We start from the raw sequence: 55,227 nt of genomic DNA, 5'->3' as shown, positions 1-55,227 counted from the left end.
CGTCCCGCTTCCCGTTGGGTTTCCCGCTGGATTGCGTCAGGCGGCGTCAACTGCATGCGCACTTCAACAATATATGGCTGCCGCTGTGGCGCCGCCGACGCGCCGGCAGGCAGTACGCTGGCGGCGGCCAGGATGGCAAGGCTGAAACGGATTGCAGACATGCAAGCTCCCAAGGCAGGCGGCGTGGCCGCACATGCGCCGATTGTACGCCTGCCGCGGGACAGGTGGCGCGCGACTTGCGTTAGTGCAAACGCGATGGTTTCCCCTGGGATTTTGTTGTTTTCAGTACAAACAAAAGATTGTATTAACCATAAGCGGCATGGTAGCCTGCTAGGCATCAGGCAGGCGCGCGCCGCCTGTGCGCGGCCACCAGCGGTGCACATGGCGGCAATGTATTGAAGGTAGGCAATAAGGAGTTACCGGATGCATGCAGCACACAGGCAGAACCTTGCAGCAACGCGCCATGCGCGCGGCTTTACCTTGCTCGAATTGCTGGTCGTCATCGTCATCATCGGCTTGCTGGCGGCGTATGTCGGCCCCAAATATTTCGCCCAATTGGGCAAATCCGAAGTGACGGTGGCCAAGGCGCAGATCGAGGCGTTTGAAAAATCGCTCGACACCTACCGCCTCGACGTGGGGCGCTACCCGACCACGGAAGAAGGCCTGGCCGCGCTGCTGGTCGCGCCGCCCGCCGCCGGCACGCGCTGGAATGGACCCTACCTGAAAAAGGCCGTGCCGCTCGACCCGTGGGGCCATGCCTATCAATACCGCGCCCCGGGCAGCAAGGGCGAATATGACATCGTCTCGATGGGCAAGGATGGCCAGCCGGGCGGCAGCGGCGAGAACGCCGACATCAGTTCGCAATAACGCCAGCAGCATTCTTTTTCCTACGGACAAGCCATCATGCAGTTCGAAGTACGCGCGCTTTCCACGGACCAGGCCGTAGCAACCTTGCATACGTGCGTGATCGACGGCCGCGACGAAGCCGACGCGCGCCGCCAGGCCGAGGCGCGCGGCCTGTTCGTCAGCGCCATCCGCCCGTTGCGCGCCACCCCGTTCAGCGCGGCCGGCCGCCAACGCGCGCGGGCCTTGCCCCTGCTGCTGTTCAGCCAGGAGTTGCTGGCGCTGTTGAACGCGGGCCTGGGCATCGTCGAAGGATTGGAAGCCTTGCTGGAAAAGGAAGCGTCGCCGGCCACGCGCAGCGTGCTCACGCGTCTGCTGGAAGGCTTGCGCGAAGGCAAGCGCTTTTCCGCCGCTCTGGCGGAGCAGGCGGAACTGTTTCCTCCCTTGTATATCGGCATCGTCAAGGCGGCCGAAGGCACGAGCGACTTGCCGCGCGCCTTGTCGCGCTACATCGATTACCAGCAGCGCATCGATACGGTGCGCGGCAAGATCGTCAGCGCCGCCATCTATCCCGCCATTTTGCTGGCCGTGGGCGGCGGCGTCAGCGCCTTCCTGATCAGTTATGTCGTGCCCCGCTTCGCCGAGGTGTACCAGGGCGCGGGACGCAACTTGCCGTGGATGTCGCAAGTCATGCTCAGCTGGGGCCAGTTCGTCACGCAGCATGGCGTGCTGCTGTTGCTCGGGCTGCTGATCACGGGCGGCGTCGCATGGTCGGCCGTGCGGCGCGTGCTGCGCCATGGCGGCGTGGCGCGCCTGCTGGCGAAGTTGCCCGGCATCGGCGAGCGCGTGCGTATCTATGAATTGTCGCGCCTGTACCTGACGCTGGGCATGCTGGCCGAAGGCGGCATCACCATCGTGCAGGCGATCGCCACCGTGCAGGCGATGGTGTCGCCCGGCATGCAGGCGTCGTTGCAGCAGGCGCGCGGCGCCATCGAAGCGGGCCAGCCCCTGTCGTCCGCGTTTGAGCAATATCAACTGACGACGCCCATTTCCCTGCGCATGCTGCGCGTGGGCGAGCGCACGGGCGACATGGGGCCCATGCTGACGCAGTCGGCGGCCTTTTATGACGGCGAAATCAGCCGCTGGATCGACCGTTTCACGCGCACCTTCGAACCCTTGCTGATGGCCGCCATCGGCCTCGTCGTGGGCGCCATCGTGATCCTGCTGTACATGCCCATCTTTGACCTTGCCGGCGATATTTCATGATGCAGAGCGCAGCCGAATCCCCCGTGGCCAGCGTCGCCATCGATCCCGCGCTGCTGCAGCGCGCGCGCCTCCTGTGCCGCCAATCGAAGCGCAGCCTGGTCGAGGAATTGCAGCAGTTGAGCGGCATCGAGGCGCGCGCCGTGGTGCGCGCGCTGGCGCGCCCGTTCGGCCTGGACGTGCTGGAAACGGCCGACATGCTGGCGTTGTCTCCCGCCTTCGACGTGCTGCCCCTGTCGCAGGCGCTGGCGCGCCACAGCGTGCTGCTGCGCGCCGCCGACGGCCAGCTGGTGGGCGTGATCGCCGACCCGTTCGACCTGGACCTGCAAACCTGGCTCGGCGCGCGCGCGGGGCAGGGCGCCCTGAGCGTGCGTCTGGCGCTGCAGGCCGACATCGGCGCCTACCTGTCGAAGCAGGAAGAATCGGCGCGCGCCGTCGACAGCCTGCTGCCCGGCGCCGCCACCGACGCGCGGCGCGACGGCAAGACGGCCGCCGTGCTGTCGTTCGCCAGCGTGTCGGAAGCGGCCAGCCCCGCCGTCAAGCTGGTCAACTCGACCTTGTATGACGCGCTGAAGGCGGGCGCTTCCGACATCCACCTGGAAAGCACGGCCGGCGGCCTGGCCGTCAAGTACCGCGTCGACGGCGTGCTCGATCACGCCACGTCCGTCAACGGCATCGAAGTGGCGGAGCACATCATCTCGCGCCTGAAAGTGCTGGCCGAACTCGATATCGCCGAGCGCCGCGTGCCGCAGGACGGCAGCTTCCGCGTCGAATCGGGCGGGCGCGAAATCGATTTGCGCGTCTCCATCATGCCCAGCATCCATGGCGAGGACGCCGTCATCCGCATCCTCGACAAGCGCGCCATGATCGAGGCGTACGGCGCTCTGACCCTCGAAGCGCTGGGCTTTGACGCGCCGTCGCTGGAAGCCTTGCGCGCGCTGGCGCAGGAAGCCTACGGCATGCTGCTCGTCACGGGTCCCACGGGCTCGGGCAAGACGACGACCTTGTATGCGGCGCTGACGGAAATCCATAACGGGCGCGAAAAGATCATCACCATCGAAGACCCCGTCGAATACCAGCTGCCCGGCATTTTGCAAATCCCCGTCAATGAAAAGAAGGGGCTGACCTTTGCCAAGGGCTTGCGCTCGATCCTGCGCCACGACCCCGATAAAATCATGGTGGGCGAGATCCGCGACCGCGAGACGGCGGAAATCGCCGTGCAGTCGGCCCTCACGGGCCACCTGGTGCTCACCACCGTGCATGCGAATAACGTCTTCGACGTGTTCGGCCGCTTCACGCACATGGGCATCGATCCGTATGCGTTCGTCTCGGCCTTGAACGGCATCTGGGCGCAACGGCTGATCCGCACCAACTGCCCCCATTGCGCTACCGAATATACGCCGGACGATTCTGAACTGGCCAGCGTGGGCCTGGCGCGCGCCGACGTTGATGCATATCAATTCAAGCAGGGCAAGGGGTGCGGCGACTGCCGCGGCACGGGTTACAAAGGGCGCCGTTCGATCGCCGAAATCCTCGTGCTGACCGATGAAATCCGCGAACTCATCGTCGACAAGAAGCCGATCCGCCAGATCAAGGCGGCCGCGCATGCGAACGGCACGCGCAGCCTGCGCCTGGCGGCGCTGGAACTGGTCAAGCGGGGCGCCACCACCATCACGGAAATCAAGAGGGTCACCCTGCATGCGTAGAGGTTTTGCGAAGTTGAGCTTTGGACAGGCCCTGCGCCTGGGCGTGGCGGCGGGCAAGGTGAGCCTGTGGCGCAGCAGCCGCTGGCGCGCGCCCGCCTGGACACCGCTGGGCGAAGCCGCGTATGTGCCGGGCGACACGCTGCATGGCGACTTTGCCGCCCTGGGCCAGGCGTTGGAACAGATTCTGCCGGCGGGCGAGTACGCGGGCTGGCCCCTGTCCGTGGTGCTCGACGATGGCTTGGCGCGTCTGTGGCAAGTGGACATGCCGCACGGCGCCGCGCGCCTGGCCGACATCGAGGCGGCCGCCGCGTTGCGCTTCCAGTCGCTGTATGGCGATCCTCCCGGCCTGTGGCACAGCAGCAGCGCCTGGGATGCGCGCGCGCCTTTCTTTTGCGCCGTGCCCCGTGCGCTGCTGGCGCAGCTGACGCGCGTGGCGGCGGCGCGCAAGCTGGCCCTGATTTTCATCACGCCGCAATTCGCGCGCCACTGGAACCGCTGGCACGGGGCGCTGAAACCGGGCGCCTGGTTCGGCCAGCTGCAGGAGAACGCCTTGACCCTGGGCGTGCGGCACGATGGCCGCCTGCGCGCCGTGCGCGCGCTGCCCGTGCCGCCCGGCGCGGGCCAGGATTGGCTGGAACACACGCTGGCGCGCGAGGCGCTGCTGCAAGGCGTGCCCGCACCGGCGCTGCTGCAGCTGTGCGGCGCGCCGCCAGTGCTCTGGCTGGCGCCGGCGGCAGCGTTCCGCTGCCAGGTTTTTTCCGCGCCGGACGGGGACGGCGCCCTGTCGCCGGCCGCCCGGCTGGCCCGCAGCGGAGGCGTGGCATGACGCGCCTCGATATCGATTTCGCGCCGCCCGGCTGGCGCCGCAGCCTGCACCGCGTGCCGGTCTGGGCGTGGATGACGGGGGCGCTGGGCGTGGTGCTGGCCGTCACGGCGGCCTGCAGCGGCAGCGCCGCGTTGCAGCGCCAGCAGCTGCGCGAGGGGCAGTTGCATCGCGCGCAGCAGCGCATGATGGCCGCCATGCAGGGACCGGCGCCTGCGCCGCAAATCGCCATCGCGCCCGCGCAGGCGGCGGCCGTGAATGCGGCCATCCTGCAATTGAACCTGCCGTGGCGCGACTTGCAGGATGCGCTGGCCAGCGCCACGCCGCCCGCCATCGCGCTGCTGGCGCTGGAACCGGATGCGCGCAAGCGCGTGCTGAAGATCACGGCCGAGACGACCGGCAGCGACGCCATGGTGGCCTACATCGCGCAACTGAAGCAGCAGGAGCTGTTTGGCGCCAGGGTGCAGCTGCTGCGCCATGAAATCAATGCGCTCGACCCGAACAAACCCTTGCGCTTCCAGCTCGAAGCGCGCTGGGGCACGCCATGATGGCCATCGACATCAATATCCTGCGCCTGCGCGCGCAACTGCTGCTGCGCCGCCTGGGCGCGCCCGCCTGCATCGCCGTGGCCTTGCTCGCGCTGGGCGTGGCCGCCTGGGCGTGGGCCTGGCAGCAGCGGGCCGTGGCGGCGCAGCTGGAAGCACGTCCCTTGCCCGTGCCATCGCTGGCCGTCGCCATCGCGGCGCCGCCGGCGACGGCCAGCGAAAACCTGGCGCGCTTTTATGCCGCCCTGGGACAGCAGCGCCACGCGGAGCAGCAGGTCAAGCAGCTGTTCGACCTGGCCGCGAAAAATGGCTTGCTGCTGGCGCAGGGCGAATACAAGAGCGGCTACGACAAGGCCAGCCGGGTCGCCACATACCAGGTGACCTTGCCGCTGAAGGGCAGTTACGGGGCCGTGTGGCAGTTCGCGCTACAAGCGCTGCGCGCCGCGCCCTTCGCCTCGCTCGACGAACTGAGTTTCCGCCGCGAGCAGATCGCCGATACGCAACTGGAAGCGCGCTTGCGCCTGACGTTTTATCTGACCGATACGCAGGCCGATGCGCCGGGCGATGCGGGAGGCGCGCCATGACGCCGCGCCATTGGCTCATGCTGGCCGGCGTGCTGGGCGCGGGCGCCTTGCTGCTGTTCGGCGAGCGCCAGCCCGTGGCCGACGTGGCCGAAGCGGTGGAGCGGGCCGTCGCGCCCGCGCGCCATGCGGCCGTCAAGGCGCCGGCCGCGCAGCCGGCCATCCTGGCCCTGCTGCCGCGCAGCGAAGTGGCGGGCGAGGAGGGCGAGACCTTTGGCGGCGCCGACGGCGTCTTCCAGAGCCAGAACTGGAATCCGCCGCCGCCGAAAATGGCAGTGACGGCAGCGCCGCCGCCACCGCCGCCGATGGCGCCGCCGCTGCCCTACGTCTACCTGGGCAAGGCGGCCGCCGACGGCGCCTGGGAAGTGTTTTTGTCGCGCGCCGACAAGACGTATATCGTGCGCGCCAATACCGTCATCGATGGCGCCTACAAGGTCGTGACGATCGCGCCGCCCGTCATGACGCTCACTTATCTGCCGTTGAACCAGCTTCAGCAGCTCAACATTGGAGTTTCCGAGTGATGTCTCGTTCCTTTTCATCGGCGCTGCTGCTCTTGCTGCTGTCCGGCTGCGCAGGGCAGCAAGCCTACCGCGACGGGCGCGAGCTGATTGCGCAAGATCACATCCCGGCCGGCCTGCAAAAACTGCAGGAAGCGCTGCAGCAAGACCCCGGCAATGCGCAATACCGCAGCGCCTATCTGCAGGCGCGCGAGCGGGCCACCAGCAGCCGCTTGCAGCAGGCCGAGCGCCAGGCGCAGGCGGGGCAGGGCGAGCTGGCGCGCGCCTCCTTCATGAGCGTGCTGGAAATCGATGCGCAGAACGAGCGGGCCAACAGCGGCTTGCGCGCGCTCGAACGCGAGCAGCGCCAGGGGAAATTGCTGGCCGATGCGCGCACGGCGCTTGAGGCAAAACAATACGACCCCGCGCGCCAGCGCCTGAACGCCATCCTGACGGAGCAGCCGAATCACGCGGGCGCGCGCGCGCTGCTGCGCGAGGTCGATGAAAAGACGGCGCCGCCCATCGTCGAATCGGGCCTGGCCAGGTCGTACAAGCAGCCGATCACGATCGAGTTTCGCGACGCGCCGTTAAAACAGGTGTTCGAGCTGATCGCGCGCCGTTCCGGCCTCAATTTCGTCTTCGACAAGGACGTCAAGGCGGACGCGAAAACGTCGATCTTCCTGAAAAACAGCACGGTGGAATCGGCCGTCTACTTCCTGCTGGTGACGAACCAGCTGGAGCAGCAGGTGATGGATGCGAACACCATTTTGATCTATCCCAATGTGGCGGCGAAATTGAAGGAATACCAGGAAGTGCTGGTGAAAACCTTCTTCCTGGCGAACGCGGACGCCAAGCAGGTGGCCAACACGCTCAAGACCATCCTCAAGACGCGCGACGTGGTGGCCGATGAAAAACTCAACCTCGTCATCGTGCGCGACACACCCGAGGCGATCCGCCTGGCCGAGCGCCTGATCGCGCTGCAGGACGTGCCCGAGGCGGAAGTGGTGCTGGAACTGGAAATCCTCGAAGTCAAGCGCAGCCGCCTGATGGAGCTGGGCGTGGCCTGGCCATCGAGCCTGACCTTGACGCCGCTCAGTACCTCGGGCGGGATCGGGCTGACCATCAACGACTTGAATAATCTGAATCAGCGTACTCTCGGCGTGAGCAACCTGGCCGTGACAGCGAACGCCAACAAGACGGACGGCGACGCGAACATCCTGGCCAACCCGCGCATCCGCGTGCGCAACCGGGAAAAGGCGAAATTCGTCATCGGCGACCGGGTGCCCGTGGTGACCACCACGATTTCGCCGGGCACGGGCGGCTTCGCTTCCGAATCGATCAGCTACCTGGACGTGGGCCTGACGGTGAACGCCGAGCCGACCATCTATTTGAACAATGAAGTGGGCATCCGCATCTCGCTCGAGGTGAGCAACCTGGGCGCGGCCACCACCACCCGGAGCGGCTCGACCCTGTACCAGATCGGCACGCGCCAGGCGTCGACCATGCTGCAGTTGAAGGATGGCGAAAACCAGGTGCTGGCGGGCCTGATCAACAATGAAGAGCGCAGCTCGGGCAACAAGGTGCCGGGCCTGGGCGACATACCCGTGCTGGGTCGCCTGTTCGGCAGCAGCAAGGACGATAGCCAGAAGACGGAAATCGTGCTGTCGATCACGCCGCACCTGGTGCGCACGGTGCAGCGTCCGGAAGCGAAGGAGTCGGAATTTTCCGCCGGAACGGAAGGCAGCTTCCGCCGCCGGCCCGACATGGCGGCCAAGGCGCCCACGCAGATGCCGGGCACGGTGATCGTGCGTTCCGGCCCGTCGGCCGTCGGCATGCAGCCGGCGCCGGCGCAGCCGCTGATGACGCCGGGCCAGGTGCCGCCGGCCTTGCCGCAGGGCGTGCCCGCGCCGGAAGTGGCGCCGTCGCCCGAGCCGGCCGCCTCGCCCTTGCCGATCTCGGCTGGCCAGCCCGTGCCGCTGCAGGCGTCGCCCTTGCCGCTGTCATCGAGCCAGCCGGTTCCGGTGGCGCCCGCCAAATGAGACTGGCGCATGCGCAGGGCGGGCCAGGCGGCTTCACCCTGATCGAGCTGCTGGTGACCCTGGCCATCCTGGGCGTGCTGGCCACCCTGGTGATCCCCGTCACGCAGGTGACGGTGCAGCGGCGCCAGGAGCAGGAATTGCGGCGCGCGCTGCGCGAGATTCGCCAGGGGCTCGACGCCTATAAACGGGCCGGCGACGAAGGCCGCGTCATGCGCACGCCCGACGCCAGCGGCTATCCGAAAAGCCTGGACCTGCTGGTCGAGGGCGTGCCGGACCAGCGCAACCCGAAGCGCAGCAAGCTGTTTTTCCTGCGCCGCGTGCCGCGCGACCCGTTCAATGCGGATGCGGGCCTGAGCGATGCGCAAACGTGGGGCAAGCGCAGCTACGCCAGCGAAGCGGCCGAGCCGCGCGAGGGCGACGATGTGTACGATGTGTACTCGACTTCCAACAAGACCGGCCTGAACAACGTGCCTTATCGTCTATGGTGAACCATGCCTGTCCCTGACCGCGCGCGCGGCTTTACGCTGATCGAGCTGCTGGTGGTGCTCGGCATCGTGGCGCTGTTGCTGACCCTGGCCGTGCCCCGCTACTTTCCCAGCCTCGACAAGGCGAAGGAAACCGTGTTGGCGGACAACTTGCGCAACCTGCGCACGACCATCGACCAGTTCCACGGCGATACGGGCCGTTATCCCGACACTCTTGAGCAACTGGTCGAAAAGAAATACCTGCGCGCCATGCCCATCGACCCCATCACGGACAGCGACAGCAGCTGGCTGATCGTGCCGCCGCCCGACGATACGCCGGGCCAGGTGTATGACGTGAAAAGCGGCGCGCCCGGCAAGGACCGCAGCGGCACGCCGTTCGCCGACTGGTAGCGGCCATGCACCGTCCTGCGCGCCGCCAGCGCGGTGTTACGTATCTGGGCCTGATCATCCTGGTCGCCATCCTGGGCCTCGTGGGGGCGGCCGGGCTGAAGATGGGCTCCTTGCTGCAGCGCCAGGCGGCCGAGCAGGAGCTGCTCGACATCGGTGCGGAGTTTGTCGATGCGCTGCAGAGTTACACGGGCGCCACGCCCGCCGGCCAGCCGCAGCATCCGCCGACCCTGGCCGCCTTGCTGCGCGACCCCCGCTTTCCGCAGGTGCGCCGCCATTTGCGCAAGCTGTATGTGGACCCCGTCACGGGACGCGCCGAATGGGGCTTGCTGTACCAGCCCGGCGGCCAGGGCATCATCGGCGTGCATAGCCTGTCATCGTCCGCGCCCTTAAAAGTGGGCAATTTCGACGCCCGCTTCACCGGTTTCGAAGGCAAGTCGCACCTGTCCGAGTGGCAGTTCGTCGCCGGCGGGCCCGTGCCGCCGGCGGGACTGGTCCTGGCGCCGCCAGACGCCGCCGCGCCGCCCTCCGCCGCGCCGCCCGCCTTGTTCCCGCCGCCGCATCCGGCTGCGCCAGCGCCCGAACCGTCGGCGCCCGAGGCGGAGGAGCCGGAGGAAGAGACCGGCGCGCAAGCGCGCAATCTGCCGTAACCATAAGTCAACGATGAAGAATACAGGGATAACTATTTTCACCTGGAAATTCATCTTGACCTGGAACCATTTCATAGAGGAAATACTTTCAATAAATGAAATTTCAATAAAATAATTACAAGTAATTTGATGTCTTTATGCTACCATCCTTCCTGGTACTTTCAGTACTAAAGCGATGGCTGGCCCACCTGGCGGCCATAAATTACTTTTAAGGGATAATTTATGAAATTGAAATTTATCGCGGCAGGCATTCTGGCTGCAGCATCGTTCAGCGCATCGGCGGCCACCTACAATCTGGGCATCCTGGATCCAAGCGGCTTCGATACGCGGGCATCGATCACCACCAATTTCGCCGCCAATTCGGTGGTCGATGATTTGTGGACCTTCAAACTGCTGACCCCGTCGTCGACTTCGTTTGGCGCATTGCAAACGTTTTCCGTTGCCGAAGGCGCGATCAGCAACTTCGCCGCCACCCTGGTGGGCTATGGCGACCTGACCCTGACGTCGGTGGCCGGCATCCAGAGCCTGAGCTGGGCCGGTTCCCTGGCGGCAGGTACCTATGAGGTGCGTGTTTCGGGCTTGACCGGTTTGCAGAATGGCCAGTACGTGGGCACGGTCTCGGCCTTGCCTGTGCCGGAACCGGAAACCTACGGCATGCTGTTGGGTGGCCTGGCGCTGGTCGGTTTCGCCGCCCGCCGCCGCGCCCGCAAAGCTGTTTGATTTTTGCTGGCTAGAATGACAAAACCCGCCGAGGCGGGTTTTTTTGTTTCTACTGCATGATTACATGTGCGATTGCGACAACATGTGCAGGACTAGGCGCCCAGTCGAAGGCAGTACGCTAGTACGGCGAGACGCAGGCAACAACGTCTTGCCCATGCTGTCAAGCGTGGCGCTTGAAATCGCGGAAGCGGAAGCCAACCGCAAATAACGTCGCAAAATACGCCACGCCGCACAGGGCCACCACCAGGGCCAGCGCGCCGGCCCGCAACAGCGGATGGGCTTGCATAGCGATCCAGTCGATGCGCATGGCGCCAGCATACGCCACGCCGCCCATCACGACGAGTGCCGGCAGCAGGCGCAGGAAGAACTTGGCCCAGCCTGGTTTCGGCTGGTAGATGCCGCGCTTGCGCAAGCCCCAGTACAGGAAGCTGGCGTTCAGGCAGGCGCCCAGGCCGATCGACAGGGCCAGGCCGGCCACGGCGATGTAGGGCACGAACAGCAGATTCATCAGTTGCGTGGCGATCAGCACGCCGATGGCGATTTTCACGGGCGTGCGGATATCCTGGCGCGCATAGAAGGCGGGCGCCAGGGTTTTCACGAGGATGATGCCGATCAGGCCCAGGCTGTAGGCCACCAGCGGCTGCGTCGACATGGTCACGGATTCGGCCGTGAACTTGCCGTAGTGAAATAATGTCGCGATCAGCGGCGTGGCCAGGGTCGCCATGCCGACGGCGGCGGGCAGGGCCAGCAGGAAAGTCAGGCGCAAGCCCCAGTCCAGCAGGGCCGAGTATTCCGTCTTGTCGCCATCCACGTTCGCCTTCGACAGGCTGGGCAGCAAGATGGTGCCCAGGGCCACGCCCAGCATGGCGGTGGGGAACTCCATCAGGCGGTCCGCATACGACAGCCAGGAAATGCTGCCCTCGGCCAGGCGCGACGCGATGCTCGTGTTGATCATCAGGCTGATCTGCGCTGCCGACACGGCGAACACGGCCGGTCCCATCTTTTTCAGCACGCGGCGCACGCCGCCGTCGGACAGGCCGATGGCGGGATTGATCGACAGGCGCGGCAGCATGCCGATCTTGATCAGCGCGGGAATCTGGATTGCCACTTGCAGCAAGCCGCCGGCGAACACGGCAATGGCCATGGCGTAGATCGGCTGTTTCAAGTGCGGCGCGAGGAACAGCGAGGCGGCGATGAACGACAGGTTCAGCAGCACTGGCGTGAACGCGGGTATCTTGAATTCGCGCCAGGTATTCAGGATGCCGCCGGCCAGGGCCACGAAAGACATGCAAGTAATATAAGGAAACATCAGGCGCGTCATCCATACGGCCGCGTCGAAGGCGCCCGGATCCTTGGACAGGCCCGTGGCGATCGCGTACACGAACCAGGGCGCGCCGACGATGCCGATGGCGGACACGAGCAAGGTGGCCCAGACGAGGGTGGTGGCCACATGGTCGGCCAGTTGCTTGCTCGCTTCCTGGCCATGCTGGTTCTTGTATTCAGACAAGATCGGCACGAAGGCTTGCGAGAAGGCCCCCTCGGCAAACAGGCGGCGCAAGAGGTTGGGAATGCGGAAGGCAACGATGAAGGCGTCCGTGTAGGCTCCGGCGCCAAAGGCGCGCGCGAACAGGCTTTCGCGCAATAATCCGGTTACACGGGACAGCATGGTCATGCTGGAAATGGCGGCGAGGGTTTTAAGCAAGTTCATGGGGGCAGATTATAGCCGGGCGCGGTACCGGCAAACGGTTAAAATATGGTAACAATCGTCGCCGATTCGCCCTTGCCAGGCCCATTTTCAGGTGATTTTGGCATCACACACGGTTTTTTGATTTGCCCCCGCTTGAAAATATCGCTATAATCGAAGGCTGTACAGAATTCTGTTACGCAGACACTAATGTTTGACAGGCACTGGTTTGGCACACATGGTTCGGCAGACGCACAGAACGCACCGGTTGGCAAACACTAATGTTTGCAAACGCACTTTGACCCTGTTTTAGGAAATTCCATGGCAAATACCGCACAAGCGCGCAAACGCGCTCGTCAAGCAGTTAAGCAAAACGCACACAATTCGTCCCAACGTTCGACCTTGCGCACGGCTATCAAAGCTGCTCGCAAAGCGATCCAGGGCGGCGACAAGGCAGCTGCTGCTGCAATCTTCCAAGCATCCGTGTCGACCATCGACCGTATCGCTGACAAGAAGATCATCCACAAAAACAAGGCAGCTCGCCATAAGAGCCGTCTGGCAGCTGCTTTGAAAGCACTGTCCGCTTAATATTCGCCAGCAGGCAAGCCGCCACGGCGGCCTTGCCTGTGCCGGTACGCTGGCACTGGTTGAAAAGCAAAAACCCGCAGATTCATTCTGGCGGGTTTTTTCGCGTTTTTTCAGGATTTTTTGCGGCCGCACCCGCCAGCGGCAGGCTGCGGCCGCGCTGGCCTAGCGTGCCCCTGGCAAGTTGCCGATGCTCATGCCCGGCTTGATATTCTTTTGCTTGAACCAGCCCAGGTTCATTTCCAGCGCATAGCGCACGGGCACGGTCTTCGTGGAGCAATGGCTGTCGAGCGTGTGCGGCTGCATGTCTTCGATGTTGACGATCTTGCCGCCGGCATCGATAAAGGCCACCGACAGGGGCAGCGGCGTGTTTTTCATCCACATGCATTGCGTCGATGGATTGCCAAAGACGAACAGCATGCCCGCATTGGCCGGCATCTTTTCACGGTACATCAAGCCCTGTTCGCGCTGCTCTTCCGTGGCGGCCACTTCCGCCTGGATCAAATGCATGCCAGCCGACAGTTGCACGCTCTTTGTTTGAGCTTGAGCAATGTTGGCGCCGGCCAGCAGGGCGATGGACAGGCTGAGATGACGTAGGGAATTTTTCATGGGGCGGGACGGTGGCTGCGAAGCGGCGATTAAGCCATGCTGGCGGCTGCCTGGTCAAGCATGCTGCCTGTCCGCGCCGAAAGCGTGGGGTTACAGCAACATGGCTGCTGCAGTAACCCCGGGAATTACCCTTGCTTCTTCCTACTTCCTACTTCCTACTTCTTGCTGCTTACTTCACGGGCTTGCCTGCCTCGGCGGCCGGCTGCTTCGCCTTGCGGGCCTGGGGAACCAGGCGTGGGGCATCCGTTGCGGCCGAAGCCTTGGTCGATGCGCCCGAACGCGCCGCATCCGTCGCGGCCGAAGCGTTGACGGTGGCCGACGCCGGCGGCACCGGCTTGACGGCGTCAGTCGCGGCCGACGCATGGCTGGCTGCCGAAGCGGGCGGCGGCTTGACGGCATCGGTCGCGGCGGAAGCGTGCACCTTGGCGCCCGATTGCGCCAGTGCGGCGCCGGCAAGCAGGGAAGCGGCCAGGGCCAGGATTACTTTTGTCATCATCTTTCCTTTTCTATCATGTTAAGGTGGGATGATTTTAATGCATTATCTAAAAATAAATAGTGCATCTTGGCAAAATTCGGCGACGGGGGCGTTTTTTCTTGTCCGGTTCACGCTTTTCCTATGTTTTCGGCCGGCACTTCGCACCATTCGCCGGGCAGCAAGGGGTGGCTGGCCAGGGAAAACGGGCCGATGGCGCTGCGCACCAGGCGCAGCGTGGGCAGGCCGACGGCGGCCGTCATGCGCCGCACTTGCCGGTTTTTCCCTTCTTTCAGGGTGATCGCCAGCCACGAGGTGGGCTTGTCGGCGCGCGCGCGGATCGGTGGATTGCGCGGCCACAGCCAGTCCGGCTCGGCGATGCGCACGGCCTTGCACGGCTTGGTGATGAAGTCGCCCAGGTCCAGCGGCGCCTGCAGGTGCGCCAGGCTGGCCGCATCGGGCACGCCGTCGACCTGCACCAGGTAGGTTTTCGCTTCCTTGCGGTCCGGGTGGCTGATCTCGTGCTGCAGGCGGCCGTCGTCCGTCAGCAGCAGCAAGCCTTCGCTGTCGGCATCGAGCCGGCCGGCCGGGTAGATGCCGGGGATGGTGATGTGGTCGGCCAGGGTGGCGCGGCCCTCCTGCGGCGAAAACTGGCACAGGACCTGGAATGGTTTATTGAAGAGGATGAGTGGCATGCTGGTAAGGGAATTGATGTAAGCGATGGTGGCTGCTGATCGGCGCCGCAAAAGCGTGGCGCCCTGTAAGATACTGGTGCATAATGTGAAATGTTAGTCTTATGTCTTATAGAAGACTTGAGGCGGTATGGCAATGCGGTTCTTTGGCGCCGCGGGTGGCCCGGGTGTTCTTTCCCTGCTAAAGTGCGTTGTTGCCGCCCTGTTCGGACTTGTTTTTGTAAACTCTGCAACCGCAGAGCGCGTCGCCGGCCCGTGTTGCCCGCCAGCGGTGTGTCCCACTTCGGAGATCACGATGTATCAACATATCACTGTACCTGCTGACGGCCAAAAAATCACCGTCAACGCCGATTTTTCGCTGAATGTACCAGATAATCCCATCGTTCCCTTCATTGAAGGCGATGGCACGGGCATCGATATCAGCCCCGTCATGATCAAGGTGATCGACGCGGCCGTGGCCAAGGCCTACGGCGGCGCGCGCAAGATCAGCTGGATGGAAATCTATGCGGGCGAAAAAGCGACGAATGTGTACGGCCCCGATGTGTGGCTGCCGGAAGAAACCTTGGCCGTGCTGAAAGATTACGTGGTTTCCATCAAGGGTCCGCTGACCACGCCCGTCGGCGGCGGCATCCGCTCGCTGAACGTGGCCCTGCGCCAGCAGCTCGATCTGTATGTCTGCCTGCGTCCCGTGCGCTACTTCACGGGCGTGCCATCGCCCGTGAAAGAGCCGGAAAAGACGGACATGGTGATTTTCCGCGAAAACTCGGAAGATATCTACGCCGGCATCGAATACCAGCAAGGCTCGCCCGAAGCCAAGAAATTGATGGATTTCCTCGTCAATGAAATGGGCGTGACCAAGATCCGCTTCCCGGCCACGTCGGGCCTGGGCATCAAGCCCGTCTCCATCGAAGGCACGCAGCGCCTGGTGCGCAAGGCCATCCAGTATGCGATCGACAATGACAAGCCATCCGTGACGATCGTGCACAAAGGCAACATCATGAAATACACGGAAGGTGGCTTCCGCGACTGGGCATATGCGCTGGCGCAAAAGGAATTCGGCGCCGAGCTGATCGATGGCGGCCCGTGGTGCAAGTTCAAGAACCCACGGACGGGCCGCGACATCATCGTCAAGGATTCCATCGCTGACGCGTTCCTGCAACAGATTTTGCTGCGTCCGGCCGAATACAGCGTCATCGCCACCCTGAATTTGAACGGCGATTACATTTCCGACGCGCTGGCGGCGCAAGTGGGCGGCATCGGCATCGCGCCGGGCGCCAACCTGTCCGACTCCGTCGCCATGTTCGAAGCGACGCACGGCACGGCGCCTAAGTACGCGGGCAAGGATTACGTGAACCCCGGTTCGCTGATTTTGTCCGCGGAAATGATGCTGCGCCACATGGGCTGGCTGGAAGCGGCCGACCTGGTGATTTCCTCGATGCAAAAGTCGATCGCCTCGAAGCGCGTCACCTATGATTTCGCCCGCCTGATGGAAGGCGCCACGCAAGTGTCGTGTTCTGGTTTCGGCCAGGTGATGGTCGAGCACATGTAAAGGAAACGGGGCAGGGTGCTGCGCGCCCTGCGGACGAAAAAAAACCCCGCTTCAAGGAAACGGGGTTTTTCACATCTGAGGGCCGGCGATGCTTAGGCTGCTTGGATGTTGGAAGCTTGCTTGCCTTTAGGGCCTTGCGTGACTTCGAATTGAACTTTTTGACCTTCTTTGAGGGTCTTGAAACCGTTCATGTTGATTGCGGAGAAATGAGCAAACAAATCTTCGCCGCCATCATCTGGAGTGATGAAGCCAAAACCTTTGGAATCATTGAACCACTTAACTGTACCTGTTGCCATAAAAAGAACTTTCAAAATTAAAACAAATCACACGAGCCATAAAAGCAAGAAGCTTCTTGCCCCCTCCTCGACGTCTCACTTCTTATCAAGCTGTACATTACTGCAACAGTCGATACAGCATTGTTGGCGGAATAAATAATGAAGTCAAGCGCTTTTCCATCGATATTGCCAAATTCTTCACGGCAACCAAAAAAGCAACTCTTGATTTTGACGGCAAGGTCGCCATCTGCGCACTATTAAGAAAACGCGTAAGATTGAAAACAATTGGAAAGGCGTAGATATTGCGCATGACAACCACTGTGAAAGCATTAGAATAAGCGTATGGCAACCAAGCACGACACAGAAACCCTGCTGGAGCGGCAAGTGCTGAAGCCGCCACCGCTCTACCAGGTAGCCTTGCTCAATGACGACTACACCCCCATGGAATTTGTGGTGGCCATCATTCAGGAGTATTTCAACAAGGACCGTGAAACGGCGACGCAAATCATGCTCAGTGTTCATCGCTACGGCAAAGGAGTGTGCGGCGTGTTCTCTAAAGATATAGCGTGTACCAAAGTGGAGTTCGTTTTAACGCATGCGCGCAAGGCGGGGCACCCCCTGCAGTGCGTGATGGAGGAAGTATGATTGCGCAGGAATTAGAAGTAAGTTTGCACATGGCGTTTGTCGAAGCTCGGCAGGCACGGCACGAATTCATCACGGTTGAGCATTTACTGCTGGCACTGCTGGACAATCCCTCCGCTGCCGAGGTGTTGCGTGCCTGCGCGGTCAATATTGAAGACCTGCGCAAGACCCTCACCAATTTCATCGGCGATAACACGCCGACCGTGCCTGGCACGGGCGAAGTCGACACCCAGCCGACGCTTGGTTTCCAGCGCGTGATCCAGCGCGCCATCATGCACGTCCAGTCCGCCTCGAATGGCAAGAAGGAAGTCACGGGCGCCAATGTGCTGGTGGCCATCTTCGGCGAAAAGGATTCGCATGCTGTCTACTACCTGCACCAGCAGGGCGTGACGCGCCTGGACGTGGTCAATTTCATCTCGCACGGCGTGCGCAAGGACCAGTCGACGGAAAGCGCGAAAGCCTCCGAAGGCGTGGAAGAGGCGCCCGTCGATGGCCAGCCGAAGGAAAGCCCGCTCGACCAGTTCACGCAAAACCTGAACAAGGCCGCTGCCGAAGGCAAGATCGACCCGCTGATTGGCCGCGAGGAAGAAGTCGACCGCGTGATCCAGATCCTGTGCCGCCGCCGCAAGAACAATCCGCTGCTGGTCGGCGAGGCGGGCGTGGGCAAGACGGCCATCGCCGAAGGCCTCGCTTACCGCATCACGCAAAGCGACGTGCCGGAAATCCTGCAGAATGCCGTCGTGTATTCGCTGGACATGGGTGCCTTGCTGGCTGGTACCAAATACCGCGGCGACTTCGAACAGCGCCTGAAAGCCGTGCTGAAACAGCTGAAGGACAATCCGAACGGCATCCTGTTCATCGACGAGATCCACACCATCATCGGTGCGGGCTCGGCGTCGGGCGGCACGCTGGATGCGTCCAACCTGCTGAAACCGGCACTGGCCAACGGCCAATTGAAGTGCATCGGCGCGACCACGTACACGGAATTCCGAGGCGTGTTTGAGAAAGATCATGCCTTGAGCCGCCGCTTCCAGAAAGTGGACGTCAACGAGCCAACCGTCGAGCAAACCGTGCAAATCTTGCGCGGCCTCAAATCGCGCTTCGAAGAGCACCACGGCGTGAAATACTCGGCCTCGGCCCTGTCGACGGCGGCCGAACTGGCGGCGCGCTTCATCAACGACCGCCATTTGCCCGACAAGGCGATCGACGTCATCGATGAAGCGGGCGCGGCGCAGCGCATCTTGCCGAAGTCGAAGCAAAAGAAAACCATCGGCAAGGCCGAGATCGAGGACATCATCGCCAAGATCGCGCGCATTCCGCCGCAAACGGTCAACCAGGACGACCGCAGCAAGCTGCAAACGATCGACCGCGACTTGCGCAATGTTGTGTTCGGGCAAGATCCGGCCATCGACGCGCTGGCGTCGGCCATCAAGATGGCGCGTGCCGGCTTGGGCAAGACGGACAAGCCGATCGGCTCCTTCCTGTTCTCCGGTCCGACCGGCGTGGGCAAGACCGAGGTGGCGAAACAGCTGGCCTTCATCCTCGGTATCGAGCTGATCCGTTTTGACATGTCGGAATACATGGAACGCCACGCCGTCAGCCGTCTGATCGGCGCGCCACCGGGCTACGTCGGTTTCGACCAGGGCGGCTTGCTGACGGAAGCGATCACCAAGAAGCCGCATGCGGTCTTGCTGCTCGATGAAATTGAAAAAGCCCATCCGGACATTTTCAATATCCTGCTGCAAGTGATGGATCACGGCACCTTGACGGACAACAATGGCCGCAAAGCCGATTTCCGCAACGTAATCATCATCATGACGACGAATGCGGGCGCGGAAAGCTTGCAAAAGACGTCGATCGGCTTCACCAACTCGAAGCAGGCTGGCGACGAGATGGCCGATATCAAGCGCATGTTTACGCCGGAGTTCCGCAACCGCATCGACGCGACCATCAGCTTCCGTTCGCTGGACCAGGAAATCATCCTGCGCGTGGTCGACAAGTTCCTGATGCAGCTGGAAGAGCAGTTGCACGAGAAAAAGGTCGAAGCCGTGTTTACCGAGAAGCTGCGCGCTTTCCTCGGCAAGAAAGGCTTCGATCCGCTGATGGGCGCGCGGCCGATGGCGCGCCTGATCCAGGACATGATCCGCAAGGCCCTGGCCGACGAACTGCTGTTCGGCCGCCTGGTGACGGGCGGACGGGTCACGGTCGACCTCGACGACAAGGACCAGGTCTTGCTGGAATTCCCGGAACCGCCAGACGCGGCGCCGACGGCTGCGCCGGAAACGGTGGAAGTGGAATAAGCTTCCTGCCGTCAATAAAAACCCGCCCACGCAAGTGGCGCGGGTTTTTTTACGTCCATAAGTGATTCATGGAAACTATTATGCAAATTGCCTTGTTTAAAAAAAGGTATTGCTTTTGCATCAGCTATGCAAGAATCGGGATCCCGGTGTCGGCCATGCCCCGCATCGTTTCCATGACCGCTGACTGCTCGTTGAAAGACTGCCTACATGAAAATTTCCCGTACTCTCGCCTTCCTCTTTTTTTCCGCCGGCTTGCTGGGGAGCGCTGCCGCCGCTGCCGCGCCTGCCAGCAGCTACTTCCGCTTTCCCGCCGTGCGCGGCGATACCGTCGTCTTCACGGCCGAAGGCGACTTGTGGAAAAGCAATCTGCGCGGTGGCGCGGCGCAGCGTTTGACCACGCATCCGGGCTATGAAACGAATGCGGCGATTTCGCGCGACGGCCAGTGGATCGCCTTTTCCGCCGCCTATGAAGGGGCGCAGGAAGCGTATGTGATGCCGCTGGCAGGCGGCTTGCCGCGCCGTATTTCGTACGACAATGGCGGCGTGCTGGTGCTGGGCTGGACGGCGCAGGGCGAAGTGCTGGTCAGCACGCAAAATACGGACGGTCCCGCGTCGCGCCGCATCGTTGCCGCCATCGATCCCGTGAAACAGACGCGCCGCGTGTTTCCCGTGGCCGACGCCAACGATGCCGTGCTCGATGACGCCGGCAAGACGCTGTTCTTCACGCGTTTCGGCCTGGCCATGACCAACGACAATGTGCGCAACTACCGGGGCGGCGCGCATGCCGTCCTGTGGCGCTATGACCTCGATGGCAAGGGCGAGGCCGTGCGCATGCACGCGGAGCCCGCTGTGTTGGCTGGCAACAACAAGCGCCCCATGTGGTGGCAGGGCCGTGTCTACTATATCAGCGACGCGGGCGGCAGCGACAATCTGTGGAGCATGCTGCCCGACGGCTCCGACCGCCGCGCATTGACGAGCCACACGCAGTGGGACGTACGCAATGCGTCCCTGGGCGATGGCAAGATCGTCTACCAGCTGGGCGCCGATTTGCACGTGCTGGACCTGAACGTCCCGGCAACGGGCGCCTCGCAGCCGCTGGCCATCAGCCTCGTGTCCGATTTCGACCAGCAGCGCGCGCGCCAGATCCGCTCACCGCTCGATACCTTGAGCAATGTCCAGGTGTCGGGCAAGGATGAGCGCATCATCCTTACTGCAAGGGGCCGTGTCAGCATCGCCGGCACGGGCAGCCTGCGCCGCGTCGACATCGCCATTCCGGAAGGGGCGCGGGCGCGCGACGCCGTCTTTTCCAGCGACGAGAAATCCGTCTTCGCCATCGTCGACACGAGCGGCGAGAATGAAATCTGGAAGTACGCCGCCGACGGCTCGGGCAAGGGCGAGCAGCTGACGACGCAGGGCGATAATCACCGCTGGAAACTGTATCCGTCGCCGGACGGGCGCTGGCTGGCCCACACGGATAAAAAAGGCCGCTTCTGGCTGCTGGACCTGGCGACCAGGGGCAACCAGCTGATCGACGACGCGGGCAAGGCGGGCGTGGACAAGCATGACGAAGTGCAATGGTCGCCCGACAGCCGCAACCTGGCCATCGTGCGCGTGGCCAGCAACGAGCAGCGCGAGCAGATCGGCTTGTACAACCTCGCGTCGAAGCAGCTGCAATTCGTCACCAGCGACCGCTACACGTCCGCTTCGCCCGTCTTTTCGCCGGACGGCAAGTGGTTGTATTTCTTGTCGGCGCGCAATTTTCAGCTGGCCAACGGTTCGCCATGGGGCGACCGCAACATGGGGCCTGTGTTCGACAAGCGCACCGGCGTGTATGCGCTGGCGCTGCAGCCGGGCAACCGTTTCCCGTTCCAGCCCGACGATGAGCTGAGCCGTCCGGGAGTGAAACCGCCCGAGACGGACGATGAAAAGGCGGCCGAATCGGCGGCGGAAAAAGCGCTGGAAAAGGCGGGCGGCAAGGGTGCTGTGAAAAAGGCGCCGGCCGCATTGCCGGCCATCGTCAGCCAGGGCCTGGCCGAACGCCTGTATGAAGTGCCGCTGGCGGCGGGCAATTACAGCGCGCTGGCCGCCGATGACAAGCGCCTGTATTTCCTCGAGCGGGACAGCGGCGAAAACAAGTCCAGCCTGAAGACCTTGGCGATTGGCAACACCGGCTCCAAGCCGGAATTGCTGGTGGCCAATGTGCGCGAATTCGACCTGGCGCAGGACAAGAAGCATTTGTACTACCGTACGGCGGCGGCCACGGGACCGGGCGAGATGCTGGTGATCGAGGCGGGCGCCAAGCTGCCGGCCGACCTGTCGAAGGCCAAGGTCAAGGTCGACGACTGGACTTTCGTGTCGAATCCGCGCCTGGAATGGAAGCAGATGTTCAACGACGCCTGGCGTTTGCACCGCGATTTTCTCTACGACGCGAAGATGCGCGGCGTGGACTGGAAGGCGGCGCGCGACAAATATGCGCCGCTGGTCGAACGGGTCACGGACCGCGCCGAACTCAATGACTTGCTCGGCATGATGGTGGCCGAAGTGGGCGCCCTGCATTCGCAGATACGCCCCGGCGAATTGCGTCGCACGGAGCAGGAGGGCATGCCGGCGGGCTTGGGCGCCGTGCTGGCGCGCACCAGCGACGGCTACCGGGTCGAGCATGTCTACCGCAGCGAAGCGGAGCTGCCCTCGGCGCGCGCACCCCTGTCGCGGCCCGACGTGGACGTGAAGGCGGGCGACGTGATCACGGCCGTCAACGGCAAGGACGTCTTGGGCGCGCGCGACATCAGCGACCTGCTGCTGAACCAGGCTGACAAGCAGGTGTTGTTGCAGGTCAAACGGGGCAAGGGGGCGCCGCGCGCCGTCATCGTCACGCCCGTCAACATGGCGAAACAGACGGCGCTGCGCTATGGCGACTGGGAATTGAGCCGCGCCGAGCAGGTGGCGGCTGCCTCGCAGGGACGCATCGGCTACCTGCACCTGCGCGCCATGGGGCCGAACGACATCGCCTCGTTCGCGCGCGATTTTTATGCGAACGTCAACCGCGAAGGCCTGGTCATCGATGTGCGGCGCAACAACGGCGGCAATATCGACAGCTGGATCATCGAAAAACTGCTGCGCAAGGCCTGGGCCTACTGGGCGCCGCCGGGCGTGCAGCCGTCGTCGAACATGCAGAATACCTTCCGCGGCCACCTGGTCGTGCTGGTCGACGAACTCACGTATTCGGATGGCGAGACCTTCGCCGCCGGCATCAAGGCCCTGGGGCTGGCGCCGCTGGTGGGCAAGCGCACGGCGGGCGCGGGCGTCTGGCTCAGCGACAATACGCGCCTGGCCGACAATGGCATGGCGCGCGTGGCGGAAAACGGCCAGTTCGGCATCGATGGCCAGTGGCTGATCGAAGGCGTGGGCGTGGTGCCGGACGTGGAGGTGGAAAATCCGCCGCACGCCACCTTCAATGGCGCCGACCGCCAGCTGGAAGTGGCGCTCGACATGCTGGCGAAAAAGCTCAGGGAACAGCCGCGCCCCGCCTTCCAGGCGCAGCCGATCCCCGCGCTGAAGTAGTCCCGCTACAGGCCGCAGGCGGCCTTGAACTGTTGCGCGCGGCGGCGCGACACCTCGACCACGCTGCCGTCCAGCAGGTGCAGGTCGAGGCCATCGGCCGCATTCGGCGCCACTTGTGCCACCTGCGCCAGGTTGACGATCTGGCGCCGGTTGGCGCGCAGGAACAGGGCGGGATCGAGCTTTTCTTCCAGCTGGTTCAGGGTGCGCAGCATCAGCGGACGCTGCGCGCCGAAATGCACGCGTGTGTAGTTGCCTTCCGATTCCAGCAGGCGGATATCGTCAAACGCCACGAACCAGCAGCGCTCCCCATCCTTGATGAAGACTTTGCGCGGCGCGGGCGGCGGCACGGCCTGCGCCCGCGCGCCGGCGCGTGCCAGCGCCGTGGCCAGGCGTGCCGCCTGCACGGGTTTTTGCAGGTAGTCGAGGGCGCTGACCTCGAACGCCTGCAGCGCGTACTGGTCGAAGGCCGTGCAAAAGATGACGTCGGGCGCATCGTCGAGCGCGGCCAGCAGGTCGAAGCCGGAGCCGCCCGGCATCTGCACGTCGAGCAGCAGCAGGTCGGGCCGCAGCTTGCCGATCTGCGCGACGGCGTCGGCCGCGCTGGCCGCCTCGCCCGCGATTTCCACGGCACCGCGCTGCACATGCGGCGCCAGCAGCCGTCGCAGTTCGGCGCGCGCCAGGCGCTCGTCATCAACCAGCAGTACCTTGAGCGGCTGGCCGTTCATGCCCGCTCCGGCAGGTGGATGGTGGCGTGCACCCAGCCCGCCTGTTCGCGCAATTCCAGGCTGGCGCGCTCGCCGCAAGCCAGTTGCAGGCGCTGGCGCGCATTGCGCAGGCCGACGCAGGTAGAGTTGCCCGGTTCGCGCAAGGCACCCGTGTTGGCCACGTCGATCTGCAGCATGGCCGCGCCGTCGGCGGGGCTGGCGCGGCGCACCGCGATGCGGATGTCGGCGCCCTCGGCGCTCGCTTCGACGCCGTATTTGACGGCGTTTTCCACCAGCGTCTGCAGGGCCATGGGCGGCACGCGCACGTGTTCCACGTCGGGCGCGCCGATTTCGATCGCGAAGCTGACGCGCAGGCGTTCCTCGAAGCGTATCTGTTCGATGGCCAGATAGGCGCGCACGGCGTCCAGTTCGGCCGCCAGCGGCACCGTGGCGTGCTGGCCCGATTGCAGCGCGTGGCGCATCAGGCCTGCCAGCTGGTCGATCATGTGCGCGGCCGCTTCGCGGTCTTCGAAGATCAGCGCGCGCACGCTATTGAGGCTGTTGAAGAAAAAATGCGGATTGACTTGCGCCTGCAGGGCGCGCAGTTCGGCCTCCCGTCCGTGCAGCTGCAGGCGCAGGGTTTCCGCTTCCAGGCGAGCGGCGCGGCGCAGCGACAGCGCGGTGAAGTAAAACACCGTCCAGGTCAGGAAGACCCCGAACCAGAACAGCAGCGCGCCAGGCAGCCAGGCGATGCCGCGCAGGATGTCGGGCGGATACATGACGTGGAAGACGGCCGTCACACTGGCCGTCTGGATGGCGGCCAGCAGGATCAGCGACGGCACGATGCGTTTCCAGCGCAAGCCGTTTGCCGCCCAGCCGCGCCGGCGCAGCACGCCATGCCACAGGTGCGACAGCAGCAAGCCGCCCAGCGATCCCCAGCAGGCGATGGTCGCGACGATGCGCAGTTGCGAGGAGCCGCCGTACACGCTGTTGAACAAGGCCAGCGCGCCCCAGCCGGCCAGCTGGAAGGTCCAGTACCAGTCGATCCGAGCCAGCAGCGGTGGGCGGTGGGGTGGCGTCATGGCTCAACGCAGGAATTGTTCGATCTGGCCGAACATCCAGTCCGGCTGGTCGTACATGATGAAGTGGCGCGCCGTGTCGGCCAGCGCGATCTGCACGCCGGGCAGCTGGCGGTACTGCTGCTGGAACGTGGCCTCGATGGCGGCGCGCGGCGCGTAGTCCTTGTAGGCGATCCAGGTGCCCAGCACCAGGGTGGGCGACTGCACTTTCGCCACGTCCTGGCGCAGGTCGCTGGCCATCAGGGTGCCCATGGCCTTGATCACCGTTTCGCGGTCCGAGCGCTGGCCCCAGCCGATGATGCGTTCCACGTCGGCCGGCGCGCTGGCCATGGCCGCGACGGTGCGGTGCTGACTGGCGCTGGCGGCCGCCGCATCCTGGGCCCGCATGGCCGCCTGCATCTGCTGCGACATGGCTTGCAGCTGCTCCGGCGTAATGGTGGGCAGCTGCGTCGCGCCCAGCGCCGGCAGCGAATCGACGATCACCAGCTTGCCCGTTTGCGCCGGATGGTCGATGGCCATTTTCAGGGCCAGGAAGCCGCCCAGGCTATGCCCGATGATGGCCGGCTGGCCCAGTTTGCGGGTGCCGATGTAGTCGGCCAGCTGCTGTTCCGCCTGCGCCAGCAGGTCGCCTTCGATGGGTGCCACGCCGGCAAAGCCGGCCAGCGTCAGCACATGGCATTGGCGCGCGGCTTGCGGGCCGCACAGGCGCGCCACCGTGGCTTGCCACACTTCGCCCGAGGATGCGAGGCCGGGAATCAGGATCAGGGGACGGCCTTGTCCGGTGACCTCGACCGTGAAGGCCTGGGGCGTGGCGGCCTGGCTGGCGCCCGCCAGCAGCGCCGTACTGAGCAAGATCAATGTTTGCAGTGTTCGTTTCATGGGGTACTCCTCCTTGACGACCATGCTAGCGGCGCCGGGAACGCGCGGCCAGCGCCGCGGGATGAGCGGCGCCAGGACGGGATGAACGGTTCAGATCCACCCATCGTGGTCCTGGCAGTGATCCGGATGGTAGGTCAGGTATTGCACCATGCGCGGCGCCGGGCCGCGGTTGGGCGTGGCGCAATGGGGCAGGGCCTGGTGCCAGATGATGAAATCGCCGGCCATGCCTTCGACGGGCACGGGCCGCAAGTCCTCGACGGCCCATTCGCGCGGCTGGCGCCCTAGCGGCACTTGCCGCAGCCAGCCGGCCATGCGGTGCTGGAAGCCGGGCACGCAGTGGAAGGCGCCGTGTTGTGCCGGACAGTCGCTCAGGTACAGCATGCCTTGCAGCTTGAACGGAATCGGCTGCTGCAGGCTGACGTCCCAGTGCAGGGCGCTGCCGAGGAAGCGGTGCTGCGGCGTTTCCGGAGCATTGAAGCTCACCTTGTCGATGCTGGCGTAGATGCCGGCGCCAGTGCCGTACAGCTGCTGGTAGGCGTGGCGGATGTGCGCAACGTGGCGGTTTTCCTCGAGGGCCGGGTGGTCGGAAAACTGCAGCATCAGGCCCCGCTTGCCCGGGTGCGGCTGGTACCACGATGCCGCATCGTCCGGGCTGGCGCCCAGGTAGTCCCAGATGGCCGCCCGGGCGGCGGCGCACTGCGCGCGCGGCACGGCGCCGCGCAGCACCAGGTAGCCGTGCTCCTCGAAATGGCGCAGTTCGGCGGCGGACAGCACGTCCTCGTGCGGACTGCCGGCGTGGGCCGGGCGTGGGCGCGTGCGCGCGGCGATCCAGTCCGTGTAGGCTTGCAGGGTCGGCCGTTGCTGATACAGGAAGTGCAGCGCGTCTTCCATCGAAATGCCGCGTGCGTACAGCGCCTTGATGTCGCTGTGGTCGCGCGCCAGTCCCAGGTTGCCGCTCGCGGCGCCTTGTCCCGTGCAGCGCTGCCATAAATCGTGCAAGTGAGCCCAGTCATCCATGGTGTTTTTTGTCTGGTTGGAAAAATCAGCCGGCGCGCAGGCGGCGCCACAAGGTGGTACGGCTGATGCCGAGGTACTGGGCGGCGGCGTCGCGGCGCCCGCCGAAGCGCGCCAGCACGGCGCTGGCGCTTTCGTCTTCCAGGCGCGGCGCGACGGCGGTGGCCGGCGCCGGCGGCAGCGCCGCCGTGCCGGCAGCGTTGGCCAGTTCCGGCGCCACGCCCAGCACGAAGGCGGGCGTCAGCGCCTGCAGCGGTTCGGCGGCCAGGAACAGCGCCAGGCGTTCGGCCAGGTTGCGCAGTTCGCGCACGTTGCCGGGCCAGTCGTAGCGGCGCAGCAGCGGCGCGCAAGCCTGGATTTCCGCGTGCAGGTTGGGATGCGGACGGGCGCCCAGCGCAGCCAGCGCGTTTTTCAGCGACCATTCGGCCAGGCCGGGAATGTCGCTGGCGCGTTCGCGCAAGGCGGGCAAATGCAGGCGCAGCACGGCCAGGCGGTAGAACAGGTCGGCGCGGAAGCGTCCTTCGCGGATGCGCTGTTCCAGGTCGCAATGCGTGGCGCTGATGATGCGCACATTGATGGCGATGGGCCGCGTGCCGCCCACGCGCACCACTTCGCGCTCTTCCAGCACGCGCAGCAATCGCGTTTGCAGGGCCAGCGGCATTTCGCCGATTTCGTCGAGGAACAGGGTGCCGTGGTTGGCCGCTTCGAACAGGCCCGCATGGCCGCCCCGGCGCGCACCCGTGAAGGCGCCATCTTCGTGGCCGAACAGTTCCGATTCCAGCAGGGATTCGGCGATGGCGCCGCAATTGATGGCGATGAAGGGCCGGTTCGCGCCCAGGCTGCGCGGGCTTTCACGGTGGATCGCCTGCGCCACCAGTTCCTTGCCGCTGCCCGTCTCGCCCTGGATCAGCACCGTCGCCGGCGAGCGGGCATACAGCACTACCGACTGGCGCAGCGCTTCCATCGCTTCCGATTCGCCGCGCAAATCGTGCAGGCCGTGGCGCGCGCGCAGGGTGTCGGCCACCACCGCGCGCCGTCCGCGGTTCGATTCGATCTGGGTCAGGCGCGCCAGTTCCAGCGCGTCGTCGAAGGCGCGCCGGATGGCCGTGGCCGAATACACGAAGACGGCGGCCAGTCCCGCTTCCTCGGCCAGGTCGGTGACGAGCCCCGCGCCGACGACGGCCTTGACGCCGGCCGCCTTCAGTTCATTGATCTGCGCGCGCGCGTCTTCCTCTGTGGCGTAGGTGCGCTGCGCGATCTGGAAGCCGAAGGTGGCGGCAAATTCGGCCAGTTCCGGCATCGGGTCCTGGTAGGTGACGACGCCGATGTGCGGCGAGATGCGCCGCGCGCGCGCCAGCGCCTGCATCACGTCGTAGCCGCTGGCCTTGGCGATGATGACCGGTACCGACAGCCGGCCTTTCAGGTAGGCGCCGTTCGAACCGGCCGCGATGACGGCGTCGCAGCGCTCCGTGGCCATGCGCTCGCGGATGTGGCGCACGGCGTCGTCGAAACCCAGGTTGATCGGTTCGATCGTCGCCAGGTCGTCGTATTCGAGCGTGATGTCGCGGAACAGGTCGAACAGCCGCGAGACGGAGACGGTCCAGATGACGGGTTTGTCGCGGTGGTCGAGCGGAGGTTGGGGAGGGCGGCGCATGCTTTATTCTAAACGATTTGTTTCAATTTCCAGCCATGCAACGGCGTTGCAACGGGCGTGTTGCAGGTGGTCTGTGGTGTTTCAGATATTGCCAATAAGGAATATGAAAAAACCGTGGGAAACTGGTTTATGATCTAGCAGCACCATGATGCTTGTAAGAATCTTTTTCCCAGGCGCATGTTTATCTTGTCCTTAACCGTCCCATGGTGTCCATGAACCGCGTACCGACCAGTCCCGATTTCATCGCCGATGCCTTGCAACTGATCGCCTTGCCGGCCTGCGCCTGCGATGCATGCGGCATGGTGGTGGCGGCGAATGGCGCCTTGCAGGCCCTGCTGGGCCGGGATATCGCGGGGCGGCTGCTGGCCGACTGCTTTACGGACGCCTACCGCGCGTCGAGCACCAGCATGCTGCGCGGCGCGCTCGGTGCGGCCGGGCGCGAGCGGCACTGGGACAGCAGCCTGGAAGGGACGGCGGGCGCCATCGCCGTGCAGGTCTGGTCCCGGCCTCTGCTGGTGGACGATGGCTTGCCCGGCGCGACCCTCGTGTTTGCCGACATCCGCGTGCAGCAGCGCGACCAGCACGCCTTGCGCAAGACCCTGCTCGAGCAGCAGGCCATCCTGGAAAGCGCGGCCGTCGGCATCGTCTTTTCCAAGGGCGGCTTCATCGAAGAGTGCAATATCCGCGCCGCCGAGATGCTCGGCTACGCGCGCCACCAGTTGACGGGCATGCCGGGCGCGGTGCTGTACCGCTCCGCCGAGCATTGCCGCGCCCTGGGACTGGAAGCAGCGCCGCTGCTGTCGAAGGGCAAGCCGTACCGCACCGAACTGGAACTGCGGCGCCAGGATGGCAGCTTGTTCTGGAGCCGCCTGCACGGGCGCGCCGTCGACCCCCTCAATACGCATGACGGCACGGTCTGGATCATCGAGGATATCAGCGACCACCGGCGCGATGAAGACCAGTTGCGCCGCGCCATGCTGGAAATGCAGGCCGTGATGGATAACGCGCCCCTGGCCATCGGTTTTCAGCGCGACAAGGGCGTGCTGCGCTATAACCGGCGCTTCGCCGAATGCTTCGGCTTCGATGGCGACAGCGGCGTGGGCATGGCCGTCGCCGACCTGTATCCTTCGCGCGCGGCGTATGAAAATGTCGTCAGGCAGGCGTCGCCCCTGCTGCGGCGCGGCCAGCCGTTCCAGGGCGAGATGGAGATGCGCCGCCGCGACGGTTCCACTTTCTGGGCGCTGGCGTATGGCTATGTCCTGAATCCGGAGAGCCAGACGGACCGCGGCCTGCGCGACACGATCTGGCTATTCGACGACCGCAGCGCGCAGAAGGCGGCCGAGGAGGCGACGCGCCAGCTGATGCTGGAGCAGCAGGCTATCCTCGACAACGCCTCCGTCGGCATCCTGTTTTCCCGTTCGCGCCTGGTCCTGCGCTGCAATCCCCGCTTCGCCGAAATGTTCGGCTATGCGCAGGAGGAGATGACGGGCTTGCCCGCCGCCGAGCTGTTTCCCTCCCCCGCCGCCTACGAGGCGTTTGGCGTGCAAGCCACGCCGCTGCTGGGACAGGGCTTGCCGTACGAGCAGGATGAATCGCTGTTCCGCCGCCGCGACGGCAGCCTGTTCTGGTGCCGCATCCGCGCCAAGGCCGTCGATCAGGCGCACAGCGAGCAGGGCGCCATCTGGATACTGGAAGACGTCACGGCCAGCCGCCAGACGCAGATGGAAGTGGCGGCCATCATGACGAATGCCTCGGTGAGCATCCTGTATACCAAGAACCGCCAGATCACGCGCTATAACCTGGGCTTTGCCGCGATGTTCGGCTACAGCGGCGACGAGGCGCTGGGCTTGCCCGGGCGCGCGCTGTACGTGTCGCAGCAATCCTATGAATTGCTGGGCGCGGCGGCCTTTCCCTTCCTGTCCGTGGCCAAGCCCTTCCAGACGGAAGTGGAAATGATGCGCCGCGACGGCAGCACCTTGTGGGCGCAGCTGATCGCCTATGTCGTCAATCCCGACGATCCCGCCGCCGGCACCATCTGGATCATCGAGGACCGCACGGAGGCCAAGCGCGCCGAAGAATCCCTGCGCAACGCGCTGCTGGAAAACCAGGCCATCCTCGACAGCGCCGTGCTGGGCATCTCGGTGGTGGAGGGCGGCCACAATTTGCGCGCCAACAGCAAGATGGAAGAGCTGTTCGGCTATGGGCCCGGCGAGATCAACGGCCTGTCGGTGCAGGCCCTGTATCCGGACGTGGCCGCGTGGAAGGCGGCGCGCGGCGAGACGGCGCGCGATTTCGATGCGGGCAGGGTGCACATGTCCGAATACCAGCTGGTGCGCAAGGATGGCAGCCGCTTCTGGGCGCGCCTGTCCGGCCGGCCGTTCGACCTGGCGCATGCACATGGCCGTTCCGTGTGGCTGGTCGACGACGTGACGGCGCGCCGCGAGGCGGCCGAGGCGGTGCGCCGCGCACGCGACGAGCTGGAATTGCGCGTGCAGGAGCGCACGGCCGAACTGGCCGGCGCCAACCTGCTGCTGCAGGGCGAAATCGTCGAGCGGCGCCAGGCCGAGGCGCGGGTGCATCACATGGCGTACCACGACAACCTGACGGGCTTGCCGAACCGCGCGCTGCTGTCGGACCGGCTGGAGCGGGCCATGCTGGCCGCGCAGCGCTCCGGGCGCAAGCTGGCCGTGATGTTCATCGACCTGGACCGCTTCAAGACCATCAACGATTCGCTGGGCCACATGACGGGCGACCTGCTGCTCAAGGAAGTGGCCGCCCGGCTGTGCGGCGCCGTGCGCGCCAGCGACACGGTGGCGCGCCTGGGCGGCGATGAATTCGTCGTGCTGGTGCCGGGCATCCGCGGCAGCGACGAAGCGGCGCACGTGGCCGAGAAGGTCATCGAGGCGCTGACGCCCGCCTTTCCGCTCGACGGCCACGTGCTGCACGTGACGCCGTCAATCGGCATCTGCCTGTATCCGGACGATGGCGGCGATGTCGACGCGCTGATGCGCCATGCGGATGCGGCCATGTACCACGCGAAGGGCAATGGCCGCAATAATTACCAGTTCTTCACGCAGACGATGAACCAGGCGGCGGCCCTGCACTTCGACCTGGAAAGCAGCTTGCGCACGGCGCTGGCGCTGCAGCAGTTCGAGCTGTTTTACCAGCCGGTCATCGATATCGCCACGCGCCGGCTGCACGGCATGGAAGTGCTGCTGCGCTGGCGCCGTCCCGGCCACGGCCTGGTGCTGCCGGATCGCTTCATCCCCATCATGGAGGAAAACGGCTTGATCGTGCCGGTGGGCGAGTGGGTGATGCGCCAGGCGTGCGAGCAAAGCATGGCCTGGCAGCGCCAGGGCTTGCAGCCCGTGCCCTTGGCGGTGAATCTGTCGCCGCGCCAGTTCATGCACAAGGGCTTGGTGGCGGCCATCGGGACCGTGGTGCGGGAAACGGGCATCGATCCGGCGCTGCTGGAATTCGAGATCACCGAGACGGCGCTGATGCAGCACGGCGAACATACCTTGGAGATTTTGCGGCAGATCAATGGCATGGGCTTGCGCCTGTCGATCGACGATTTCGGCACCGGCTATTCCAGCCTGGCCTACCTGAAGCGCTTCCCCGTGAAGAAGGTCAAGATCGACCGCGCCTTCATCAAGGACCTCGAACACAGCGGGGAAGACCGCGCCATCGTGGCGGCCATCATCGCGCTGGCCGACAGCCTGCAATTGTCGGCCGTGGCCGAGGGCGTGGAGACGGAAGAGCAGTTCGCCCTGCTGCAGGCGAACGGCTGCCGCTATGCGCAGGGCTATCTGTTTTCCGCGCCCGTGCCTGCCGTGAACGCACAGGCCTTGCTGGAGCGGATAGCCATTAGTTAATCAATCGTCGCCACGACGGGCGCGTGGTCGGACGGCTGTTCCCACTTGCGGGGCGAGTGTTCCACTGTCGATGATGCGCGCCTTGTCTAGTCGATGGTGGCCACGACGGGTGCATGGTCGGACGGCTGTTCCCATTTGCGGGGCGAGTGCTCCACTGTCGATGATGTACGCCTTGTCTAGTCGATGGTGGCCACGACGGGCGCGTGGTCGGACGGCTGTTCCCACTTGCGGGGCACGCGGTCGATGACGCACGCCGTGCAGCGGGCGGCGAGGGCGGGCGAGAGCAGGATGTGGTCGATGCGCAGGCCCTTGTTCAGGCGGAAGCCCAGTTGGCGGTAATCCCACCAGCTGAACGATTTGTCCGCCTGCTCGAACAGGCGGAAGGCGTCCGTCAGGCCGATGTCGAACAGGCGCTGCAGGGCGGCGCGTTCCTTGTCCGACACCAGTACCTGGCCGGCCCAGGCGACTGGGTCGTGCACGTCGCGGTCGTCCGGCGCGATGTTGTAGTCGCCGACGACGGCCAGCTGCGGGTGCTGCTGTGCTTCTTCCGCCAGCCAGTCGTGCAGGGCGGCCAGCCAGCCCAGCTTGTACTCGTACTTGTCCGAATCGACGCTTTGGCCGTTCGGCACGTAGGCGCAGACGACGCGCACGCCTTTGACGGTGGCGGCCAGGATGCGCTGCTGCGCATCTTCATAGCGCGGGTTGTTCTTCACCACGTCGGTGATCGGCAGCTTCGACAGGATGGCCACGCCGTTGTAGGTTTTCTGGCCGCTGAAGACCACCTGGTAGCCGGCCGCCTCGATTTCGGCGACGGGAAACTTGTCGTCCGTGAGCTTGGTTTCTTGCAGGCAGAGTATGTCGACCGGGTTGTCCGTCAGCCATTGCAGCACTTGCGGCAGGCGCACTTTGAGCGAATTGACGTTCCAGGTGGCGAGTTTCATGGGAAAAATCCTTGCTTGAATTGGTATCGATAGGCGCGAATCTTACCGCATGCGTGTCGCCGGCGTCCTGCGCTGCCTGGCCGGTGCGGGCTTTATTTACTTGCCGGGAAAAAGAGGGCAAATAAAATATTTATACTTAACCAATCGTGGCGCATGAATATTATGTTTTTGTGTATCATTGATCAACCCCTATGTTTGATTTGGCATAAGTGGCTGGCGCGGCAGGATGCGTCTGGCCGTTTAACGCGACAAAGGTGTAAAGTTTCTCGCTAAAACGCGATAAAAACTACTAAAATGGCACCGTGTAACAACTGTGTCATACGGCTTTGTTACAGCCAAGTTAAGAACCGAACAGGAAGCAGTTGTAATTAGTTGTAATTGCTATTCCGATTACATGACCACTGTGCCGGGGACGGAGTGTCAATTCCGTCCTTGGCGCCGCCAGACTTGTTATATAAATTGCAGTACTATATCTATGAGACTGTTTTGCGACATCAATAGATGGTACTATTTTGAAATGTTGCAGTTTTAATAGTGAGACTTGCGCGTAGCATTTGCAAAGGAAGAAAATGCGAACTGCATTTGAAGCGTGGGCGCAGCGTGACGGCCACATTGTGCGGCGAAGAGAAGACAAACCGGATGAGTACCTGATTTTCGAGACCCAGCGCCGCTGGGTTATCTGGCAGGCTGCTCTGACGCATGGCAAGACGGCTGCCAAGCCGCGCGTGAGCGCGGCCGAAAAGGCGGCGAAAGCCCAGCGCGCGCTGGAAATGTCTTCCGATGAAGCGACCGTGCGCAACAAGGTGCTCAATGAGGTGCTCGACGCCTTCAGCGGCGCCGATGGCGCGGCCGGCATGGAAGGCATACTGAAAGTGATCCAGGGCCTGAAGCAGAAGCAGAAGGCACTGGCCGACGACAAGAGCGAAGATTCCACGGCTTGAGGGGACGGCGATGCGTTATCGGCACTACAAGGGCGGCATTTATGAACTGGTGTGCGAAGCCACGCTGGAAGCGGATCTGACGCCGATGATCGTGTATCGCGCCGCCGACGGTTCCATCTGGACCCGGCCGAAAGACGTGTTCTTTCAACTGATCGAAGTCGAAGGCGTCATGGTCCAGCGTTTCGCTCCCATCAACTGATGGCCGCCTGCGTGCGTGCCCGGGATACTCTTCATGCGTAAATTGCTGCCTGCCGCTCTGGTGCTGGGCCTTGCCTGCGCCGCGGCGCAGGCCGAAACCATCGGTTCGGTCGACACGGTGTTCAAACTGATCGGCCCTGACCACAAGATCGTCGTCGAAGCGTATGACGATCCGCGCGTCGCCGGCGTCAGCTGTTATCTGTCGCGCGCCAAGACGGGCGGCATCAAGGGCGCCGTCGGCCTGGCCGAAGACAAGGCCGATGCGGCCGTGGCGTGCCGCCAGGTGGGGCCGCTGCAATTCAAGGGCAAGCTGCCGCGCCAGGAAGAAGTGTTTACCGAGCGTGCCTCGATCTTCTTCAAGCACGTGCGCGTCGTGCGCATGGTCGACAGCAAGCGCAATGCGCTGGTCTACCTCGTGTATTCCGACCGCCTGATCGAGGGCAGTCCGAAAAACAGCGTCACCGCCGTCGCCGTGCCTGGCGACCAGCCGATTCCCGTCCGTTAAGCGAGCTCCCATGCGCGTGCCGCTGTCTGTTCCCTTTGCCGCCAGGACGCTGCTGCTGTTGGGCCTGGGCGGCTGCGCCACGCTGACGGGCAACACCGAGCAGATGGTGCTGGTGCAAACCATCCAGGACAACCGCGAGCTGACGGGCGCCGGCTGCATCCTCAGCAACGACGTGGGCAAGTGGTTCGTTACCACGCCCGGGCGCATCACCATCCGCAAGAGCCAGGAACCGCTGAAGGTCGATTGCCGCAAGCACGGTTCGCCCGCCATCGCGACGGACGACCACATCGATCCCAAGCTCAATGGCAGCGTCTGGGGCAATGTCATCCTGACCCTGGGCGTCGGCTATTTCGTCGACCGCAACACGGGCGCCGGCTTCGACTACCCGTCCATTTTGACCATCGTCATGCAGGACCCCGCGCGCCTGGCGCCGCCGCCCGCGCCGATTTCAGCGTCGCCGCCGGCCGCCGCCGTGCCGGAAGCGGTGGTGCAGCCGAAAGTGGCGCCGCTGCCGATTCCCGATCCCGTCGTCTACTGATTCAAACGTACATAAAAAAACCGCCATGGTCGCAAGACCTGGCGGTTTTTTGTGCCTGGCGATGCCGATAGCGCAGGGCGCTGCCGGCAAGCGTCAACTTACACGCGGTTGATCAGGAACGTCGTCAAGAGTGGCACTGGACGGCCGGTCGCGCCCTTCGAGCCGCCCGACTTCCACGCCGTGCCGGCGATGTCCAGATGCGCCCAGGTGTACTTCTTGGTGAAGTTTTCCAGGAAGGCCGCTGCCGTCACCGAACCGCCGCCTGGCGTGCCGATGTTGGCCAGGTCGGCGAAGTTCGACTTCAGCTGCTCGTTGTACGCCTCTTCGATCGGCATGCGCCATGCCGTGTCGCTCGACTGCTTGCCCGCTGCCAGCAATTCATTGGCCAGCTGGTCATGCGCCGAATCGCTGCGCGTAAACAGGCCGCTGTTGTGGTGGCCCAGGGCGACGACGCAAGCGCCCGTCAGGGTGGCGATATCGACCACGGCTGCCGGCTTGAAGCGTTCGGCGTAGGTCAGCGCGTCGCACAGTACCAGACGGCCTTCGGCGTCCGTGTTCAGCACTTCGATGGTCAGGCCGTTCATGGAGGTGACGATGTCGCCCGGCTTGGTGGCGCGGCCCGAGGGCATGTTTTCGCACGCGGCGATGACGCCGATGACGTTCAGCTTCAGGTTCATTTCGCCGATGGCGCGGAAGGTGCCCAGGACCGAGGCGGCGCCGCACATGTCGTACTTCATTTCATCCATGCCAGGACCGGCCTTGATCGAAATGCCGCCCGTGTCGAAGGTGATGCCCTTGCCGACCAGGACCACTGGCGCATCCTTGGCCTTGCCGCCCATGTGTTTCAGGACGATGAACTTCGGCGGCTGCTCGCTGCCGTTGGTGACGGACAGGAAGCTGCCCATTTTCAGCGCTTCGAGCTGTTTGCGGTCCAGCACTTCGACTTCGAACTTGTAAACCTTGGCCAGCTGCTTGGCCGTGTTGGCCAGGTAGGTCGGATTGGCGATGTTCGCCGGCAGGTCGCCCAGGTTGCGCGTCAGGTCGGAACCGTTGGCGATGGCGATGGCTTGCGCCAGCGCGCCGCGCGTGGCTGCCGTTGCAGGCGCCGCCAGGACGATCTTGCGCACGCCTGCCGGTGCCGGATCTTTTTTGCTTTTTTGCGAGTCGCAGCGGTATTCGCTGTCATGTGCGGCTTGCACCACGCAACGGATTGCCCAATTTACGTCGCGCTCTTTCACTTCAGTCAGCGGTAATGCGATAATGGCGTCCGCAGCGCCCAGCGAGCCGAAGGCCTTCAGTGCGGCTTGTACGCCGGTCGCGAAGCTTTTTTCGCTGACAGCGTCATCGCTGCCCATGCCTACCAGCAGAACACGTTCGGCGGCGACGCCATCGACTGCGCGCAGCAGCAAAGTGCTGCCAGGCTTGCCGCTGATGTCGCCGGACTTCAGCGCAGCCGAAATCGCACCCTTGCTGTCCAGCGATTTTGCCGCTGGCGACAGTTTTTTGTTTTCGAATACCGCAACCGCGATGCATCCGCTTTTGGCCGTGCCGAGGGTGCTCTTGGTATCGAATGCTTTTATGCTAAAGTCCATTTGGTTCTCCGTTTTCATTTACTAGTAACGTGTTACTCAACTAACTGACCCGAATTATAAACTCCGAATGATCTTTCAACGCGCCCTTCGACGTGAATTGGCTAGTGCCGCCGGGGCCACCTTCACAGTTTTGTTCAGCATCCTGCTCACCTGGATGCTGATCGGTATTCTCGGCAAGGCGGCGGGCGGCAAAATCGCGTCGTCCGACGTCATGTCGCTGATGGTTTTTTCCGCCCTGATGCAGCTGCCCACCATCCTCATCCTCACCGGTTTCATCTCGGTGCTGATGGTCGTCACCCGCAGCTACAAGGAGTCGGAGATGGTGGTGTGGTTCGCCTCCGGCCTGAGCCTGTCGCGCTGGATCTGGCCCGTGCTCAGCTTCGGCCTGCCGCTGGTGCTGGCAACCGGCATCCTGAGCCTGTACGCCACGCCGTGGGCGCAAAAGAAGAGCGATGAATACGTGGCGCGCTTCGAGAAGCGCGAAGACCTGCAGAAAGTCACGCCTGGCCAGTTCCGCGAATCGGCCGGCAGCAACCGCATCTTCTTCGTCGAGGGCGTCAGCGGCGAGAAGACCGTGGTGCAGAACGTCTTCGTCAATACCGTCGATGAAAAAGGCAGCGCCGTCGTCGTCGTCGCCAAGGAAGGCGTGATCAACACCGACGCCAAGGGCGAACGCTTCCTGGTGCTCAAGAGCGGCCGCCGCTACCAGGGCGTGCCGACGCAGGCGGACTTCCAGACCATGGAATTCGAGCAGTACATCATGCGCATCGAGAGCAAGCAGCAGGAACTGGGCGCGGAACTGGGCGTGCGCGCCATGAGCACCATGGCGCTCATCGCCGAGCCGAATCCCTACACCATGGCCGAATTGCTGTGGCGGGTCAGTGCGCCCCTGATCGGCCTGATGCTGATCCTGCTGGCCATTCCGCTGGGCTTTGTCAATCCGCGTGCCGGCAGTTCGACCAATTTGATCATCGCCCTGCTGATTTTCTTTACGTACAGCAACCTGATCAAGGTCATCGAAGCGAGCGTGAAGCAGGGCCGGCTGACCTTCGGCCTGGCCTGGTGGCCGCTGCACCTGCTGGCGGCGCTGGCCGTGGTGGGGCTGTTCGCGTGGCGCCTGAATGTGAACCACCGCTATCATCCGCTGGTCCTGCTGGCGGCTTTCAAGCGCGCGCGCCGCGCCGGCAACACAAGTAAAGCGGCATCGAAATGAAGATTTTACAGCGCTATTTTGCGGTCTCGATATTCCAGGCGGTGCTGTTCGTGCTGCTGGCCTTCCTGGCACTGCAAGCCTTCATCGACCTGACGGGCGAACTGCCCAAGGTGGGGCGCAACGGCTACACCATCCAGTATGCCTTCCTGTACGTGCTGGTGCTGGTGCCGGGACACGTGTACGAGGTGATGCCGATCGCGGCGCTGATCGGCACCATCTACACGATGGCGCAGTTTGCCGCCAGCTCCGAATTTACCATCATGCGCGCATCGAGCATGTCGACGGCGATGGCGGCCGGCTTCCTGTTCCGCATCGGTATCGTCTTCGTCGTCATCACCTTCATCTTCGGCGAGTTGATCACGCCGCGCACGGAACCGCTGGCCGAACGCCTCAAGCTGACTTCGCGCGGCGCGGCCGTGTCGAGCGAATTCCGCTCCGGCCTGTGGACCAAGGACATGGTCAAGAGCGAGGGCTTGACGGGCACCGTCACCGGTTCGCGCTTTTTCAATGTCGGCGAAGCGCGTCCGGACGGCCAGCTGAAAAACGTCAAGCTGTATGAATTTGACACCGATATGCGTTTGCGCACCTTGACCGTGGCCAAGGGAGCTACGTATCAGGGCAATAATATCTGGCGCCTGACCGAGGTGACGGAAACGTCGTTCTCGAACAGCGCGGCCGCCTCGCCCGGCTTCGAGCCGAAGCTGGCGAACTACTATGGGCAGGAAACGAGCCTGGTGCGCACGGTGCAAAGCGCCAGCAAGGACATGACGTCGGAAGTGACGCCGAAGATCCTGACGGTATCGGCGTCCGATCCCGAGCGCATGTCGGCCAGCGAACTGGCCGTGTACACGCGCCACCTGGCCGAGAACAAGCAGGAAACCGAGCGTTTCCGCATCGCCTTCTGGAAAAAACTGATCGATCCGCTGGCCATTTTCGTGCTGATGGCGCTGGCGCTGCCGTTCGCCTACATGCATACGCGCAGCGGCGGCATCAGCCTGAAGATCTTCATCGGCATCATGATCGGCGTTAGCTTCATGCTGGTCAACACCCTGTTCTCGCATCTTGGCCTGCTCAGCACCTGGCCGGCCTTCCTGACGGCGGTGGCGCCGAGCGCCCTGTACCTGCTGCTGGCGCTGGGCGCCCTGTGGTGGGTGGAGCGGCACTGATGGAGACGAACGTGCAGCAGGCGCTGATCCTGTTTGCCCATGGCGCGCGCGCCGCATCGTGGGCCGCGCCCTTCGAGCGCCTGCGCGACCTGACCCAGGCGCGCATGCCGGGCACCGGCGTGCACCTGGCCTTCCTGGAGCTGATGTCGCCGCGCCTGCCCGAACTGGTGGCGACCCTGCTGGCCCAGCTGCCCGCCGGCGCCATCCTGGACGCCACCGTGGTGCCCGTGTTCCTGGGGCAGGGCGGGCATGTGCTGCGCGACTTGCCGCTGTTGCTGGAAGAATTGCGCCAGCAGCATCCGGCGCTGCGCCTGAAGGTGGTCGAGGCGGTGGGCGAGAACGCCAGCGTGCTCGCCGCCATCGCCGATTACTGCGTGGCGGCGCCAGGCTCCAGCCCTCTGCCTTGAACGGCATCGACATCGTCTACCTGTGGGTGGACGGCGCCGATCCCGCCTGGCGCGCGCGCCGGCAGCAGGCATATGCCGCCTGGGCGCAGGCGCATCCCGGCCAGCTGGCCCTGCACGGCAACGTGGCGGGGCGCTACCGCGACAATGGCGAACTGCGCTACAACCTGCGCGCGCTCGAGCGCTTCTTCCCCGGCCACGGCCACGTCTACCTGCTGACGGACCGGCAAGTGCCCCGCTGGCTGCGTGCCTCGCCGCGCCTGACGGTGATCGACCATGCCAGCCTGATGCCCGATGCATCCCTGCCGGTGTTCGATTCCGGCCATATCGAATCGTATCTGCACCATATTCCGGGTTTGTCCGAGCGTTTCCTGTATCTGAACGACGACGTATTTTTCGGCGCGCCGTTCGAACCCGCATTCTGGTTTGGCGGGGAAGGGGACGGGCGGTTGAGTGTTTTCACGGAGAGCGCGCTGCAGGATGAGCTGCAGGGCTTGCGCGCCGACGTGGCGGCGCCCGTCAATTGCGCCACCTTGTCGCGGCAATGGCTGTCGGCGCAGTACGCCGATTACCGGCATGAACCGCGCCTGTATGCGCATGCGCCGCGGCCCATGCTGAAAAGCGCGCTGCAGGTACTGGAAGGGCTGGCGCCGGCCATGTTTGCCGGCGTGCGCGCGACGGTGTTCCGCTCGTGGCAGGTGCCGGCCTTGCTGCCCGACCTGGTGCCGCGCTGGATGGTGCATCAGGGGCTGGCGCGCTCGCGCATGCTCGACCCGCTGCATATCGCCAGCGGCGATGTGCAGGCGCCGCAGCAGCTCGAGGAGCTGGCGGCGCGTTTCGGCAGCTTGCCGTTTTTCTGTATCAACGATACCTGCGACGAGGCCGAGGACGACGACCCGCGCCTGCTGCGCGTGGCCGCTACCTTGCAGCGGCTGTTGCCGCTGCCATCCTCGTTTGAACTGGGCTAGGCCAGCTTTGTCTTCGGCGCCAGGCTGATGCGGGCGGCGGCCGCGCTGTCGGACAGCGAAGCGAGGAACAGCAGCAGATAGGCGCCCAGTTCGAAGACTTCCTCGCCCAGCAGCGCATAGGCGTCCGGCATGCCATGGAAGACCTTCTTGTCGAAGGGCCAGCCGGCAACCATCAGCAAGCCGCCGATGGCCGTCAGGATGGTGATGCGCATGCTGAAAATCTGCGGCGCATGGGCAAATACCTTGCGCGCGCGCGGTGCGAAAAAGATCAGCACGCGTATCAATATCAGCAATTCCACCACGCGCAGGGCTTTTTCCAGCTGCGCCCAGGCGGGCGCCGTGCCGAACTGGTCGATATCGAGTTCGCGCAGCAGGAAGCCGAACAGCAGGGCCGACAAGCCGGCATGCATGAGGAAACGCAAGGATTGGCGGTCAGTCTCTTGCCAGGCGCGCGTGCCGTGCACGCTGCAGGCCAGGGCCAGGAACAGCGCCTGCAGCCATTCCAGTAAGTGGTTTTCATCGTCGATATTCGGGAACACCGTCCACAGGGCGATGGAGGCGAGCATGCTGAGCAGCACAGCGCCGGCGACGCCGGCATTGCTGCGGCTGAGCGAAGTCAGGGCTTCGCGCACGGAAGAGAAATTCATTGTTGATTGTGACGGCTCAAGTTGCGCGGCGCGGTATTGCAGCCTGCGGGCGCAGCTTTTTTCGGGGAGATTGCCGGGCGGCTCCCGTCAGCCGGGAGGCCGCGCAGCAAGCGCTATGGCGGGGCGAAGCGTGATTTTCTTGCTATCACGCAACAACTTCTCGAGAAAAGATGCGTGAGCATCGTATCATGTTTCCTCGGAAGACGTCAGTTACTGACTTTAAAGTCGGTAAAATACGGTGTGTTTATTCAAGCATGGCGCGCCAGAATGGCGACCGCTGCTTCCGTGGCCTGGTGCGCGCGCGTGGCCATGGCGTCGCCCAGCATCACCAGCACGGGGCCGTGGGTGTCGCCCAGGCCATGCGCCAGGCTGCTCAGCGGCAGGCGCACGATGCGCTGGTCCGGGCGGCTGCAGTTTTCAATCACTACCACCGGGGTGTCGGCACGGCGGTCCTGGGCCAGCAGGCGCTGGGCCGTGGCGATGGCTTCGCGGCCACCCATGTATTGCACCAGGGTATCGCAGTCGGGAATGCGCGTCTGGTCCGGCTCGCCCGGCGCCGTGCTGGAAGTAAAGAAGGCGACGCTGCGCGACACGCCACGCTTGGTCAGCGGCTGCTGCGTCGCGGCCGCGGCCGCCAGGGCCGTGGTGATGCCGGGCACCACTTCGACGGCGATCCCCGCCTCTTCCAGCGCGCGCAATTCCTCGTCGGCGCGGCCGAACAGCATGGGATCGCCCCCTTTCAGGCGCACGACGACGGCGTGCTTGCGCGCGTTGTCGACCAGTTGCTTGTTGATGAAGGCCTGCGCCGTCGACAACTGGCCGCAGCGCTTGCCGACCAGGATTTTTTGCGCCTGCGGGCACAGCTCCAGCATCTCTTCGGTGACCAGCGCGTCGTGCAGCACGACGTCCGCTTGCGCCAGCAGGCGCGCGCCGCGCAAGGTCATCAGGTCTTGCGCGCCGGGGCCGGCGCCGACCAGGTAAACCTTGCCGGGGAGAGATGGGGAGCTGTTCATATGGCTGCCTTTCCTGGACGATACGGGGTTAGAGCCGGACCATGCCGGCCGCGACCGTCTGGTGGGTCACTTCATCGATCAGGATAAACGCGCCCGTGGCGCGGATATCGGCATACGCGTCGGCCGCCAGCGCCTGCTGCACGTTCAGGCTGATGCGGGCGATGTCGTTCAGCTTCAAGCCTTCGGCCGGGTGGCGCTGCTGCGTGTTGATGTCGAGGATAGATTCGATCGCCGTCACCTTGGCCGCCGTCTGTTTCGTGCCGTGCTTGATCCAGTACTTGCGGCGCAGGTCCAGCGCGTCTTCCGACAGCCAGCACACGTCGGCCACCACCTGTTTCAGCAGGGTGGCAGGGCGATCGTTGCTTGCCAGCAAGTCACCGCGCGAGATATCCAGGTATTCATTGAGCAGCAGGGTCACGGACTGGCCCACCACGGCCGTCGGCAGCGAGCCGTCCAGGGTGACGATATCCTTGACGGTGGCCGTCTGGCCCGATGGCTGCACCACGAGGGTGTCGCCGATGTTGACCTTGCCCGCCTCGATACGGCCCATGTAGCCGCGGAAGTCGTTCGCTTCGTGGCCATTGTGGCGCGCCACCAGCTGCACGGGGAAGCGGAACGGCGTGTCGTGCGATTCGTCGTAGACGGACAGCGATTCGAGCAGCTCGATCAGGGTCGGACCCGTGTACCAGCCCAGCTTGTCGCCGCGTTCGACGACATTGTCGCCCGTCAAGGCAGACAGGGGGATCGGCGTGATGTCCTTCAAGCCCAGCGACTGGGCGAATTCGCGGTAGGCGGCGACGATGCGGTTGTACACCGTTTCATCGTAGTCGACCAGGTCCATCTTGTTGACGGCCACGACCACGTGCTCGATCTGCAGCAAATGGGCGATCGTCGAATGGCGTTTGGTCTGGATCAACAGTTCCACGCTGCCATCGTCACCCAGTTTGACTTTCGACACGTCGATCAGGATGATGACGGCGTCGGCGGTCGATGCACCGGTGACCATGTTGCGCGTGTATTGCTCGTGGCCGGGCGTGTCGGCGATGATGAATTTGCGTTTCGGCGTGGCAAAGTAACGGTAAGCCACGTCGATGGTGATGCCTTGCTCGCGTTCCGCTTCCAGGCCGTCCGTCAGCAGCGACAGGTCGACCGTGTCGCCCACCGTGCGCTTGTGCTTGGAGCGCGACATGGCGTCGAGCTGGTCGGCGAAGATGCCCTTGCTGTCGAACAGCAAACGGCCGATCAGGGTGCTCTTGCCGTCATCGACGGAACCGGCCGTGATGAAGCGCAACATGCCGCGTTCGACGCTGTCGGTGAGATTGGTGTTCTGGATTGCTGCGTTCATTAGAAATACCCTGCTTTCTTGCGTTTTTCCATCGAGGCTTCGGACGTCTGGTCATCCATGCGGGTGGCGCCCCGTTCCGTGATTTGCGTGATTGCCGTTTCGGCGATGATGGCGTCGACCGTCGCCGCATCCGACGACACGGGGCAGGTGCACGAAATATCGCCCACCGTGCGGAAGCGCACGACTTGCGTTTCCACCGTCTCGCCTTCGCGCGGCGGCGTCAAATCCGTCAGCGGCACCAATAAACCGTTGCGCGGGATCACCTGGCGCTCGTGCGCGAAGTAGATCGGCGGCAATTCCAGTTGCTCGCGGGCGATGTATTGCCACACGTCAAGTTCGGTCCAGTTCGAGATGGGGAAGACGCGCATGTTTTCACCGGGATGCACGCGGGTGTTATACAGGTCCCACAGTTCCGGACGCTGGGCTTTCGGATCCCAGGCGCCGAATTCGTCGCGGAAGGAAAAGATGCGTTCCTTGGCGCGGGCCTTTTCCTCGTCGCGGCGGGCGCCGCCGATGCAGGCGTCAAAACCGTGTTCGGCGATGGTTTCCAGCAAGGTCACGGCTTGCGCCGCATTGCGCGAATCCGTGGCCGGGTTGCGCAGGCGCACGGTGCCGCGCTTGATCGAGTCTTCCACGGAGCCGACGATCAGGCGCTCGCCCAGTTCCGCCACCTTCTTGTCGCGGAAAGTGATGACTTCCGGGAAGTTGTGGCCCGTGTCGATATGCACGAGGGGAAACGGGAACTTGCCTGGGCGGAAGGCTTTCTCGGCCAAACGCAGCAGGACGACGGAATCCTTGCCGCCGGAAAACAGCAGCGCAGGGTTGGCCGATTCGGCCGCCACTTCGCGCATGATGTGGATTGCTTCCGATTCAAGGCTGTCGAGGTGACGCTGGTTCAAAATATTGCTCATATAGGGTGCTTTCTTGTTCTGCTGTATCTGTTGTGTCTGATCAAGCTGCCACGGATTTGATGCGTATCAATTTGCCGTCCACCATGTGCAGGCCGCATTCCTTGGAATCCGGGTTTTCCCACCACCAGCGTCCGGCGCGCACATCTTCGCCCGGCTGCACTGCCCGCGTGCACGGTTCGCAGCCGATCGACGGATAGCCCTGGTCGTGCAGCGCGTTGTAGGGCACGTCGTTGGCGCGGATATAGGCCCACACGTCTTCTTCCGACCAGTCGGCCAGCGGATTGAATTTCGTCATGCCATGCGCGGCGTCCTCTTCCTGCACGTGCAGTTCGGCGCGCGTGGTGGACTGGGCGCGGCGCTGTCCCGTGACCCAGGCCTTGTTGCCGGCCAGGGCGCGGCCCAGCGGTTCGACCTTGCGGATGCGGCAGCATTCGCGGCGCATTTCGACACTATTGTAGAACGCGTTCAGGCCATTCTGTTCCACGTAGGCGGCCACGGCTTCCGGCTGCGGGCGGTACAGGGTGATGTCGTGCGCGTAGCGGGTTTTCACCTTGTCGAGCACGGCCAGGGTTTCCTGGTGCAGCCGGCCCGTTTCCAGGGAAAAGATGCCGATGGGCAGCTTCGCCTTGAGAATCATGTCGGTCAGCACCATGTCTTCGGCTGCCAGGCTGGACGCGAACACGGCCGGCGAAAAATCCGCGGCGATGCGTGTCAACGTTTGCTCGGTGGCGTGTATCAAAGAAGTCAAATCGCTCATGATGGGCCCTCAGATGCCGGCCGCGTTGTCGAGGTCAGGATTCTGGCCTTCGCGCTGGTGGCGGCGGAACAGCGGCGATTTTTGATCCCACGACGCCTGGTAGGTTTCCGAAAAGACAGACAAACCTTTCAGCGCGTCATGGATGCTGCGGTCCGGGCGCGTTGCATACGCATCGAAACCGACCCTGTGCATGGAAAACAGCTGGTCGCGCAACACGTCGCCGATGGCGCGCAATTCCCCTTGGAAACCCAGGCGGGCGCGCAGGTTGAAGGCGATGGAATAGCCGCGGCCATCCGTGAATTTCGGGAAATCCACGCCGATGACGGGCAGTTGCGCCACGTCGGCCGCCAGTTCTTCCGGGCGCTCGTCGCTGGCCAGCCACACGCCGATGTCGGGCAGGCGCGCGGCCAGGGTTGCGCGCTGGGCTTGCCAAACGAGCAGGGGCACGATGACCTTGCCGGCCGGAACGACCACCGTTTCCGGCGTGTCGTTTTCATCGAGGTGCAGCAAGCCCCAGGTATTCGGCACCACGGCGGCGTTCTTGATGATTTCTTCGCGTACTTCAAACATATTCGTCTTCTCCCACCAGGTTGCCGACGGTGATCGGCGTTGCATATACGTGTTCCTTGAACGGCGCCAGGCCCAGGCGCTGGGCCGTGTCGACGAAGCGCTCGCCTTCGTGGCGGTCGCGCACGTAGACGTGCAGCAGGCGGCCGATGACTTCAGGCATCTGCAGGGAAGAGAACGATGGTCCGATGATCTTGCCGATGGCCGCATTATTGCCTTGCGCGCCGCCAATCGACACTTGATACCATTCGCTGCCATCCTTGTCGACGCCGAGGATGCCGATGCTGCCCACGTGGTGGTGGCCGCAGGCATTGATGCAGCCGGAAATATTCAGTTCGATTTCGCCGATGTCGTGCTGGAAGTCGATGCTGTCGAAGCGTTCCGCGATGGCGGCCGCGATCGGCAAGGACTTGGCGTTGGCCAGCGAGCAGAAGTCGCCGCCGGGGCAGCAGATCATGTCCGTCAGCAAACCGATGTTCGGCGTGGCCAGGCCGTGCGCCTTGGCTTCTTGCCACAGTGCAAAGAGTTTCGATTGCTCCACGTCGGCCAGCACCAGGTTTTGCTCGTGCGTCACGCGCAGTTCGCCAAAGCTGTAGCGGTCGGCCAGGTCGGCCACGAAGTCGATCTGCTCGGCCGTCGCGTCGCCCGGCGGCACGCCGGTCTTCTTCAGGGACAGCACCACGGCCACGTAGCCGGGGCGCTGGTGCGGCTTGACGTTGCGCGCCAGCCAGTTCACATACGCCTTGTTGTCCGCGTGTTCGGCCTTGTAGTCGAGTTCCGGCAGGGTCAGGTAGGCGGGCGGATTGAAGAAGTCCGCCACGCGCTGCATTTCCTCGGCGCTCAAGGTTTCCGGACCATCCTTCAGATCGACCCACTCCGCTTCCACCTGGCGCGTGAATTCTTCCACGCCGATGGCTTTCAACAGGATCTTGATGCGCGCCTTGTATTTGTTGTCGCGGCGGCCGTGCAAGTTGTACACGCGCATGATGGCCTGGATGTAGGTCAGCAAGTGCTGCCACGGCAGGAACTCGCGCACGACGCTTCCCAGGATCGGGGTGCGGCCCATGCCGCCGCCGGCCATGACCTTGAAGCCCACTTCGCCGGCCGCATTGCGCACGGCCGTCAAGCCGATATCGTGCACGGCGATGGCGGCGCGGTCTTCCTCGGCGCCATTGATGGCGACCTTGAACTTGCGGGGCAGGGCGATGAACTCGGGGTGGAAGGTGCTCCACTGGCGCAAGACTTCCGCGTACGGGCGCGGATCGATGATTTCATCGGCCGCGACGCCGGCGAACGGGTCCGATGTTGTATTACGGATACAGTTGCCCGAGGTCTGGATCGCGTGCATTTCCACGGATGCCAGGTCCGTCAGGATATCGGGCGTTTGCTCCAGCTCAATCCAGTTGAACTGGATGTTCTGGCGCGTCGTGAAGTGGCCATAGCCGCGGTCGTATTTGCGCGCGATGTGCGCGAACATGCGCATCTGCTTCGACGACAGCAAGCCGTACGGCACGGCGATGCGCAGCATGTAGGCGTGGCGCTGCATGTACAGGCCGTTTTGCAGGCGCAGCGGAATGAATTCCTCTTCCGTCAGTTCATTGGCGATACGGCGCGCAACCTGGTCTCGGTACTGGGCGATGCGTTCTTTGATGATGAGGTGGTCGTACTGATCGTAATGGTACATATCAATTCCTAAAAAAGCCGGGGTGCTGGAAGATTGCCTGGGATTATGTTCTTGATACTGTTCGTGTCACATGGTCGGTCAATTAATAGATTAGCTTCACTGCCACGCCGGTCAAGGTCATCGCCAGCAGCACTCTTAAAAACTTTTCCGGCACGGAGCGGGCGACCCAGGAACCGAGCGTGATGCCGGGCAAGGAGCCGACCAGCAAGGAGGCCAGCAATTCCCAGTGGATGGAACCGAGCCACCAGTGGCCGAGGGCGGCGATGGCCGTCAGGGGCACGGCGTAGGCGATATCGGTGCCGGCCACTTCGGCCGAGCTCATGCGGGGATACAGCATCACCAGCAAGGTGGCGCCGATGGCGCCGGCGCCGATCGACGACACCGTCACCAGCACGCCCAGGACGGCGCCGGAAATAATGGTCGCGGCGGCAAGCTTGTTGCCTTGTAATTGTTTCTCGGGGTGGGCATTGATCCAAGCCAGCATGCGGCCCTTGAAGATCAGCGCCACGACGGTCAGCAGCACGGAGCCGGCGATCGAGTAACGGATGATCTGGCCGATTTCCGGCGACAGGGTGCCGAACGATTTCAGCGCCAGGGTCGAGACGACGGCGGCGGGCAGGGCGCCGATGCACAGGCGCTTGACGATATCCCAGCGGATGGTGCCGCGCAGACGGTGCGTCAGCGTGCCGGCGCTCTTGGTGATCGAGGCGAAGGCCAGGTCGGTGCCCACGGCCACGGAAGGCGGCACGCCAAACAGCAAGGTTAACAGCGGCGTCATCAGCGAACCGCCGCCCACGCCGGTCATTCCTACGAGTAATCCTACGGCAAATCCTGAGACTATATAAGACAAAGTCATGCTTTCACCCCCAAAGTACCCGCAATAGTAATAAACTTGGCGTTTAATCCAAACTACTAAGTACGCATTTGCTTATATGCGATATGCGTATATGCATGAACGCAAAATCATGGGTGGGGCGGAAACTCGGCAAATCACGGCAATCTAGGGCAAACCAGCAATGAATCTCCATCAACTGCGCTTCGTGCGCGAAGCGGTCCGGCAGAATTACAACCTGACGGACGCCGCCAAGGCCTTGTTTACGTCGCAACCGGGCGTGTCGAAAGCCATCATCGAGCTGGAGGAAGAACTGGGCGTGGATATTTTTACGCGCCACGGCAAGCGCATCCGCGGCTTGACGGAGCCGGGCCGCCTAGTGCTGGAATCGGTCGAGCTGATCATGCAGGAAATCGACAGCATGAAGCGCATCGGCAAGGAGTTCGCGGCGCAGGACAGCGGCAGCTTTACCATTGCCACCACGCATACGCAGGCGCGCTACACCTTGCCCAAGGTGGTGCAAGCCTTCATGCTGAAGTTCCCGAAGGTAAGATTGTCGTTACTGCAAGGCAATCCGCGCCAGATCGCCGAAATGGTGCAGCGCGACCAGGCCGACCTGGCCATCGCCACGGAATCGATCGCCGCCATCGATGGCTTGATCACCTTGCCCTGCTATCAATGGGAGCATGTGGTGGTGGTGCCGGTCGACCATCCGCTGCTCAAGTCGAAGTCCGTGACCCTGGAAGAAATCGCCGCTTTCCCTTTGATTACCTATGACAGCGCGTTCGCCGGACGCAACAAGATCGACCATGCTTTCGTGCTGCGCGGCCTGAAGCCGGACATCTTGCTGGAGGCCATCGATGCGGACGTGATCAAGACTTATGTCGAGTTGGGCATGGGGATTGGTATCATAGCGGGTATGGCCTTCGATGCCGAGCGCGACAAAGGCTTGCGCGCCATCCCTGTCGGCCACCTGTTCGGCATGAATGTGTCGCGCGTGGCCGTCAAGCAAGGCGCGTATTTGCGCAGCTATATCTACACCTTTATCGAGTTGCTGACGCCGACCTTGAACCGCAAGCTCATCGAGCAGGCGATGAGCGGTGATAAAGAGCACTACGAACTATAACAATGCATGAAGTCGGCCGGGCGAGGTGCCTGGCCAAGATTATTTAAGAAGAGAAGAAACAATGATTACCGATCAGCTTGCCAAATATTACGCCACCATCGCGCAGCAGTACGAGCGCGTCTATGACAAGCCCGAACGCCAGGAAGACCTGGAAGTGTTGCGCGACAAGGTCGCCGACGTGCTGGAAGGCCACACCGTGCTGGAACTGGCTTGCGGCACCGGTTACTGGACGGAAGTGGTCGCCGAGTCGGCCGAGTCCGTGCTGGCCACCGATATCAACGATGAAATGCTGGCGCTGGCCCAGGCACGCGGCTTGCCCGACAACGTGACCTTCGCCAAGCTCGACGCATTCAATCTGCCGGACGATCTGCTGGGCAAGTTCACGGCCGTGTTCGCCGGTTTCTGGTGGTCGCACGTCAAGCGCGAAGACCAGGACAAATACCTGAAGCAATTGCGCAGCAAGCTGGGCAAGGACATCCTGCTGGTGCTGATCGACAATTCCTATGTCGACGGCAGCAGCACGGTCATCGCGCGCACCGATCTGGAAGGCAATACCCACCAGTTCCGCACGACGGAGGGGGGTGAACGCTATGAAGTGCTGAAGAATTTCCCGTCGGATAGCCACCTGCGCAAGAAGTTTGCCCACTCGGCCCGCGAAATCCGCATGAAGCGCCTGGAATACTACTGGCTGCTGAGCTGCCGCCTGAAGTAAGGCAGTCACGGCAATACAAGCCGCCCTCGGGCGGTTTTTTTTCGCCTGTTGTTTTTATTTAACAAGACATTGTGCTAAAAAACAACATCTTGTCGATGTCATATTGTTGAAGTATTTGGTGGGCATGATTCGGTTCAGCAGCTAAGCAGCACCACTCTTGTCCAACCTAATGTAGAGAATCTCAAGTGAAAAAAATTACTCTGGCAGCATTGATCATCGGCACCTTCGCAGCAGCTACGGCACAAGCACAATCGAACGTCACCGTGTACGGCCTGGTTGACCTCGGTATTGCCAAGACCACTGGCCAGCCGACGGTACAACGCGAAAACAATGCGTCGCGCCTCGGTTTCAAGGGTACGGAAGATCTGGGTGGCGGCCTGTCCGCAATTTTCAACCTGGAAAGTGAATTCCTGGCAGACACCGGCGCGCAAAAAGGCGTGTTGTTCGACCGTCAAGCGTATGTGGGCTTGAAAGGCGCGTTTGGTACCGCCATCCTGGGCCGCACCAAGAATCTGGTCGATGGCACCATCGCCCGCGTCGATCCGTTCAACACCTACGGCGTGGTCGGCAAGAACAATGAAACCTTGCTGCGTTCGGGCGTCGGTTCGTCGCGCGTCAACAATGCCGTGACCTACAACAGCCCAAGCTTTGAAGGTTTCGTGGGCAGCCTGCAATACGTGTTGAGCGAAGTCAACAGCGCTGACGCAGGCGTGATTGGCCTGGCAACCTACGACAACGGCCCGATCAGCTTGCACGCCGGCTACGAAAAAGCCGTGCAAGCAACGGCAACGGCCGCCAAGCCTGACCTGTGGTCCATCGGTGGCGGCTATAAATTCGGCCCGGCCAAGATCACGGCCGCCTACTCGAAAGGCGACACCAAGGTAGCCACGACTGGTGAATTCAAGTCCTACCTGATCGGCCTGAACTACACGGTTGGCGGCGGCGATGCCAAAGTGTCGTATGGCAAGCAAGAGCAAAGCAACAACAAGTTCAAGGATCAGGACACCATCAAGGAATTCGGCGTCGGCTACGACTACCACCTGTCGAAGCGCACCGACGTGTACGCTTACGCTGGCCGCGAGCGCGTGAAGTCGCTGACCTCGTACCAGATCGGCCTGGCACACAAGTTCTAAGCATCGTTCGATGTGACGACGTGAAAGGCGCCTGCGGGCGCCTTTTTTATTGCATCGCCGCCGCTGCCGCCTCCGCATGCATGGGCAGCGAGATGTCGATGCGCGTGCCGCCCAGTTCGCTGTCGGCGCCGATATGGATGCTGCCGTTCAAGCCCCACACCCGTTCGCGCATGCCCAGCAAGCCCAGGGCCGTGGCTTTTTCCAGGTCGTGTTCGGCAATCCCGCGGCCGTCATCCTGGATGGTGATGGCCAGCGAGGAATCGATGCGGTGCAGGGCGATGGTGATGTGGCTGGCCTCGGCATGGCGCGCGATATTCGTCAGCGCTTCCTGCACGATGCGGTAGATGGCCGTGCTGCGCGCATCGTCGAGCACGAGGTCGGCCTCGTCGGCCAGCAAGTCGAAATGGATGGCGCGGCGCAGCAGGAAGTCGTGGCGCAGTTTTTGCAGCGCAAAATACAATCCCCCTTCATCGAGCGCGCGCGGACGCAGGTTGCTGGCGATGCGTCGCAACGAGGTGATGGCCGTCACCAGCAAGCCATCCATGCTGTGCAGCAGCGCTTGCAGGGACTCGGTGGTGTCCGTGTGCTGGCGCACCAGGGTCAGGTCGACGCGTAAGGTGGCCAGCAATTGCCCCAGGTCATCATGCAATTCGCGCGCGATATGCTTGCGCTCCTCTTCGCGGATGGATTGCAGCGCACTCGACAATTCGCGCAGTTGCGAGAAGGAGCGGGCCAGCTGTTCATGCATCTGCTGGCGCGCGCTGATGTCGCGCACGATGATGGTAAACACGCTATGGCCGTCTTCCTGCATGGCCGAGAGCGAGCCTTCGAGGGGAAACATGAGGCCATCGCTGCGCCGTCCCGTCAGCGTGTAATCGGTGGCGCGCCGGCCCGTCAGGCGCAGCTCCTGGCTGATGTCGCCAAACGGCGGATCGCCATCGTGCTTGCCCAGGCCGCCCAGGGTGCGCAAGTCGCGCAGGATGTAGTGGCCCAGGCGCATGCCGCGCATGCCGGCCGGCGTGTCGTCGAACAATCTGGCCGCCGCCGCATTCGCATGCAGGATGATTTGCCCGCTGTCGATGCTGATGAAGGCGTCGCTGGCGCTGTCGATGATGGCCTGGCCACGCGCCTGCCGCTGCCGGCGGGCTTTCAGTGGAGGAAACAAGCACAGCAAAAGCACCGCCGCCATGCCTAGCGGCAGGATACGCAGCAGTGTCGAACTGCCTCGGTCAGGCATGGGATTCTCCTTGCGAACGTGAACGAAGGCAGGCAAGACAGGAGTGGCGGACAGGACTTGATATAGCCTATGCCTGTTGGCGCGGCGTGGCTTGATGTGGCGCAGGAAGGGGAAAGAAGAGGGACGCGCGCCGCGCCGGCCTGGGCCGGGCGGCGGCGGAAGACTTACATTTGCTTGAACAGGTGCAAGAAGCTGCGGCTCACTTCGAGCTTGTCGGACTTGCCTTTGATGAGCACCAGGTGGCGGCCGCGGATGTCGCGCGTCACGCCTTCGATGGCATTCACGTTGACCAGGGTGGCGCGGTGGATTTGCCAGAACAGCGAAGGATCGAGCTCTTCGGCCAGGTCGCGCACGGGCTTGCGGATCAGCGCCTCGTACTTGGCGGTCTGCACGCAGGTGTATTTCTCGTCAGAACGGAAGAACAGGATCTCTTCCACGGGGATCATGCGCAAGTCCTGGCCGATGCTGGCCTGTATCCATTGCAGGTAGGTGGGCTTGGCCGTGATTTTTTCCGCCAGCTGCGACAGCATGGCCGTGACGCTGCTGTTGACGTCCAGGGCCGGCTTGTTCAAGTGCGTTTTCAGGCGCTCCACGGTGACCAGCAAGCGCTCATGCTCGGGTGGCTTGAGCACGTAGTCGACGGCGCCCCGCTCGAAGGCTTCGACGGCGTGGCTATCGTAGGCCGTGACGAAGACGATATGCGTCTTGCTGCCGATCACTTGCGCCGCTTCCATGCCCGTCTTGCCCGGCATGCGGATATCGAGGAAGGCAAAGTCCGGTTTCAGTTGTTCCACCAGTTCGATCGCTTCGTCGCCATTCTTGGCTTCGCCGATGATTTCCAGTTCAGGCCAGGCTTGGCCCAGGCGCAGGCGCAGCTGGTCGCGCATCAGTCTTTCGTCGTCGGCAATAATAGCGGTAGGCATAGGTCTCAAGTGTGAACAGGCGAAGATTGATTATTCAATGATTTAGCGTTTTTATCAACTACTCTGTCTTATTTGGACAATTGATATGGCACTTCGATCACGGCGCACACGCCGGACGGTTGATTTGGCGTAATGGTCAGGCTGCCCTGGTCGCCGTGCAACAGCTTCAGGCGCTCGCGGATGGTGGGCAAACCCAGTCCCGTGCCATCGCTGGGCACCACGCCAAAGCCCAGGCCGTCATCGGTCACCGTCACGCGCAGCTTGCTGTGCGCCACTTCGGCCACGATGCGCAGGGTGCCGCCCTCCGGTTTGACTTCCAGGCCATGCTTGATGGCATTTTCCACCATCGATTGCAGCATCATGGGCGGGAAGGCGGCGCTGCGCAGGCCGTCGGGAATCTGGAAGTCGACGGTCAGGCGTTCTTCCATGCGCATTTTCAGCAGGTTCAAGTACGCTTGCACCATGTCCGCTTCACGGCCCAGGTTGGTAATCAGGGCGTTGTCGCGCATTTGCGGCAGCACGGCGCGCAGATACTGGATCAGGCTGCGTTGCATCTTGGCCGCGCGCGGCGGGTCGACCTGGATCAGGTGTTCGACGGAAGCGAGCGTGTTGAACAGGAAATGCGGCTCGACCTGGGCTTGCATCATCTGCATCTTCGCTTCGCTGAGCTGGCGCTGCATGGATTCGCGCTCGGCGGCCTCGTTTGCCGTGACGGTTTCCGCTTCCGCGCGTTTCTTGCCGCCGACCAAGGCCTTCATGGCGAACAGGGCCAATACCAGCAAGGACACAAAGCTCTTGAACCAGGTCGAGGCTTGCTGGTGATAGCGCGACACTTTTTGTTCTGCCGCATCATCGACGGCTTCTTCGATGGCATTCGACAATTCCTCACCGATTTGCGGCGGCAGTTCAATATGGACTTCTTCGCCCGAGGCATTCGTCGTTACTGGGTAGCTGGGCTTGGCGGGGGCGGCCGGCGGTTCCGGCGGCGCCGGCGGCACGGCGTTTGCGTGCTCGTCCGCCTCGGCGGCATCGGCCGGCTCGCTGGCCGCATCTGTCGTGCTGCTGCGCCGGTTCTTGCTGTTGCGGGGATTGAAATGGATGCCCGTATCGTCGATCAGGATATTGGTTTCACCCGAGCCCTTGCTGCTGCGCTTGTGCGACTTGATGACCACTTCTTCATTCTGACTGGACGAGAACAGTTCATCTTGCAAAATGGAACCGGCGATCAGGGCCAGCGCAGCGAACAGGAAGAATTTCCACCAGGACAGTTGGGTGACCCAGGTCGTCGTCGCGTCGAATGCCCGTTGCAACCAAGCGAGGATGGTTTTCAACAATTGGGGCAGGCTGGAAATCGGAAGCATGGGGGCACTTTCAAGTACAAGAGTTAATCGACGCAGCGGGCAAGTTTAACCTCTTGTTGAGCCGCGTCAGAGTCTGATGTTGCCACTGTGCCTAAAGACCACGAACTACGCCAGCCGATTGCGACAGGCTGCACAAAAAGGCGCTTGAAGTGAAGACAAGGCTTGCTGGGCCGTGAGAGCGGGGAAATAGCGCTTGCGGAGAGTTCAGGGCACGGCTATAATTCGCCCCCTCGCTGAACGACGCATGCAAATGCAGAGTGAGACGAGAAAAGAAGGAGTTGACGGACGTAGCAAATTGCTTCATACTCTTCCTTCTTCGCAGCTGACAAACACAACGCTTTGTCGATAGCGCGAAAGCAGTACCGAATACAGTTCTTTAACAATTAACAGTCGATAAGTG

General features: G+C 63.3%; 53 protein-coding genes (1 of these 53 only partly in view). 29 read left to right on the top strand and 24 right to left on the bottom strand.

Annotated features, from left to right (window positions below; all coding sequences use genetic code 11):
- Nucleotides 1-161 carry the beginning of a protease inhibitor I9 family protein gene (locus VPH40_RS16875; protein WP_251350030.1) on the bottom strand. It extends 205 nt beyond the left edge of the window, so 161 of the gene's 366 nt are visible here — the first part of the coding sequence; it begins with the start codon at nucleotides 159-161; its stop codon lies off the left edge, out of view.
- A gap of 262 nt (nucleotides 162-423) precedes the next feature.
- Here VPH40_RS16875 and gspG point away from each other — a divergent pair, with 262 nt between their 5' ends.
- From gspG to VPH40_RS16815, 12 genes are all read left to right on the top strand, one after another.
- Nucleotides 424-867, top strand: coding sequence for a type II secretion system major pseudopilin GspG (gene gspG, locus VPH40_RS16870; RefSeq protein WP_034751618.1), 444 nt, complete (start codon nucleotides 424-426; stop codon nucleotides 865-867).
- 36 nt (nucleotides 868-903) lie between these two features.
- The gene (locus VPH40_RS16865) at nucleotides 904-2,109 is read left to right on the top strand and encodes a type II secretion system F family protein (RefSeq protein ID WP_251350032.1); all 1,206 of its coding nucleotides are present in this window, start codon (nucleotides 904-906) and stop codon (nucleotides 2,107-2,109) included.
- Nucleotides 2,106-3,812 (top strand): GspE/PulE family protein, encoded by a 1,707-nt coding sequence (locus tag VPH40_RS16860; protein WP_442906656.1) that lies wholly within the window; start codon nucleotides 2,106-2,108, stop codon nucleotides 3,810-3,812. The genes VPH40_RS16865 and VPH40_RS16860 overlap by 4 nt, the downstream gene beginning before the upstream one ends.
- Nucleotides 3,805-4,638, top strand: a complete 834-nt coding sequence (locus VPH40_RS16855; protein WP_328574003.1) for a hypothetical protein — start codon at nucleotides 3,805-3,807, stop codon at nucleotides 4,636-4,638. Before VPH40_RS16860 ends, VPH40_RS16855 begins: the two co-directional genes overlap by 8 nt.
- The gene (locus VPH40_RS16850) at nucleotides 4,635-5,183 is read left to right on the top strand and encodes a hypothetical protein (RefSeq protein WP_328574002.1); all 549 of its coding nucleotides are present in this window, start codon (nucleotides 4,635-4,637) and stop codon (nucleotides 5,181-5,183) included. Before VPH40_RS16855 ends, VPH40_RS16850 begins: the two co-directional genes overlap by 4 nt.
- Nucleotides 5,180-5,764, top strand: a complete 585-nt coding sequence (locus VPH40_RS16845) for a hypothetical protein (RefSeq protein ID WP_328574001.1) — start codon at nucleotides 5,180-5,182, stop codon at nucleotides 5,762-5,764. Before VPH40_RS16850 ends, VPH40_RS16845 begins: the two co-directional genes overlap by 4 nt.
- Complete coding sequence (locus VPH40_RS16840; RefSeq protein WP_328574000.1) at nucleotides 5,761-6,282, top strand: hypothetical protein; 522 nt, start codon at nucleotides 5,761-5,763, stop codon at nucleotides 6,280-6,282. Before VPH40_RS16845 ends, VPH40_RS16840 begins: the two co-directional genes overlap by 4 nt.
- A complete protein-coding gene (locus VPH40_RS16835; RefSeq protein ID WP_328574246.1) occupies nucleotides 6,282-8,297 on the top strand; it encodes a secretin N-terminal domain-containing protein in 2,016 nt (671 codons plus the stop codon). Before VPH40_RS16840 ends, VPH40_RS16835 begins: the two co-directional genes overlap by 1 nt.
- The gene (locus tag VPH40_RS16830; protein WP_099665057.1) at nucleotides 8,294-8,785 is read left to right on the top strand and encodes a type II secretion system protein; all 492 of its coding nucleotides are present in this window, start codon (nucleotides 8,294-8,296) and stop codon (nucleotides 8,783-8,785) included. Before VPH40_RS16835 ends, VPH40_RS16830 begins: the two co-directional genes overlap by 4 nt.
- A 3-nt stretch (nucleotides 8,786-8,788) precedes the next feature.
- Nucleotides 8,789-9,172, top strand: a complete 384-nt coding sequence (locus VPH40_RS16825; protein WP_077401047.1) for a type II secretion system protein — start codon at nucleotides 8,789-8,791, stop codon at nucleotides 9,170-9,172.
- Nucleotides 9,173-9,177: 5 nt separating this feature from the next.
- Nucleotides 9,178-9,819 carry a type II secretion system protein gene (locus tag VPH40_RS16820; RefSeq protein ID WP_305056754.1) on the top strand — a complete coding sequence of 214 codons (642 nt, stop codon included), beginning with the start codon at nucleotides 9,178-9,180 and terminating at the stop codon, nucleotides 9,817-9,819.
- A 222-nt stretch (nucleotides 9,820-10,041) separates the two neighbouring features.
- Entirely contained in the window at nucleotides 10,042-10,539 is a 498-nt protein-coding gene (locus tag VPH40_RS16815) for an FxDxF family PEP-CTERM protein (protein WP_077401053.1), read from the top strand.
- A 160-nt stretch (nucleotides 10,540-10,699) separates the two neighbouring features.
- On the opposite strand, the gene murJ is transcribed toward VPH40_RS16815, so the two are convergent.
- Nucleotides 10,700-12,247 (bottom strand): murein biosynthesis integral membrane protein MurJ, encoded by a 1,548-nt coding sequence (gene murJ, locus VPH40_RS16810; protein ID WP_289913529.1) that lies wholly within the window; start codon nucleotides 12,245-12,247, stop codon nucleotides 10,700-10,702.
- Between the two features lie 297 nt (nucleotides 12,248-12,544).
- Here murJ and rpsT point away from each other — a divergent pair, with 297 nt between their 5' ends.
- Nucleotides 12,545-12,811, top strand: coding sequence for a 30S ribosomal protein S20 (rpsT, locus tag VPH40_RS16805; protein WP_010395935.1), 267 nt, complete (start codon nucleotides 12,545-12,547; stop codon nucleotides 12,809-12,811).
- 162 nt (nucleotides 12,812-12,973) lie between these two features.
- Here the strand turns inward: rpsT and VPH40_RS16800 are convergent, their stop codons facing one another.
- From VPH40_RS16800 to VPH40_RS16790, 3 genes are all read right to left on the bottom strand, one after another.
- Nucleotides 12,974-13,417 (bottom strand): DUF192 domain-containing protein, encoded by a 444-nt coding sequence (locus tag VPH40_RS16800; RefSeq protein ID WP_289900062.1) that lies wholly within the window; start codon nucleotides 13,415-13,417, stop codon nucleotides 12,974-12,976.
- A gap of 169 nt (nucleotides 13,418-13,586) precedes the next feature.
- Entirely contained in the window at nucleotides 13,587-13,910 is a 324-nt protein-coding gene (locus tag VPH40_RS16795) for a hypothetical protein (protein WP_099665052.1), read from the bottom strand.
- 110 nt (nucleotides 13,911-14,020) lie between these two features.
- Nucleotides 14,021-14,584, bottom strand: a complete 564-nt coding sequence (locus VPH40_RS16790; RefSeq protein ID WP_305063643.1) for a pseudouridine synthase — start codon at nucleotides 14,582-14,584, stop codon at nucleotides 14,021-14,023.
- Between the two features lie 292 nt (nucleotides 14,585-14,876).
- Here VPH40_RS16790 and icd point away from each other — a divergent pair, with 292 nt between their 5' ends.
- Nucleotides 14,877-16,130 carry an NADP-dependent isocitrate dehydrogenase gene (gene icd / locus VPH40_RS16785; RefSeq protein WP_099665050.1) on the top strand — a complete coding sequence of 418 codons (1,254 nt, stop codon included), beginning with the start codon at nucleotides 14,877-14,879 and terminating at the stop codon, nucleotides 16,128-16,130.
- A 92-nt stretch (nucleotides 16,131-16,222) separates the two neighbouring features.
- Here icd and cspE read toward each other — a convergent pair whose 3' ends face one another.
- Nucleotides 16,223-16,426 (bottom strand): transcription antiterminator/RNA stability regulator CspE, encoded by a 204-nt coding sequence (gene cspE / locus VPH40_RS16780; protein ID WP_010395943.1) that lies wholly within the window; start codon nucleotides 16,424-16,426, stop codon nucleotides 16,223-16,225.
- A gap of 321 nt (nucleotides 16,427-16,747) precedes the next feature.
- Between cspE and clpS the strand changes: the two genes are divergently transcribed.
- From clpS to VPH40_RS16765, 3 genes are all read left to right on the top strand, one after another.
- On the top strand, nucleotides 16,748-17,050 hold the full coding sequence (gene clpS, locus VPH40_RS16775) for an ATP-dependent Clp protease adapter ClpS (protein WP_034751577.1): 303 nt from the start codon (nucleotides 16,748-16,750) through the stop codon (nucleotides 17,048-17,050).
- Nucleotides 17,047-19,347, top strand: a complete 2,301-nt coding sequence (clpA, locus tag VPH40_RS16770) for an ATP-dependent Clp protease ATP-binding subunit ClpA (RefSeq protein WP_035825884.1) — start codon at nucleotides 17,047-17,049, stop codon at nucleotides 19,345-19,347. Before clpS ends, clpA begins: the two co-directional genes overlap by 4 nt.
- A gap of 207 nt (nucleotides 19,348-19,554) precedes the next feature.
- Nucleotides 19,555-22,908, top strand: a complete 3,354-nt coding sequence (locus VPH40_RS16765; protein ID WP_328573999.1) for a S41 family peptidase — start codon at nucleotides 19,555-19,557, stop codon at nucleotides 22,906-22,908.
- A gap of 5 nt (nucleotides 22,909-22,913) precedes the next feature.
- On the opposite strand, the gene VPH40_RS16760 is transcribed toward VPH40_RS16765, so the two are convergent.
- From VPH40_RS16760 to prpR, 5 genes are all read right to left on the bottom strand, one after another.
- Complete coding sequence (locus VPH40_RS16760; RefSeq protein ID WP_328573998.1) at nucleotides 22,914-23,633, bottom strand: LytR/AlgR family response regulator transcription factor; 720 nt, start codon at nucleotides 23,631-23,633, stop codon at nucleotides 22,914-22,916.
- On the bottom strand, nucleotides 23,630-24,694 hold the full coding sequence (locus VPH40_RS16755) for a sensor histidine kinase (RefSeq protein WP_328573997.1): 1,065 nt from the start codon (nucleotides 24,692-24,694) through the stop codon (nucleotides 23,630-23,632). The genes VPH40_RS16760 and VPH40_RS16755 overlap by 4 nt, the downstream gene beginning before the upstream one ends.
- A gap of 3 nt (nucleotides 24,695-24,697) precedes the next feature.
- The gene (locus VPH40_RS16750; RefSeq protein ID WP_328573996.1) at nucleotides 24,698-25,570 is read right to left on the bottom strand and encodes an alpha/beta fold hydrolase; all 873 of its coding nucleotides are present in this window, start codon (nucleotides 25,568-25,570) and stop codon (nucleotides 24,698-24,700) included.
- Nucleotides 25,571-25,660: 90 nt separating this feature from the next.
- Nucleotides 25,661-26,587, bottom strand: a complete 927-nt coding sequence (locus tag VPH40_RS16745; RefSeq protein ID WP_328573995.1) for a phytanoyl-CoA dioxygenase family protein — start codon at nucleotides 26,585-26,587, stop codon at nucleotides 25,661-25,663.
- A 25-nt stretch (nucleotides 26,588-26,612) separates the two neighbouring features.
- Complete coding sequence (gene prpR / locus VPH40_RS16740) at nucleotides 26,613-28,238, bottom strand: propionate catabolism operon regulatory protein PrpR (RefSeq protein ID WP_099665044.1); 1,626 nt, start codon at nucleotides 28,236-28,238, stop codon at nucleotides 26,613-26,615.
- A gap of 212 nt (nucleotides 28,239-28,450) precedes the next feature.
- Between prpR and VPH40_RS16735 the strand changes: the two genes are divergently transcribed.
- Nucleotides 28,451-32,113 (top strand): sensor domain-containing protein, encoded by a 3,663-nt coding sequence (locus tag VPH40_RS16735; protein WP_328573994.1) that lies wholly within the window; start codon nucleotides 28,451-28,453, stop codon nucleotides 32,111-32,113.
- A 176-nt stretch (nucleotides 32,114-32,289) separates the two neighbouring features.
- Here VPH40_RS16735 and xth read toward each other — a convergent pair whose 3' ends face one another.
- Nucleotides 32,290-33,054 carry an exodeoxyribonuclease III gene (gene xth, locus VPH40_RS16730; RefSeq protein WP_328573993.1) on the bottom strand — a complete coding sequence of 255 codons (765 nt, stop codon included), beginning with the start codon at nucleotides 33,052-33,054 and terminating at the stop codon, nucleotides 32,290-32,292.
- A gap of 569 nt (nucleotides 33,055-33,623) precedes the next feature.
- On the opposite strand from xth, the gene VPH40_RS16725 reads away from it, so the two are divergent.
- From VPH40_RS16725 to VPH40_RS16710, 4 genes are read left to right on the top strand one after another with little or no spacing between them, the layout of a single operon-like run.
- On the top strand, nucleotides 33,624-33,995 hold the full coding sequence (locus VPH40_RS16725) for a hypothetical protein (protein WP_034751548.1): 372 nt from the start codon (nucleotides 33,624-33,626) through the stop codon (nucleotides 33,993-33,995).
- Between the two features lie 10 nt (nucleotides 33,996-34,005).
- Nucleotides 34,006-34,194 carry a DUF1653 domain-containing protein gene (locus VPH40_RS16720; RefSeq protein ID WP_034782199.1) on the top strand — a complete coding sequence of 63 codons (189 nt, stop codon included), beginning with the start codon at nucleotides 34,006-34,008 and terminating at the stop codon, nucleotides 34,192-34,194.
- A 33-nt stretch (nucleotides 34,195-34,227) separates the two neighbouring features.
- Nucleotides 34,228-34,698 (top strand): CreA family protein, encoded by a 471-nt coding sequence (locus VPH40_RS16715; RefSeq protein ID WP_077401094.1) that lies wholly within the window; start codon nucleotides 34,228-34,230, stop codon nucleotides 34,696-34,698.
- Between the two features lie 10 nt (nucleotides 34,699-34,708).
- Entirely contained in the window at nucleotides 34,709-35,236 is a 528-nt protein-coding gene (locus tag VPH40_RS16710) for a hypothetical protein (protein WP_328573992.1), read from the top strand.
- 98 nt (nucleotides 35,237-35,334) lie between these two features.
- Here the strand turns inward: VPH40_RS16710 and VPH40_RS16705 are convergent, their stop codons facing one another.
- A complete protein-coding gene (locus VPH40_RS16705; protein WP_328573991.1) occupies nucleotides 35,335-36,828 on the bottom strand; it encodes a leucyl aminopeptidase in 1,494 nt (497 codons plus the stop codon).
- A 67-nt stretch (nucleotides 36,829-36,895) separates the two neighbouring features.
- On the opposite strand from VPH40_RS16705, the gene lptF reads away from it, so the two are divergent.
- The 4 genes from lptF to VPH40_RS16685 are packed head-to-tail and all read left to right on the top strand — an operon-like array spanning nucleotide 36,896 to nucleotide 40,579.
- A complete protein-coding gene (lptF, locus tag VPH40_RS16700; RefSeq protein ID WP_077401100.1) occupies nucleotides 36,896-38,041 on the top strand; it encodes an LPS export ABC transporter permease LptF in 1,146 nt (381 codons plus the stop codon).
- Nucleotides 38,038-39,207, top strand: a complete 1,170-nt coding sequence (gene lptG, locus VPH40_RS16695) for an LPS export ABC transporter permease LptG (RefSeq protein ID WP_289900075.1) — start codon at nucleotides 38,038-38,040, stop codon at nucleotides 39,205-39,207. Before lptF ends, lptG begins: the two co-directional genes overlap by 4 nt.
- Nucleotides 39,207-39,614, top strand: coding sequence for a sirohydrochlorin chelatase (locus tag VPH40_RS16690; RefSeq protein ID WP_099665039.1), 408 nt, complete (start codon nucleotides 39,207-39,209; stop codon nucleotides 39,612-39,614). The genes lptG and VPH40_RS16690 overlap by 1 nt, the downstream gene beginning before the upstream one ends.
- Complete coding sequence (locus VPH40_RS16685; RefSeq protein WP_328573990.1) at nucleotides 39,611-40,579, top strand: Stealth CR1 domain-containing protein; 969 nt, start codon at nucleotides 39,611-39,613, stop codon at nucleotides 40,577-40,579. Before VPH40_RS16690 ends, VPH40_RS16685 begins: the two co-directional genes overlap by 4 nt.
- Here the strand turns inward: VPH40_RS16685 and VPH40_RS16680 are convergent.
- The 8 genes from VPH40_RS16680 to VPH40_RS16645 all read right to left on the bottom strand — a co-directional run bounded on the left by VPH40_RS16680 (nucleotide 40,576) and on the right by VPH40_RS16645 (nucleotide 48,359).
- Nucleotides 40,576-41,226 carry a hypothetical protein gene (locus VPH40_RS16680; protein ID WP_328573989.1) on the bottom strand — a complete coding sequence of 217 codons (651 nt, stop codon included), beginning with the start codon at nucleotides 41,224-41,226 and terminating at the stop codon, nucleotides 40,576-40,578. The two genes, VPH40_RS16685 and VPH40_RS16680, sit on opposite strands and share 4 nt — an antisense overlap.
- Before the next feature lie 248 nt (nucleotides 41,227-41,474).
- Nucleotides 41,475-42,239 carry a uroporphyrinogen-III C-methyltransferase gene (gene cobA, locus VPH40_RS16675; RefSeq protein ID WP_328573988.1) on the bottom strand — a complete coding sequence of 255 codons (765 nt, stop codon included), beginning with the start codon at nucleotides 42,237-42,239 and terminating at the stop codon, nucleotides 41,475-41,477.
- 28 nt (nucleotides 42,240-42,267) lie between these two features.
- Nucleotides 42,268-43,584, bottom strand: a complete 1,317-nt coding sequence (locus tag VPH40_RS16670; protein ID WP_328573987.1) for a sulfate adenylyltransferase subunit 1 — start codon at nucleotides 43,582-43,584, stop codon at nucleotides 42,268-42,270.
- Nucleotides 43,584-44,495 (bottom strand): sulfate adenylyltransferase subunit CysD, encoded by a 912-nt coding sequence (cysD, locus tag VPH40_RS16665; RefSeq protein ID WP_034782216.1) that lies wholly within the window; start codon nucleotides 44,493-44,495, stop codon nucleotides 43,584-43,586. Before cysD ends, VPH40_RS16670 begins: the two co-directional genes overlap by 1 nt.
- Nucleotides 44,496-44,535: 40 nt before the next feature.
- Nucleotides 44,536-45,252: a phosphoadenylyl-sulfate reductase gene (locus VPH40_RS16660; RefSeq protein ID WP_099665034.1), complete on the bottom strand. Its 717-nt coding sequence runs from the start codon at nucleotides 45,250-45,252 to the stop codon at nucleotides 44,536-44,538.
- Between the two features lie 9 nt (nucleotides 45,253-45,261).
- Nucleotides 45,262-45,822 carry a DUF934 domain-containing protein gene (locus VPH40_RS16655; protein WP_328573986.1) on the bottom strand — a complete coding sequence of 187 codons (561 nt, stop codon included), beginning with the start codon at nucleotides 45,820-45,822 and terminating at the stop codon, nucleotides 45,262-45,264.
- A complete protein-coding gene (locus tag VPH40_RS16650) occupies nucleotides 45,815-47,503 on the bottom strand; it encodes a nitrite/sulfite reductase (RefSeq protein ID WP_099665032.1) in 1,689 nt (562 codons plus the stop codon). The genes VPH40_RS16655 and VPH40_RS16650 overlap by 8 nt, the downstream gene beginning before the upstream one ends.
- 82 nt (nucleotides 47,504-47,585) lie before the next feature.
- Nucleotides 47,586-48,359, bottom strand: coding sequence for a sulfite exporter TauE/SafE family protein (locus VPH40_RS16645; protein WP_289906107.1), 774 nt, complete (start codon nucleotides 48,357-48,359; stop codon nucleotides 47,586-47,588).
- A 160-nt stretch (nucleotides 48,360-48,519) separates the two neighbouring features.
- On the opposite strand from VPH40_RS16645, the gene VPH40_RS16640 reads away from it, so the two are divergent.
- From VPH40_RS16640 to VPH40_RS16630, 3 genes are all read left to right on the top strand, one after another.
- Nucleotides 48,520-49,461 (top strand): CysB family HTH-type transcriptional regulator, encoded by a 942-nt coding sequence (locus tag VPH40_RS16640; protein WP_034751505.1) that lies wholly within the window; start codon nucleotides 48,520-48,522, stop codon nucleotides 49,459-49,461.
- A gap of 61 nt (nucleotides 49,462-49,522) precedes the next feature.
- Nucleotides 49,523-50,173 (top strand): class I SAM-dependent methyltransferase, encoded by a 651-nt coding sequence (locus tag VPH40_RS16635; protein ID WP_099665030.1) that lies wholly within the window; start codon nucleotides 49,523-49,525, stop codon nucleotides 50,171-50,173.
- Between the two features lie 185 nt (nucleotides 50,174-50,358).
- Nucleotides 50,359-51,306: a porin gene (locus tag VPH40_RS16630; protein WP_046682561.1), complete on the top strand. Its 948-nt coding sequence runs from the start codon at nucleotides 50,359-50,361 to the stop codon at nucleotides 51,304-51,306.
- 46 nt (nucleotides 51,307-51,352) lie between these two features.
- Here VPH40_RS16630 and VPH40_RS16625 read toward each other — a convergent pair whose 3' ends face one another.
- The 3 genes from VPH40_RS16625 to VPH40_RS16615 form a co-directional block, all read right to left on the bottom strand.
- Nucleotides 51,353-52,543 carry a PAS domain-containing sensor histidine kinase gene (locus tag VPH40_RS16625; RefSeq protein ID WP_328573985.1) on the bottom strand — a complete coding sequence of 397 codons (1,191 nt, stop codon included), beginning with the start codon at nucleotides 52,541-52,543 and terminating at the stop codon, nucleotides 51,353-51,355.
- Between the two features lie 164 nt (nucleotides 52,544-52,707).
- On the bottom strand, nucleotides 52,708-53,466 hold the full coding sequence (locus VPH40_RS16620; protein WP_034751497.1) for a LytR/AlgR family response regulator transcription factor: 759 nt from the start codon (nucleotides 53,464-53,466) through the stop codon (nucleotides 52,708-52,710).
- 68 nt (nucleotides 53,467-53,534) lie between these two features.
- Nucleotides 53,535-54,827 (bottom strand): sensor histidine kinase, encoded by a 1,293-nt coding sequence (locus VPH40_RS16615; protein WP_289906105.1) that lies wholly within the window; start codon nucleotides 54,825-54,827, stop codon nucleotides 53,535-53,537.
- Between the last annotated feature and the right edge of the window lie 400 nt (nucleotides 54,828-55,227).

Source organism: Janthinobacterium sp. P210005 (genome assembly GCF_036231865.1).
GTDB lineage: Bacteria > Pseudomonadota > Gammaproteobacteria > Burkholderiales > Burkholderiaceae_D > Janthinobacterium > Janthinobacterium kumbetense.
Note: the sequence above shows the minus strand (reverse complement) of the source record. Positions and strands in the feature narration are given on the sequence as shown.

What these genes read in the sequence shown, in the direction of transcription:
- VPH40_RS16755 (WP_328573997.1), bottom strand. Translation starts at nt 24,694, where the DNA reads ATGACGCCACCCCACCGCCCACCGCTGCTGGCTCGGATCGACTGGTAC.
- lptG (WP_289900075.1), top strand. Translation starts at nt 38,038, where the DNA reads ATGAAGATTTTACAGCGCTATTTTGCGGTCTCGATATTCCAGGCGGTG.
- VPH40_RS16760 (WP_328573998.1), bottom strand. Translation starts at nt 23,633, where the DNA reads ATGAACGGCCAGCCGCTCAAGGTACTGCTGGTTGATGACGAGCGCCTG.
- VPH40_RS16835 (WP_328574246.1), top strand. Translation starts at nt 6,282, where the DNA reads ATGTCTCGTTCCTTTTCATCGGCGCTGCTGCTCTTGCTGCTGTCCGGC.
- cobA (WP_328573988.1), bottom strand. Translation starts at nt 42,239, where the DNA reads ATGAACAGCTCCCCATCTCTCCCCGGCAAGGTTTACCTGGTCGGCGCC.
- VPH40_RS16820 (WP_305056754.1), top strand. Translation starts at nt 9,178, where the DNA reads ATGCACCGTCCTGCGCGCCGCCAGCGCGGTGTTACGTATCTGGGCCTG.
- xth (WP_328573993.1), bottom strand. Translation starts at nt 33,054, where the DNA reads ATGAAACTCGCCACCTGGAACGTCAATTCGCTCAAAGTGCGCCTGCCG.
- cysD (WP_034782216.1), bottom strand. Translation starts at nt 44,495, where the DNA reads ATGAGCAATATTTTGAACCAGCGTCACCTCGACAGCCTTGAATCGGAA.
- VPH40_RS16660 (WP_099665034.1), bottom strand. Translation starts at nt 45,252, where the DNA reads ATGAGCGATTTGACTTCTTTGATACACGCCACCGAGCAAACGTTGACA.
- VPH40_RS16640 (WP_034751505.1), top strand. Translation starts at nt 48,520, where the DNA reads ATGAATCTCCATCAACTGCGCTTCGTGCGCGAAGCGGTCCGGCAGAAT.
- VPH40_RS16745 (WP_328573995.1), bottom strand. Translation starts at nt 26,587, where the DNA reads ATGGATGACTGGGCTCACTTGCACGATTTATGGCAGCGCTGCACGGGA.
- gspG (WP_034751618.1), top strand. Translation starts at nt 424, where the DNA reads ATGCATGCAGCACACAGGCAGAACCTTGCAGCAACGCGCCATGCGCGC.
- VPH40_RS16620 (WP_034751497.1), bottom strand. Translation starts at nt 53,466, where the DNA reads ATGCCTACCGCTATTATTGCCGACGACGAAAGACTGATGCGCGACCAG.
- VPH40_RS16830 (WP_099665057.1), top strand. Translation starts at nt 8,294, where the DNA reads ATGAGACTGGCGCATGCGCAGGGCGGGCCAGGCGGCTTCACCCTGATC.
- VPH40_RS16840 (WP_328574000.1), top strand. Translation starts at nt 5,761, where the DNA reads ATGACGCCGCGCCATTGGCTCATGCTGGCCGGCGTGCTGGGCGCGGGC.
- VPH40_RS16650 (WP_099665032.1), bottom strand. Translation starts at nt 47,503, where the DNA reads ATGTACCATTACGATCAGTACGACCACCTCATCATCAAAGAACGCATC.
- VPH40_RS16690 (WP_099665039.1), top strand. Translation starts at nt 39,207, where the DNA reads ATGGAGACGAACGTGCAGCAGGCGCTGATCCTGTTTGCCCATGGCGCG.
- VPH40_RS16655 (WP_328573986.1), bottom strand. Translation starts at nt 45,822, where the DNA reads ATGTTTGAAGTACGCGAAGAAATCATCAAGAACGCCGCCGTGGTGCCG.
- clpA (WP_035825884.1), top strand. Translation starts at nt 17,047, where the DNA reads ATGATTGCGCAGGAATTAGAAGTAAGTTTGCACATGGCGTTTGTCGAA.
- VPH40_RS16865 (WP_251350032.1), top strand. Translation starts at nt 904, where the DNA reads ATGCAGTTCGAAGTACGCGCGCTTTCCACGGACCAGGCCGTAGCAACC.
- VPH40_RS16720 (WP_034782199.1), top strand. Translation starts at nt 34,006, where the DNA reads ATGCGTTATCGGCACTACAAGGGCGGCATTTATGAACTGGTGTGCGAA.
- VPH40_RS16795 (WP_099665052.1), bottom strand. Translation starts at nt 13,910, where the DNA reads ATGACAAAAGTAATCCTGGCCCTGGCCGCTTCCCTGCTTGCCGGCGCC.
- VPH40_RS16790 (WP_305063643.1), bottom strand. Translation starts at nt 14,584, where the DNA reads ATGCCACTCATCCTCTTCAATAAACCATTCCAGGTCCTGTGCCAGTTT.
- VPH40_RS16845 (WP_328574001.1), top strand. Translation starts at nt 5,180, where the DNA reads ATGATGGCCATCGACATCAATATCCTGCGCCTGCGCGCGCAACTGCTG.
- lptF (WP_077401100.1), top strand. Translation starts at nt 36,896, where the DNA reads ATGATCTTTCAACGCGCCCTTCGACGTGAATTGGCTAGTGCCGCCGGG.
- clpS (WP_034751577.1), top strand. Translation starts at nt 16,748, where the DNA reads ATGGCAACCAAGCACGACACAGAAACCCTGCTGGAGCGGCAAGTGCTG.
- VPH40_RS16725 (WP_034751548.1), top strand. Translation starts at nt 33,624, where the DNA reads ATGCGAACTGCATTTGAAGCGTGGGCGCAGCGTGACGGCCACATTGTG.
- VPH40_RS16850 (WP_328574002.1), top strand. Translation starts at nt 4,635, where the DNA reads ATGACGCGCCTCGATATCGATTTCGCGCCGCCCGGCTGGCGCCGCAGC.
- VPH40_RS16855 (WP_328574003.1), top strand. Translation starts at nt 3,805, where the DNA reads ATGCGTAGAGGTTTTGCGAAGTTGAGCTTTGGACAGGCCCTGCGCCTG.
- murJ (WP_289913529.1), bottom strand. Translation starts at nt 12,247, where the DNA reads ATGAACTTGCTTAAAACCCTCGCCGCCATTTCCAGCATGACCATGCTG.
- cspE (WP_010395943.1), bottom strand. Translation starts at nt 16,426, where the DNA reads ATGGCAACAGGTACAGTTAAGTGGTTCAATGATTCCAAAGGTTTTGGC.
- VPH40_RS16860 (WP_442906656.1), top strand. Translation starts at nt 2,106, where the DNA reads ATGATGCAGAGCGCAGCCGAATCCCCCGTGGCCAGCGTCGCCATCGAT.
- VPH40_RS16645 (WP_289906107.1), bottom strand. Translation starts at nt 48,359, where the DNA reads ATGACTTTGTCTTATATAGTCTCAGGATTTGCCGTAGGATTACTCGTA.
- VPH40_RS16825 (WP_077401047.1), top strand. Translation starts at nt 8,789, where the DNA reads ATGCCTGTCCCTGACCGCGCGCGCGGCTTTACGCTGATCGAGCTGCTG.
- VPH40_RS16625 (WP_328573985.1), bottom strand. Translation starts at nt 52,543, where the DNA reads ATGCCTGACCGAGGCAGTTCGACACTGCTGCGTATCCTGCCGCTAGGC.
- prpR (WP_099665044.1), bottom strand. Translation starts at nt 28,238, where the DNA reads ATGCGCCGCCCTCCCCAACCTCCGCTCGACCACCGCGACAAACCCGTC.
- rpsT (WP_010395935.1), top strand. Translation starts at nt 12,545, where the DNA reads ATGGCAAATACCGCACAAGCGCGCAAACGCGCTCGTCAAGCAGTTAAG.
- VPH40_RS16615 (WP_289906105.1), bottom strand. Translation starts at nt 54,827, where the DNA reads ATGCTTCCGATTTCCAGCCTGCCCCAATTGTTGAAAACCATCCTCGCT.
- VPH40_RS16635 (WP_099665030.1), top strand. Translation starts at nt 49,523, where the DNA reads ATGATTACCGATCAGCTTGCCAAATATTACGCCACCATCGCGCAGCAG.
- VPH40_RS16705 (WP_328573991.1), bottom strand. Translation starts at nt 36,828, where the DNA reads ATGGACTTTAGCATAAAAGCATTCGATACCAAGAGCACCCTCGGCACG.
- VPH40_RS16680 (WP_328573989.1), bottom strand. Translation starts at nt 41,226, where the DNA reads ATGAATTTCTCTTCCGTGCGCGAAGCCCTGACTTCGCTCAGCCGCAGC.
- VPH40_RS16815 (WP_077401053.1), top strand. Translation starts at nt 10,042, where the DNA reads ATGAAATTGAAATTTATCGCGGCAGGCATTCTGGCTGCAGCATCGTTC.
- VPH40_RS16715 (WP_077401094.1), top strand. Translation starts at nt 34,228, where the DNA reads ATGCGTAAATTGCTGCCTGCCGCTCTGGTGCTGGGCCTTGCCTGCGCC.
- icd (WP_099665050.1), top strand. Translation starts at nt 14,877, where the DNA reads ATGTATCAACATATCACTGTACCTGCTGACGGCCAAAAAATCACCGTC.
- VPH40_RS16670 (WP_328573987.1), bottom strand. Translation starts at nt 43,584, where the DNA reads ATGAACGCAGCAATCCAGAACACCAATCTCACCGACAGCGTCGAACGC.
- VPH40_RS16735 (WP_328573994.1), top strand. Translation starts at nt 28,451, where the DNA reads ATGAACCGCGTACCGACCAGTCCCGATTTCATCGCCGATGCCTTGCAA.
- VPH40_RS16710 (WP_328573992.1), top strand. Translation starts at nt 34,709, where the DNA reads ATGCGCGTGCCGCTGTCTGTTCCCTTTGCCGCCAGGACGCTGCTGCTG.
- VPH40_RS16750 (WP_328573996.1), bottom strand. Translation starts at nt 25,570, where the DNA reads ATGAAACGAACACTGCAAACATTGATCTTGCTCAGTACGGCGCTGCTG.
- VPH40_RS16800 (WP_289900062.1), bottom strand. Translation starts at nt 13,417, where the DNA reads ATGAAAAATTCCCTACGTCATCTCAGCCTGTCCATCGCCCTGCTGGCC.
- VPH40_RS16765 (WP_328573999.1), top strand. Translation starts at nt 19,555, where the DNA reads ATGAAAATTTCCCGTACTCTCGCCTTCCTCTTTTTTTCCGCCGGCTTG.